This is a genomic window from Enterobacter cloacae complex sp. 2021EL-01169 (genome assembly GCF_020733125.1).
GTDB lineage: Bacteria > Pseudomonadota > Gammaproteobacteria > Enterobacterales > Enterobacteriaceae > Enterobacter > Enterobacter roggenkampii.
Map to the genome: position 1 here is coordinate 908,962 of NZ_JAJFTC010000002.1, position 49,246 is coordinate 958,207.

Below are 49,246 nucleotides of genomic sequence, written 5' to 3' on the forward strand. Positions count from 1 at the left end.
ATACACATCGTACTATTAAGCCATCAACACGGAGCACTACTCACCAGGACGGTGAGCATACAACGATTCAGAGATGAATCTACGAGGCTGAAAAGCCTAACAACCAAAGTGAACTTTGGGATGTGGTGAAGCTTAACGGCGAGCTAGGGAATAGTTTTGCGGTGAAGATTCTAGATAAGTAGCCACAAGGCGCGCGTAACTCAATCGGCAGCGCACCGATGGAAGCTGGTTCGACTCCAGCCACCACATCACCAAAGTTCATCAGGAGGTCACTATGACACGCAGAACAGCTTTCAATGGATCAGCATCAGGTCGTCGTCGTGAGCGCCGTGCAGCGCTCCAGAATGAGATTACGGCAAGCTCAGAAGTAATGCACCGCCCTACTCTCAGCCGTGCACAGATTCAGGCTAAAGGAACACACGAAACGCCTAAGCGCATCGAAGACGCTAAGCCGATCAAATTCATGGTGCAGGACGCGTTCTGGCAGCTTGAGGAATACAAACGCAACCTTGAGCGTGCAGCAATTGTGTATGCGAATGAGTTCGGACGTAAGCAGGATGTGAGCGGCGCAGTCTGCTTGCCAGAAGTTGCGCTTTTCGCAGCTGGTCATCGTAATTCTAAACAGGTTACAGCGAGGTAAGCGTGGCAATTAATGCAAAATCAAATGGGTGGCTTATTGCTGGAAAGATAATTAGCGAAAGTGAATCAAGTTGGATTTTTCACGCAAAGGATGAAAAGCGCCCAAAGGTCATAGCTAAGAATGACCCGAAGAATATCGTTTTTGATGGTGATACAGCCCTGGACGACGCATTGTCATGGCAGGATTCACGACGTAAAACAACGGCCGCATAGTCGGCCTTCTTTTGGCAGCAAGCCACGGAGGTGAATATGTTAAGAGCCACGAAAGTACGCATATATCCGACGCCTGAACAGGCTGAATATCTGAACGCTCAGTTCGGTGCGGTGCGTTTTGCGTACAACAAAGCTCTGCATATCAAGAAGCACGCTTATCAACGACACGGCGTAAGTTTAAACCCGCGTAAAGACATTAAACCGCTTCTGGCTGCAGCGAAAAAATCACGTAAATACGCATGGCTAAAGGAATATGATGCTATTGCTTTGCAACAGGCGGTGATCAATCTCGATGTTGCCTTTTCCAACTTCTTCAATCCAAAGCTAAAAGCGCGTTTCCCGGCGTTTAAGCGCAAACACGGCAAACAATCGAGCTATCACTGTGTTGGAGTAAAGGTGCTGGATGGTGCGGTCAAAATCCCGAAAATCCCGGCGATAGAAGCACGATTGCATCGTGAAATTACTGGCGCGTTAAAAAGCATCACAATAACCCGCAGCGCAACGGGAAAATATTACGCAGCGCTACTCTGTGATGATGGAATCGAAAAGCCAGCGAAGCCCATACTGGTAAGCAAAGTCACCGGTCTGGACATGGGGTTATCCCACTACGCAATAAAATCTGATGGTGATAAAGTTGCTAACCCACGCCACCTTATCAACGCCAGCAGGAATTTACGGCGCAAACAGAAAGCCTTGTCACGCAAGAAAAAAGCGAGTGCAAATCGCCGTAAATCACGCATGCAGCTTGCTGGTGTACACGAGCGGGTAGCCAATGCCCGCGCTGATTTCCAGCACAAACTCTCTCGCGCAATTGTTGACGAAAACCAAGCGGTAATTGTAGAGACGCTGAAATCAGCAAATATGATGAAGAACCACCATTTGGCACGAGCGATAGGCGATGCAGGATGGAGTGGATTTATCTCAAAACTGGAATACAAAGCAGCAGAAAAAGGTGTTCATGTGGTAAAGCTGGATCAATGGTTCGCCAGTTCGAAAACCTGTCACTGTTGCGGTCACAAAATGCCTGCAATGCCGCTCAATAAGCGCATCTGGCAATGTCCAGAATGCGGAGTTGAACATGACCGCGATATCAATGCGGCCATCAATATACGGCAGAAGGGCATACTGGAATTATGTGCGGCGGGACTCGTCGTGCAATCTGCCCATGGAGGCCAGCGTAAATCCGTCATACAGACGGTTGCGGCCTACGAAGTGGGAAGCCTCGCCAGATAGGGCGGGGTGCAGTCACCTATTGGGTGTAATACCGCACCGTACTATCGGAGACGATTCGATAGTGTCTGATAGATGAAAATCCCTCGTTATGTCTTTGCCGCCAGCAGTCAGGGCGGCATTCTTTTTGCCTGGAGGAAAGCATGGAAATTGATATTCGTAAAGTTGCAACTTATTCATCAAATGGTGGATGGAGAGAAGTAACAGTTAAAGAAGATAACACGACCATTAAGTTCGATTTAAGCACCAAAGGCGAGATTAAAGAATTTTGCCATCACCTTTTAGATACCGCTTTTGCTGAGATGGAAATGGATGAAATCATCGCCTACCTCACAGAAAACGGATACAGCGACGAGGTTATCGAGCGTTACGAAGAAGATAAATCAGAAGCCGCCTGAGTGCGGCTTTTCCATTCCTGCATATCAACAGAGATTCACGAGTCTCTATCGCTATGCAATCACACACAACATAAGGAATACCACCATGATGCATTTATCGCTATCGGGTGGCGGCATCATGTCCGCCTATTACCCATCCGAATCCGAATTATCAAAACGTGTTCGCCGTCTTATTCGTGCTGCCCGTAAGCACCTGGAGGGTTTATGTCACCAGTTATAAATCACAGTCTGCTTAAAGCAGCGCAAAGCGGTCATCGCTCGCTACCTTGGAGATGGTCGCATGTGGCAAGAGGCTCATGAAGCCATTAAGACCGCAATCAATCATCCGTGGTACCGCAAATCATGAGCATTGCAGATACCTGGTCAGAAGATGCCTTTGTGCGTCTCATGCAAGATTTAATTGGCAGCGAAGGAGGTTTCCATGCAGCCGACAACAACAGTGAAAGAGAGCCAACTACAGCGCCGCATGACAACGACACAGGCTCTGTGGTGGCGTCACAAGGGTGACAGAGAGCGCATGCGTATGTATCTCAATCTGTCTCGCTTAGAAGTGCTTAATCAACGTTATTTCCTGGGCGGATGCCCGTTCTGAGGTGCTTATGGATTTGGAAAAATTAGACGCGCCATTTGCAAGTAATGATATTGAGTGGCGAATCCAGCAGGCCGGAAAAAACAATAGCGGTATCTGGGCTAAGGTTCTGGCTTATGTAACCAACCGGGCAATAATGAAGCGCCTTGATGAGGTATGCGGAAAGTCAGGATGGCGTAACGAGTATCGCGATATCCCTAATGGTGGCGGCGTTGAGTGCGGCATTTCCATTAAGGTTGAAGGAGAGTGGATCACCAAATGGGATGCGGCTGAAAACACACAAGTTGAAGCGGTAAAAGGTGGTAGATCTGGAGCAATGAAGCGTGCAGCTGTGCAGTGGGGTATCGGAAGATACCTATACGACCTTACTGAAGGGTTTGCAACAGTGTCAGCGGAACGACAAAGAGGTTTCAATTACGCCAAAACAAAAGAGCTTGGTGTCTTTTACTGGTCTCCTCCTCAACTTCCTGCGTGGGCTCTGCCGGCAGGAAATCAAGAACAGCATTTACCCGCAGATACAAGCAGCGAAAACGTTGAGGGAACCAGCGCCGAAACCATTGATGTCGACAAGGTGTTGGCTGACTTTTGCGCATATGCACTAACGGAAACGGTGAAGAAAAAGCTGATTGAACGCTATCAGTCAGACTGGCAGCTAATGAATGGACATCCTGAGCATCAGGATAAGTGCGTACAGGCAATGAATACTCGTATCAGTGAACTTAAAAAGGCGGCATAAATGGCTAGCAGAGGCGTCAACAAGGTAATCATTGTAGGTCGGTTAGGTCAGGATCCGGAAGTGCGCTATGCGCCTTCTGGTGCTGCATTTGCCAACATGACCGTGGCCACATCGGAACAGTGGCGAGACAAGCAGACTGGAGAACAGAAAGAGCAAACAGAATGGCACCGTGTGGTACTGAGCGGGAAACTTGCTGAGATTGCCGGTGAATACCTGCGAAAAGGCTCTGAGGTGTATCTGGAAGGGAAGCTGCGCACTCGCAAATGGACAGATCAGTCAGGTACTGAAAAGTACACCACAGAGGTTCTGGTTGGTGTTGGTGGAACATTGCAAATGCTTGGTGGCAAGCGCGAAGCGGATAGTCAGCCAAAGCAGCAAAATAGCCAGCCGCAACAGCCTAAGCAGGCTAGCGAACCTCCAATGGACTTCGACGACGATATCCCCTTCTAGGATTTACCTAAGAACATTCTATTTCACCTCACGGAGGCGGCATAACTTCGCCTCCAGTTTAAGGATTAAGCCATGTCACCTGATGAAAATGGTTACTTCCGTTCGCCTAAAAAACTGGAATCGAAGGACGAAGTTATTGCCCGGATATGCGCTGGTCTGGAGATTTATTACCAGCAGAAAGAGAACGGAACTCTACCAAAGGACGAGCGCACGCCTGAGCAGATTCAGGATGCACAGGACGATTACTGGATAGAAAAACTCACAAGGAAGTACGAGTCAAAGCTCTGGCACGACAACTTCACAGCATCATTCCATCCACGTTGGGAAACCACTGGACCGAAACAACAAACCTTCTACAGCGACTTCTATCGCGACACTTATGGTCGCCTTGGCGCTGTACGCAGTAGCTGAGGAATTCATCATGATCGGAAATTACTATGACCCATTCGTAACACCTCAAGAGCTCATCGCCGGACACCGCTTCAAACCCATCAACGATATCCCACGCGAAGAAATGCTGAAGCGTGACTCATTCGGGAATGCAGAACGTCTCAACAACAATCGATACCTGACAGCGTGGTTAAACCAGAGGGCGAAGAAATGAGCGTGAAACGTTATAGCGTTGGATACAAAGACTCAGCATCAGGTCGATATGCAGCAATGCTGGATAAGCAAGATGGGGGATACGTTTCTTATGAAGACTACACCGCACTTGAAGCCAGATGCTTGAAGTTGGCTGCGGAGAATGCGGGGCTGAAGGCGATATGTGATGACCGTCGCACGTTCATCATGAACGGAGTACAGCTGGGTTTTATCCAGGTTCCGACAGTGGAAACAGACCCGGCACTTGAAACCATTCGCATTGCTGTGTCACCACAAGAACCAACCCCGGCGACAGACGCTTTCCTGGCTGAAGTGCGTGCTCAGGGCGTGGAGATGTTTGGTCAGTGGCTGAGGGATTCAGCAGACATATTTGACAAGAACTCTCGCCATGATTGGGCTGACCAGAACAGAGTGAGCGCAGATAAGGCTGGAGAGTTCGCAGACCAGCTTCGCAAAGGAGTGCAGTCATGAGCAAATTAACTTGCAAGGTTGGTTACGTTAATCCGCGTTATGTAAGTTTTGCAGATTTTCTTCGCCAGGGTCGTGTTGACGTGCTGGCAAAGCAACTTGCTGAGCGTCTTGAGATTGAAGCTGGTAGCCAGAGTGAAGCCGTTGATTTCGTGAAGCAGGTTCTTATCGATATCGCCGCTGACGACATGGGAGTGAAAAATATCGACGAGCCGCGGGAAAGCTGGCGTTCACAGTTCGACGTAAAAGGAGCCGCCCAATGAGCAACATCGACAAACAGGCGCTGCGTATTAATGCGCAGTTAGCCAGTTCAGGCAAATGGATTAAAGAGTCTGGTGATGGCTGGGAGGCTATTTGTAGTTCCGACGACCAGGCTAACTCCGGATTTATCATCGCGCATTTTGAAGGGCCAGACGCGAAGGAAAACCGAGAGTTTATTCAGGCAGCAAACCCCACCACCGTGCTGGCGCTGCTGGATGAGCTGGAAGCCAAAGACAACAGAATCAATCGACTTGAAGCCATTGTTGCTGTTGCAGAACAGCGCAACGCCCTAATGCGCGAGTGGAAACGTGCTCTGAAAGTACCTTGCGACCTCGTTGATGACCAGGTGCCAGTGGTTATTCATGGCAGGGTTATTCGCCTTGAGAGGCTCACAGAGACCGAAGAGAAATTTGCAGCCGCAGCCGCAGCCGGTAAAGGAGAGTGAAATGGCTATTACCGAGGGCTTCTGCGCGGACCTTTACTGCGACTGTGACGGCTGTCAATCAGGCGAAATTTATCCTCCTGCGCAGACTGAATTCGTTGGACGGAACATGACTGATATTTCACAGCAAGCGCGTGAAGTTGGCTGGCGAATTAGTAAAGACCGACAGAGATGCTATGCGCCAGGACACAAGGTTGCGAGGACTAACCCATGAGCACTATTACCAGAGAACGCGCACAAGAAATTTTCCTCGGCAACCGTCCTGAGCCAACCGCATCAGAAGAGCGTGAGCTGGCCCGTATCGCGCTGGCATCGCTGAACGCTGAAATCCATAGCTACACATTTGAAGAAGACCCGCGTCCGCTATACACCGCCCCGCCAGCGCCGGTAGTGCCGGAAGAAAAACGCGACGAGGACGGCAATACCACGTCTGAGTTTGACCACGGCTGGACCGCCTGCCGCGCAGCCATGCTTCAGGGTTCAGAACCTGTAACGACGGCTTACAAGTTGCCTCCACATGTTTACCGTGAGCTCGTGAACGCCCTGCGTGATACTGCGGTTAAATATCAGGGATGTCAGCAACTGCGTGAGCAGATTAGCGAAACCCTGAGCGCAGTAATCACTCATACACCGCACTGCAACAACTCTCCGGTTATTCCTGACGGTCTGCGTTTGGCGCTCAGCAACGCTGGAATAGCGGCTCCAGAGTCAGATGAAATGCTGGCCGCTACCTGTGATAAGCATATTCAGGCGCTGGTTACCTGGGTAAAGGAGAGAAAGCCTTTCCAGTCAGCACAGTTAGCACCGGATGGTTGGGTGGCTTGCAGTGAGCGGATGCCTGATGATATGGAAGATGTCCTTGTAACCGATGGAGAAGATGTTAAATCCATGTGGTGGAACGGAAACAAATGGGATTCGTGGGCTGTTAAATATTCTATCGACAGCGATGATGTAACCCACTGGATGCCACTGCCAGCAGCACCGAAAGGAGAGCATAGAGATGCATAAGCCTATAAATCCAAGGAGCATTAAAATTGGAGCCAGCGTCATCGTGAGGCTTAATAGTGGAGAAGAGAAAAAATGCGTACTTACTGACCACAGTGACTGGCTGGTTGGGTGCCCGGTTGCTGTAACTGAGGACGGTATAAGCATAGGAATTGGCTACCATGGTGAGATTATCGCAGTAGCAGCACCGCAGCAGGAGGTGAAGCCATGACCTTCAACCGCTACGTAATCACCATAGTGCTGCCGAACCTGATTCTGTGCTCATTGCTAGGCAAACCCGCTCTTACGATCGAGAAAGTTGCTCGCAAGGTTCGCCTGGCATGTGGCCGAAGGATGGAGCGTGTCATGTTGGATGCTCCGCCGAAGGAGAAGCGAGATGCCTAACCCATTAGACGCATAACAAACCCGCACCTCGCGGGTTTTTCTTTATCCGGAGTCACCATGCACGCCAATCCAATTATCTGGCTCATAGTCGGAATTATGGCTCTGAGCGCTATCTCTTCACTCGCACATCAATCAGAAGGCTTGTTATGGCTAAATTTGCTGTGGGCGCGTTAGTGCAGCTTAAGTCTGGAGGCATCAGAGGGATGATTGAGAGCCAGATTGAGCCGGATAGTGACCATCCGAAATATTGGTGTAAGTGGGATGACGGCAACTTCGATATTCGCCACGAACACGAACTTCGCGCGGCTACTGTTGATGAGCCTCGCGTGTATAAGAAATTAGCGTAAGGAGATGAATGTGGATAACAAGATTATCGGTCGTTTTATTCCAGTAGGTGAATACAATGATTGGGCTAAGCCATTCTTTGTCTTGACCAAAGAGCCAAGTGATTATTTAGCCCCAGCATGGAAAGGAATCATGGCTGATGGTGAGGAATATCATGTGGTGGAAGATGCATGGAAATTTGAATCAGTATCATGGGATGGCGAGGGATTGCCTCCGGTTGGGTGTGAGTGCGAAGCAAGGTATCGGCACATGGATAAAGCTAATTGGTTTCATTTCCGTTGCATTGGTGTTGATGGTGGGGTTGCCTTCGGGTGGTCGGCCGGGTCTGGCGGCCAGGCTGCGACCACTCTTAGTATTAAGGGATACGAATTCCGCCCTATTCGCTCAGAAGCAGATAAGAAGCGCGAGAATTTAGCAAAAGCTCTACACATCGCCGCAGGAGCAGCTCCTATCGAAGTGGTTGGGATTGGTCCTCTTTACCTTGAGCTCGCAGATAAAATAATAGCCGGTGAAGTAGCTGGCATCCGCATCGACTAGACCGCCGCAATGGCGGTTTTTTATTGGAGATAGATAATGACTCGTGAAGAAGCTATAGAGAAACTAAAGGAATTACAAACTTGGCGAGATAGTGAGGTTGCGCATGAAGACGCAGACACTGTTATTTGCGAACTTCTTGAATCTTTGGGTTTTGCGGATGTAGTAGATGAATACGCAAAAGTAGATAAGTGGTATGCGTAAGGGGATAGATAATGATAATTGGCATCCATATGACATATCTCTACCTAAAAGGTGATTTATACAAAGAGCTCATCCCGGCAGGACTGTTTTTCGGGGTGATAGAAATTTTTGGATGGATAGGCCTTATAGCTTTTCTTGTAGGAAACTAACCATGGAATCACACAGCCTCACACTCGATGAGGCCTGTGCATTTCTCAAGATATCCAGACCTACCGCTACCAACTGGATTCGCACAGGCCGCCTTCAGGCAACGCGCAAAGACCCTTCCAAACCTAAATCACCATACCTCACTACACGGCAAGCCTGCATTGCGGCGCTTCAGTCTCCGCTGCATACTGTCGGCGTGAGCGCGGGTGATGGCATAGCAGAGGAACTGAAATGTCACTATTCCGCAGAGGTGAAACCTGGTACGCCAGCTTCACATTGCCGGACGGCAAAAGATTTAAGCAGTCTCTTGGGACAAAGGACAAAAGGCAGGCCACGGAGCTTCATGACAAGCTAAAAGCCGAAGCATGGAGGGTGAGCAAATTAGGCGAGACCCCTGACATGACCTTTGAAGAGGCCTGTGTCAGGTGGCTGGAGGAGAAGTCGCACAAGAAGTCACTGGATGACGACAAGAGCCGGATCGGATTCTGGCTACAGCATTTTTCAGGGATGCAGTTGAAGGATATTACAGAAACGAAGATTTACTCTGCCATCCAGAAGATGACAAATCGGCGGCATGAGGAAAACTGGAAGCTTATGGAAGAGGCATGTCGCAAGAAAGGGAAGCGGCCTCCAGAATACAAACCAAAGCCTGCAGCAGTAGCCACAAAAGCAACTCACCTTTCATTCATTAAGGCGCTTCTCAGGGCGGCAGAACGTGAATGGAAAATGCTGGATAAGGCTCCGATCGTCAAAGTTCCTCAACCGAAGAACAAGCGTATCAGATGGCTTGAACCTCACGAGGCGAGAAGGTTGATTGATGAATGTCCGGAGCCGCTTAAGTCAGTCGTAGAGTTTGCGCTTTCTACTGGCTTAAGACGTTCGAACATCATCAATCTGGAATGGCAGCAGATAGACATGCAGCGAAAGGTGGCATGGATACACCCTGAGCAGAGCAAATCGAATCAGGCCATTGGCGTGGCGCTGAATGATACTGCGTGTCGTGTGCTGAAAAAGCAAATTGGCAATCATCACAAGTGGGTGTTCGTTTACAAGGAAAGCAGCACAAAACCAGATGGAACTAAATCACCTGTAGTGAGGAAGATGCGCTATGACGCCAACACCGCATGGCGAGCAGCGTTAAAAAGGGCTGGAATCGAGGATTTCCGGTTTCATGACCTTAGGCATACATGGGCTAGCTGGTTGGTGCAGGCCGGAGTACCTATTTCTGTATTGCAGGAAATGGGAGGTTGGGAGTCCATCGAAATGGTTCGCCGTTATGCTCATCTGGCACCTAATCACCTTACCGAACATGCGAGGCAAATTGACTCGATTTTTGGGTCTTCTGTCCCAAATCTGTCCCACAGTGAAAATAAGGAAGGTACAAATGACGCGTAACTACTTGATATGAGTGGTGCCGATAATAGGAGTCGAACCTACGACCTTCGCATTACGAATGCGCTGCTCTACCAACTGAGCTATATCGGCCCTGAGAGGCCGGTTACGAGTGTAACCACGGGGCAAAAGGTTAGATCTATCCGGGTGATGCGTCAATGCCCTTTTGAATCAAACGGCTATTTTTGCATCACCCGTGATTATTTACGCACGAATCGTATCGTCGCCGAAGCCGATCCACTTGTACGTGGTCAGCGCTTCCAGCCCCATCGGACCGCGGGCGTGCAGTTTCTGCGTGCTGACCGCCACCTCAGCGCCGAGGCCGAACTGGCCGCCGTCGGTGAAGCGGGTGGAGGCATTCACATACACCGCAGAGGAATCCACTTCGTTCACGAAGCGATCGGCATTGCGCAGCGTACGCGTCAGGATGGCGTCAGAATGCTGCGTGCCATGCTCACGGATGTGCGCAATCGCGTCGTCAAGATCGCTCACGATTTTCACGTTCAGATCCAGTGACAGGAACTCGTCGTCGTACTGCTCCGCGTTGACGGGAACGACGTTAGCCGGGCCATCCTGCAGCAGCGCGAGCGCACTGGCGTCAGCATGCAGCGTCACGCCGCTCTCGGCCATCTGCTTGCTCAGGGCTGGCAGGAAGGTGTTTGCGATGCCCTGATGCACCAGCAGCGTTTCCACGGTGTTACAGGTGCTTGGACGCTGGGTCTTCGCGTTCACGATAATCTTCAGCGCCGGTGCAATCTCAGCGCTGTCGTCTACCACGATATGACACACGCCAATACCGCCGGTGATCACCGGGATCGTCGACTGCTCGCGGCACAGCTTGTGCAGGCCCGCGCCGCCGCGTGGGATCAGCATGTCGATGTATTTGTCCATGCGCAGCATTTCGTTGACCAGCGCGCGGTCCGGGCTCTCAATTGCCTGCACGGCACCCGCTGGTAAGCCACACTCTTCCAGCGCCTGCTGAATGACTTTCACCGTCGCGGCGTTGGTGCGCCAGGTCTCTTTACCACCGCGCAGAATCGCGGCGTTGCCGGTTTTCAGGCACAGGGAGGCGACATCCACCGTCACGTTTGGACGGGCTTCATAAATAACGCCGATAACGCCGAGCGGCACGCGACGGCGCTCCAGGCGCAAACCGCTGTCCAGCAGCCCACCGTCAATCACCTGCCCTACCGGATCGGCCAGATTGCAGACCTGACGAACATCGTCGGCGATGCCTTTCAGGCGGGCCGGGGTCAATGCCAGGCGGTCGAGCATCGCTTCGCTCAGACCGTTGCGACGCGCTTCCAGTAAATCCTGCTCGTTGGCGAGCAAAATCTCCTGGGACTGAGATTCCAGATAATCAGCGATTTTTTCCAGCACGCGGTTTTTCTCGCGGCTGGAAAGGAGCGCCAGTTTGTAAGAGGCGGCCTTCGCGGCGACGCCCATTTGTTCCAGCATGTTCTGGCTCCTTAACGAATAATCATGTCATCGCGATGCACGGCAACCGGGCCATATTCATAGCCCAGAATGGCGTCGATCTGCTGCGAATGGTGACCCGCGATGCGGCGCAGGGCATCGCTGTTATAGCGGCTTACGCCGTGGGCGATGTCGCGACCTTCGAGGTTACGGATACGGATCACTTCACCACGGGAGAAGTTGCCTGTCACGCTTTTAATTCCTTTAGGAAGTAATGAACTTCCTCGTTCCAGAATCGCGGCGGTCGCCCCTTCATCAACGACGAGTTCGCCCGCAGGCGGCGCGCCAAATATCCAGCGTTTACGGTTTTCCAGCGGAGATTCCTGGGCGTGGAAGCGGGTGCCAACGGAGATGCCTTCCATCACGTCGCCAATCACGCCAGGGCGGCTGCCCGCGGCAATGATGGTGTCGATACCGGCGCGGCACGCCACGTCGGCGGCCTGCAGCTTGGTCCCCATGCCGCCCGTTCCGAGGCCGGACACGCTGTCACCGGCGATGGCGCGCAGCGCATCGTCGATGCCGTGAACGTCGGTAATCAGCTCGGCTTCCGGGTTAGCGCGCGGATCGGCGGTGAACAGCCCCTGCTGATCGGTCAGAAGCAGTAATTTATCGGCGCCAGCCAGAATGGCGGCCAGCGCAGAGAGGTTATCGTTATCACCCACTTTGATTTCAGCGGTAGCAACGGCATCGTTCTCATTAATGACCGGAACGATATTGTTGTCCAGCAGCGCGCGCAGAGTATCGCGGGCGTTCAGGAAGCGCTCTCTGTCTTCCATATCCGCACGCGTCAGCAGCATCTGCCCGACGTGGATGCCATAGATAGAGAACAGCTGTTCCCAGAGTTGAATGAGTCGGCTTTGTCCCACGGCGGCCAGCAGCTGTTTAGAGGCGATCGTCGCGGGGAGTTCGGGGTAACCCAGGTGTTCACGCCCAGCGGCAATCGCCCCGGAGGTCACAATTACAATACGATGCCCTGCGGCATGTAACTGAGCGCACTGACGTACAAGCTCAACAATGTGGGCGCGATTTAGGCGGCGCGATCCGCCTGTTAACACACTGGTACCGAGTTTTACCACCAGCGTCTGGCTGTCACTCATGATTCTCTGCCGTTCAACGATAAGGGAAAGTAATGTCGAACGAACGTTTTAGCAGGAGTCAGCCCCGTTGCCAACTGCCTTAGCACATCGCGAAACACTTTGTTGCGCGGGATCAGGAAGCGTAGCGGGAGAATTTGACACTTTTATTACCGAAATAATAAATCACAGTTTTTTAAAATTATTCTTAGTTTGTCATAAAAGTTTCATTCCAGAACGATAAAACCCTTCCTGTTTTTTCACGGGACTTAAGCATGAGCTTATCGTCCAGCGAATTTTTTAGCGCGTTTATAAGACAGGATCGAAAATGAAAAAGAGCACTCTGGCATTAATGGTTATGGGCGTAGTGGCTTCTGCATCCGTTCACGCAGCTGAAGTTTATAATAAAGATGGTAATAAGCTGGACGTGTACGGCAAAGTGAAAGCCATGCACTACATCAGCGATGATGCCACCAAAGATGGCGATCAGACTTACGTTCGTTTCGGTTTTAAAGGCGAAACCCAGATTAACGATCAGCTGACGGGCTATGGTCGTTGGGAATCTGAATTTGCGGGTAACAAAGCCGAGAGCGACTCCTCTCAGAAAACCCGTCTGGCGTTCGCAGGCCTGAAGCTGAAAAACTTTGGTTCTCTGGATTACGGTCGTAACCTGGGTGCGCTGTATGACGTCGAAGCATGGACCGACATGTTCCCTGAGTTCGGCGGCGACTCTTCCGCGCAGACCGATAACTTCATGACCAAGCGTGCGACCGGTCTTGCCACCTACCGCAACACCGACTTCTTCGGCGCGGTTGACGGCCTGGACATGACCCTGCAGTACCAGGGTAAAAACGAAAACCGTGATGCCAAGAAGCAGAACGGTGACGGTTTTGGTACCTCTCTGAGCTATGACTTCGGCGGCAGCGATTTCGCCGTCAGCGGTGCTTACACTAACTCTGACCGCACCAACGCGCAGAACCTGCTGGCGCGTGGTCAGGGGCAGAAAGCCGAAGCCTGGGCTACCGGTCTGAAATATGACGCGAACGATATTTATCTGGCAGCGATGTATTCAGAAACCCGCAATATGACGCCAATTTCTGGCGGATTTGCCAATAAAGCGCAGAACTTTGAAGTGGTCGCACAATATCAGTTCGACTTCGGTCTGCGTCCGTCCCTGGGTTATGTCCAGTCTAAAGGCAAAGATATCGAAGGTATTGGTGACGAAGATCTGGTGAAATATATTGACGTTGGCGCGACCTATTACTTCAACAAAAATATGTCCGCGTTTGTTGATTATAAAATTAACCAGATTGACGACGATAATAAACTGGGCGTGAGCAGCGATGATATCGTTGCCCTGGGTATGACCTACCAGTTCTAAGATTATCCGAATAAGAAAATCCCGGCAGATAAGCCGGGATTTTTTTTGCCCGGTGGCGCTGCGCTTACCGGGCCTACGGGATAGTGCATTTTGTAGGCCGGGTAAGGCGAAGCCGCCACCCGGCGCTGTGACGCTATCAGGCAGTCAGCTTCACCGCTTCGCTGGAAAAATCATCCGCTGGCTCGAACTTAAGATCCAGGGTGGCCAGCAGTGCGCTCGCTTTGTCGTGAAACTCTTTCAGGGTATATTCCAGGCGATCGATCACTTCCTGATCTTTAATGGTGGTGGCCTGCCAGTTACCGTCTTTATTAAACAGGCCAAACTGGTAGCTATACGTAAAGCGTTTTTCCTCTGCTTCCATTTCCATCCACCAGCCCCAGAATTCACGTTTTTCGGGTGCAGGCTTCACGTTGACGCATACAGCCAGGCAGTCGAAAAAAAAGCGATTCTCTTCACACTGCTCTTCTCGAATATACGGGCCAAGAGCCATGAACTTCTTAATCAATCTACTTTTCGGGTGTCCACTCGGTAACGTCATTGCGATCTCCTTTTGTGAAGCCACTGTTTTACCAAACCAGCGAAATTTAGCAATCTATTAACACAATCTCTGAGCGATCCAGCGCGTAATCTCCTTCAGAGCTTTATCGAAATTCTGATAGACCGGGCTGAACGGCACCTCAAGCAGTTTGCCATCCGCAGATGACGACGTGATTAAGCGCGACTCTTCTTCCGGACTGAACGGATCGTTTTTCCAGAACCCCGACAGCATCGGCGTCGGGCAGCGACGTCCCAACAACCCTTGCGTTTTTAACGAGTAGCGATTGAGCTCAACGCGCAGCGCTTCGTCTGATGCATCATGCATGCCAAGACGGCTGGCCAGCACATCAAGGTACATTTCGGGCACGCTCCCCTGGCGTGCGGGATCGCTGAGCAGGGCGTGAACGACCGGTCCAAGGCAGGCGACAGCTTTCAGGCGGGAGGATTCAAGGTAAGCCAGACGCACCGCGACGTTTGCGCCAAAGCGGAAGCCGAATGCCGCCACGCGGGTGTGGTCAACCCACGGAATGTTTTCCAGCGCTTTTAGCGCATGCTGGTGCAGCAGGCTGGAATCCTGAGTCAATTTCCATTTGGAGGAGAAGCCAATTGAGGGCATATCCAGCGTCAGCATCGCGATCCCTTTTGGTGCGAAGTAGCGCTCATACAGGCTGTAATAGTCAATTTGCAGAGAGTCCAGCCCGCCGCACATCAGCACGGTCGGGAACGGACCTTCACCTTCGGGCATATGCAGGAACCCGGTAACGGGCGCCCCGCCCGGAACAGCGAACTCAAGCTCGCGCATCTGGCCCGGCAGGCGTTGAGCCGCCTCTTCGTAGGCGCGATTCGCCAGCGCCTGCGCCTGTTCAGCCAGCTCATCGCCTTTCAGATGTGGATACGCGGCAATGGCATAGAGGTTGGCCGCATGCAGCCAGTGTTTGCCGCTGCGCGTGGCATCCTCTTCCTGGCTGGCTTTTTGCTGCCAGAGCATCGCCTGTTTAGACCACTCGTAGATCCAGTTTCCGCCACGGTAGCCCACCACCGTATCATAGAGTTCGCTGTCGGTACGCTCGGCTTCACTCATCACGATACGTGCCTGCACATCAAGGATTTCACGGGGGTCGATACCGCGCCAGATCCACATCAGGCGGTTAATCATGCGATACCAGTGAGGCACGTTTTTACCGTCTAACGCAGACTGGACGGCAGGCTGAGTACCCGGATTGAAGCGACGCACCAGCGTCGACGTTTCAGGGTGTTTGAAACGGGGTTTGAAGAGAGTCTCGGTGAGATTCGCCTGCGTCATTGCATTGCCTCCATGAATACGTCGTATAGAGACTATTGTAACGCGCGCCAGACTAAAAAAAACAACGCCCGGCATCACCGGGCGTTAAATTAATTGCGGAACGTGATTAACGACCCGAGATTGGCGGTACGAAGACCACGCCCATATCCCATGGCTGTTCAATCCATGTATCCTGCGGAATATCAATCACGTAATCGTCAACCAGCGGGCGGCCAGCAGGCTTCGCGAAGATAGTGACGAAATGTGCTTTCGGATACATTTCACGGATAGCCACCGCGGTACCGCCGGTATCCACCAGGTCATCAATAACGATGAAGCCTTCACCGTCGCCTTCCGCGCGTTTCAGCACTTTCAGCTCGCGCTGGTTGTCATGGTCATAGCTGGAGATGCAAACGGTATCGACATGACGAATACCCAGCTCACGTGCCAGCAGCGCCCCCGGTACCAGACCGCCACGGCTGACGGCAATAATGCCTTTCCACTGTTCGGAAGGCATCAGACGCGCAGCCAGTTTGCGTGCGTGAATCTGCAACATGTCCCAGGTGACGACGTATTTTTCGCTCATGTGAAGTGTCCCAGCCTGTTTTTATACGGCTTAAAAAGTGTTCGAGGGGGAAATAGGTTGCGCGAGATTATAGAGATCTGACGCACTAAAAACCAGTGTTTAGCGCCCTCTGCCTGAGTTTTTACATGCTTTATGCTACCAGCCAGCAGAGAAAGTGGTATTCTCAGTTTCATCTCGCAAGCCTGACTTGTGGTAACTATTAACCTGCTAACCCTGTGACCTGCAACCCTGTTTGCAGCGCCTCGACAAGGAGACTTATCGTGTCTGAACTGTCTCAACTATCTCCGCAGCCGCTGTGGGATATTTTTGCCAAAATCTGCTCCATTCCACACCCTTCCTACCATGAAGAACAGCTTGCCGAACATATTATGGGCTGGGCGAAGGAAAAAGGTCTGCATGCGGAACGTGACCAGGTTGGCAACATTCTGATCCGCAAACCCGCCACCGCAGGCATGGAAAACCGTAAACCGGTTGTGCTGCAGGCGCACCTGGACATGGTGCCACAGAAGAACAACGACACCGTTCACGACTTCACCAAAGACCCGATTCAGCCGTACATAGACGGCGACTGGGTGAAAGCGCGCGGCACCACCCTGGGTGCGGATAACGGCATCGGTATGGCCTCTGCGCTGGCCGTGCTGGCTGACGACAGCGTTGAGCACGGTCCACTGGAAGTGCTGCTGACCATGACCGAAGAAGCGGGCATGGACGGGGCGTTCGGTCTGCAGGCGAACTGGCTGCAGGCGGATATCCTGATCAACACCGACTCCGAAGAAGAAGGCGAGATCTACATGGGCTGCGCGGGCGGGATTGATTTCATCTCTACCCTGCCGCTGTCACGCGAAGCGATTCCTGCCGGTTTCCAGACCTTCAAGCTGACGCTGAAAGGGCTGAAAGGCGGCCACTCCGGCGGTGATATTCATCTGGGTCTGGGTAACGCCAACAAGCTGCTGACACGCTTCCTGGCAGGCCATGCGGCCGAGCTGGATCTGCGTCTGGTAGACTTCAACGGCGGTACCCTGCGCAACGCGATCCCGCGCGAAGCCTTCGCCACCGTAGCGGTACCAGCGGCAAAAGCCGACGAGCTGAAAAAACTCTCCACCGTGTACCTGGATATCCTGAAAAACGAACTGTCGGCGAAAGAGAAGAACCTGACCGTGGTGCTGGAATCCGTCTCCACGGATAAAGCCGCGCTGACCGTGCAGTCTCGTGACACCTTCGTTCAGCTGCTGAACGCGACGCCAAACGGCGTCATCCGCAACTCTGACGTGGCGAAAGGCGTAGTGGAAACCTCACTGAACGTGGGCGTGGTGACCATGAGCGACGACAGCGCGGAGATCATCTGCCTGATCCGCTCCCTTATCGACAGCGGTAAAGAGTATGTGGTGAGCATGCTGGAATCTCTGGGCACGCTGGCGGGCGCAAAAACCTCCGCCAAAGGCAGCTACCCGGGCTGGCAGCCGGATGCGAGCTCTCCGGTGATGGCACTGGTGCGTGAAACCTACCAGCGTCTGTTCAACAGCACCCCGAACATTCAGGTGATCCACGCCGGTCTGGAATGCGGTCTGTTCAAGAAACCGTATCCGGATATGGATATGGTGTCCATCGGGCCAACCATTACCGGCCCGCACTCGCCGGATGAGCAGGTTCATATCGAAAGCGTCGGTCACTACTGGACGCTGCTGACTGAGCTGCTGAAAGCGATCCCTGCGAAGTAACAGCCTCACCCCGCCCTCTCCCACAGGGAGAGGGTAAAAACGTAGGCCCGGTAAGCGTAGCGCACCGGGCTTTTTTACAATCCCAATACCAGCTGTCGCTCTAACTGCGGATCCAGCAGCGTGACGTGTAATCCCACCAGCCTCACCCCTCGCCCGCCCCGGCGTTCTTCCCATGCCTTTTTTGCCGTCGCGATAAGATCGTCTTTGTTCAGACGCGGCCAGACGTGTTCCTGCGTGGTCTGCTGAAAATCGTTGAATTTGAGCTTGATGCCCTGACGGGCAATCAGCAGGTCCGGTTTTACCTTGCTTAAGCGTCGTTCCAGCTCAGGATAAAGCTGTTCCGTGATAATGGTTTCGCATTCGGACCAGTCATGAATATCTTCAATGAGGGTTCGCTCGACGCCGACGGATTTCCGCAGCCGTTCGCTGTTCACATCGCGATCGTCAATCCCCTGGCTGCGCTCCCACAGCACGCGGCCAAACTTCCCGAAGCGCTTGAGCAGCATGGCGAGGTCGCTTCGCTGCACGTCTTCGCAGGTGCGTAACCCCATGCTTTCCAGCTTTGCGGCGGAGACTTTCCCGACGCCGGGGATTTTGCCAAGCGGCAGCGTTTTTAAAAATGCAGGCACCTCTTCCGGCGTAATGACGTACTGGCCGTTGGGCTTATTTAAATCCGAAGCGATTTTGGCAAGGAATTTAACGGGCGCGACCCCCGCAGATGCCGTCAGGTTCAGCTCGTTGAAAATCGTCTGGCGGATCTCCTGCGCCATCAGCGTGGCGGAGCCGTGGCAGTGCACGCTGTCGGTTACATCGAGATAGGCTTCGTCCAGCGACAGCGGTTCTATCAAAGAGGTATAGCGGGAGAAGATTTCCCGAATATGAAGGGAAGCCTCTTTATAGGCGTCGAACCGCCCGGGCAGAAGCGTGAGATGAGGGCAAAGCTTTAAGGCCATCGCCGTCGGCATGGCGCTTCGCACGCCAAATTTGCGCGCAGGATAGTTGGCGGTGCTGATGACACCACGCTGAACGCGGCTGCCGCCAATGGCGATGGGAATATCCCGCAGCGCCGGGTTGTCTCGCATCTCCACTGCGGCAAAAAAGCAGTCCATATCAACATGGATTATTTTGCGCATAGTAAGCCCTCACTCATCACTGGATAAGTATACAGTAAATAAATGAGGGTTGAGAAGCAGATGTAAGAATGCCGGGTGGCGGCGTTGCCTTACCCGGCCTACAAAAACTTAAATAATGCGCTGCTGCTCGCGCGCCATGCGTTTTTTGCGGGCATCGCACGGTTCCGGGCAGTCGCAGACCTTCTCTATACCAATGGAGGAAATACCGCCGCAGCTGCCCTGAATGCTTTTCCGCTTAACGATCCAGCCTAACGACATGCCGAAGATGACAAGCACAAAAACCACAAAGGTTGCCAGAAACGTCAGCATCATCAGCCTCCAAAGTCATCGAGCATGATGTTCTCATCTTCGACGCCGAGATCTTTCAGCATCTTAATCACGGCGGCGTTCATCATCGGCGGACCACACATATAGAACTCGCAGTCCTCGGGCGCCGGGTGCTGTTTGAGGTAGTTTTCATACAGCACGTTGTGAATGAACCCCGTATAGCCCGTCCAGTTATCTTCCGGCTGCGGATCGGAGAGCGCCACGTGGAAGGTAAAGTTCGGGTTTTCACGTGCCAGTTGTTCAAACTCGTCGTCGTAGAACATTTCGCGCAGCGAGCGCGCCCCGTACCAGAAGCTGATTTTACGCTTGCTGCCGAGCCGCTTGAGCTGGTCAAAGATGTGCGAGCGCATCGGGGCCATGCCGGCACCGCCGCCGATAAAGACCATTTCCGCGTCGGTATCTTTCGCGAAGAACTCACCGAACGGGCCGGAGATGGTCACCTTATCGCCCGGCTTCAGGGACCAGATGTATGATGACATCACGCCCGGCGGCGCATCCGGCACATTCGGTGGCGGCGTGGCGATACGCACGTTGAGCATGATAATGCCCTTCTCTTCAGGATAGTTGGCCATCGAGTAGGCGCGCAGCGTCGGCTCTTTCACCTCAGATACAAAGCGGAAGAGATTGAATTTGTCCCAGTCGGCGCGGTACGCCTGCGGAACGTCAAAGTCCGCATACGCCACGGTATGCTCAGGGCACTCAATCTGAATGTATCCTCCGGCGCGGAACGGGACATCTTCCCCTTTCGGCACCCGCAGCTTCAGCTCTTTGATAAAGGTAGCTTTGTTATCATTAGAGATAACTTCACATTCCCATTTTTTGACGCCGAAAATCTCTTCCGGCAGTTCAATCTTCATGTTCTGACGCACTGCGACCTGACAGGCCAGACGGCAGCCCTCTTTTGCCTCACGCTTTGTGATATGCGACAGCTCGGTGGGCAGAATATCGCCGCCACCCTCTTTTACCGTCACGCGGCACTGCCCGCAGGAGCCGCCGCCGCCGCAGGCCGAGGAGACAAAAATACCGTTACCGGACAGCGTGTTGAGCAGCTTATCTCCCGCAGGGGTGCGGATCTGATTCTGCGGATCGTCGTTAATATCAATCACCACGTCGCCGGAATTCACCAGCTTCGCCCGCGCCGCCAGAATGAGCCCTGACAGCACCAGTACAATCAGCGTGAACATCACCACGCCAAGAATAATTTCCATCTGTTAGCCCTTATAGCTGCACACCGGAGAAGGACATGAAGCCCAGCGCCATCAGCCCGGTGGTGATAAAGGTGATCCCTAAGCCACGCAGGCCTGCAGGCACGTTGGCATATTTCATTTTTTCGCGGATCCCCGCCATGGTGACAATCGCCAGCATCCAGCCGATGCCGGAGCCGAAACCGTACACCACGGATTCACTGAAGTTGTAATCACGCTGAACCATAAACGAGACGCCGCCGAAGATGGCGCAGTTCACCGCGATCAGCGGCAGGAAGATCCCCAGCGCGTTGTACAGCGACGGGAAGTACTTATCGAGGATCATCTCCAGGATTTGCACCAGCGCGGCAATCACGCCAATAAAGGTGATGAAGTTCAGGAAGCTGAGGTCAACCCCTTCCACCAGCGCGCCGTCCCGCAGCACAAAGTTGTAGACCAGATTGTTAATCGGTACAGATAAGCCAAGCACCACGGTGACCGCGATACCCAGCCCAAATGCCGTCGACACTTTTTTGGACACCGCAAGGAACGTACACATGCCGAGGAAAAACGCGAGCGCCATGTTTTCAACAAACACCGCGCGCACAAACAAACTCAGGTAATGAGCCATCGTCGGTTACTCCTTTTCCTGCTGTTCTGGTCTCAAGGTACGAATCAGCCAGATCAACAAACCGATAATGAAAAATGCGCTGGGAGCCAGCAGGAACAGGCCGTTTGGCAGATACCATCCACCGTTTTGCACCGTGTCCAGCACCGTGATGCCAAACAGCTTACCGCTGCCAATCAACTCACGCAGGAAGCCAACGGTCAGCAGGATCACACCGTAGCCGAGGCCGTTACCGATACCGTCCATAAAACTCGCCAGCGGCGGCATTTTCATGGCGTAGGCTTCCGCACGCCCCATCACAATACAGTTGGTGATGATCAGCCCGACAAATACCGAGAGCTGTTTGGAGGTTTCATAGGCGAAGGCGCGCAGCAGCTGATCGACCACGATCACCAGCGAGGCGATGATCGCCATCTGCACGATGATCCTCACGCTGTTGGGAATGTGGTGGCGGATCATCGAGATAAACATGCTCGAAAATGCCGTGACCAGCGTGACCGCCAGCGTCATCACCACCGCCGTTTCCAGCTTGGTCGTCACCGCCAGGGCTGAACAGACGCCCAGCACCTGCAGCGTAATCGGGTTATTGGCCAGCAGTGGGCCAATGAGCACCTTTTTGACTTCTTTCAGTTCACCGGTATCAGCCATTGTTCAGCGCTCCTTCACGTACGTTTTTCAGGAAAGGACCAAAACCCAGCTCGCCCATCCAGAAATCAAAACTGTGCTGCACGCCTTTGGAGGTGAGCGTGGCGCCGGACAGCCCGTCGACGGCGTAGTCGTCACCGGGACGTGCCGCCCCTTTCATCACCTTCAGCGCAGGCAGACCGTTATCGTCGAGCACTTTCTTACCGATAAACTGTGCCCGCCAGTTCGGGTTTTCTACTTCGCCACCCAGCCCCGGCGTTTCGCCCTGGTCGTAATACGTAATGCCTTTTACGGTACGGCCATCCGTATCAAGCGCCACAAAGGCATACATCATTGACCACAGGCCGTTGCCGTAGACAGGAAGCACCACTTCCTGAATGCGTTTTTGGGGGTCACGCACCAGATAAATTTCGGCGAGATTGCTGCGGCGCTTAATCCCGGCGGGATCTTGCGATGCTTCGAGCGTCAGGCTCATCTGCGGATCTTTCAGCGCCAGCGCCTGGTTATACTTCGCCGGATCTTTATCCAGCAGCTGACCGGTTTTCAAATCCACCAGACGCGGTGAGATACGCTCCGCAAATACCGCCGAGACGTCGTCTGCACTCATCCCTTCCTGCATCAACCCGGCCACGGCCAGTATGTTGCGCTGTTTATCCAGCGCACGTTGCGCCTGCTGCAGGGGTTTTAACCCCACGGCAGAGCCGGCCACGACAATCGAACAGACCAGACAGAGCACCAGCACCACCAGCAGCGTTTTGCTGATACTGTCGTTATTTTTAACTTCAGCCACGCGCCTTCCTCCGCTTAATGTTGGCCCGCACCACCAGGTAATCGAAGAGTGGCGCAAACAGGTTGGCAAACAGAATGGCCAGCATCATTCCTTCCGGGTACGCCGGGTTGACCACGCGGATCAGGACACACATCGCGCCAATGAGCACGCCATAGCTCCATTTACCTTTGTCCGTAAACGAGGCTGAGACGGGGTCGGTTGCCATGAACATCATGCCAAACGCGAAGCCACCCAGTACCAGATGCCAGTACCAGGGCATGGAGAACATTGGGTTGGTGGTCGAACCGATAACGTTGAACATCGTTGCGGTCAGCACCATGCCGATCATCACGCCCGCCACAATTCGCCAGGAGGCCACGCGCCCAAACAGGATGATCGCTCCACCAATCAAAATCATCAGCGTTGAAACTTCACCAATGGAACCCGGAATGTTGCCAATAAAGGCATCAAACCAAGTTACAGGCTGACCCGTCGCGTTGTTCACCAGCGTTTCGCCGCCGTGTGCCGCCCACTGTGAAAGCGGCGTCGCGCCGGAAAAACCGTCAGCCGCCGTCCAGACCAGGTCGCCGGAGATTTGCGCCGGATAGGCAAAGAAGAGGAACGCACGCCCCGCCAGCGCCGGGTTAAGGAAGTTCCGCCCGGTGCCGCCGAAGATCTCTTTGGCAATGACCACGCCAAAGCTGATGCCCAGCGCTGCCTGCCAGAGCGGTAGCGTCGGGGGAACAATCAGGGCAAACAGAATAGAGGTCACGAAGAAGCCTTCGTTGATCTCATGTTTACGGATGATGGCAAACAGCACTTCCCAGAAGCCGCCCACGATAAAGACCGTGATGTAAATCGGCAGGAAGAACACCGCCCCCAGCGTCATCATGCTCACCCAGCCCGCGTCTGGCGCAAAGCTCACCCCTAACCACTGGGCCAGACGGTAGTGCCAGTCAGACTGAAGCACCTGCGCCAGCTGCTGCGCATCGTACATGTGGTGCAGCGCCGGAATGGTCTGCAGACCGACGTTGTACATCCCCCAGAACATCGCCGGGAAGACCGCAAACCACACCAGGATCATCATCCGCTTAAGGTCGATGGCGTCACGGACGTGCGCCGCTCCTCTCGTCACCAGCCCCGGCGTGTAGAAAATGGTCGCCGTGGCTTCATACAGCGGGTAGTACTTTTTGAGCTTCCCTTCGGTAAAGTGCGGCTCAATTTTTTCAAAGAGGTGTTTTAAGCCCATCGGTTATCCTTCCTGCTCAATGCGGGTTAACACCTCGCGCAATACCGGTCCATATTCGTATTTTCCCGGACAGACATAGGTACAGAGCGCCAGATCTTCTTCGTCCAGTTCCAGACAGCCCAGCGCCTGCGCGCTGTCGGTATCGCCAGCGAGCAGATCGCGCAACAGCATGGTCGGCAGAATATCCAGCGGCATGACGCGCTCGTAGTTGCCAATCGGGACCATAGCGCGCTCGCCGCCGTGCGTACTGGTCGAGAAGCTAAACAGCTTATTACGCAGGAAGTGCCCCAGCGTGGTACGGGTGACGGAGTATTTTTCCGCACCGGGCAGCACCCAGCCGAACAGCTCTTTCTCGCGGCCTTCCTGCACAATGCTGACCTGCAAATGGAAACGTCCCAGATAGGCGTGCGCCTGCACGGCATGGCGGCCACTGAGGACCGAACCGGAAATCAGCCGGTTTTCGCCTGCTTTGGTTTCTTCGTTCAGCAGTTCATTGATATCCGCGCCAATCAGCGTCTTCACCAGACGCGGGTTTGTAGCCTGCGGCCCACCGATGGCGATGATGCGTTCCGCGCGAAGCTCTCCGGAGGTGAAGAGCGTACCGATGGCGATGACGTCCTGATAATTAAGATGCCAGACCTGTTTCGTCAGGCTCACCGGCTCAAGGAAATGGATGTGCGTCCCGACCAGACCCGCCGGATGCGGGCCAGCAAACTCATTAAACGTGACCTGCCCCTGAGGATGACCGCCAAGCTTGCCGCCACCGGCCTGGCAAACGTGGACTTTTCCCGACGTCAAACGGGTTAAAACGGCAAGCCCGGCATCAAAAGCTTTGCGCTGTGCCAGGATAACCGGCTGCGGATCCACGCTGAGCGGGTTGGTATCCATTGCTGTGACGAAAATCGCGGCCGGTTCCGTGCCGGGAACCGGGGATTTACTGAAGGGACGCGTGCGAAACGCGGTCCATAAACCGGACGCCAGAAGCTGAGCCTGAACAGCCTCACGGCTCAGCGACGCGAGATCTGCGGCATCGTAACGGGCGAATTCACGCTGTTCATCGCCTTCAATGCGGATCACAACCGACTGCAGAACGCGCCGTTCGCCACGGTTGATCGCCACAACGGTGCCGCTCGCGGGGGCTGTAAACATCACGCCGGGATTTTTTTTGTCCTCAAAGAGCGCCTGGCCTTTGATCACGCGATCGCCTTCCTGTACCAACATCGAAGGACGCATTCCCAGGTAGTCGTCGCCCACAATGGCGACATGACGGACACTTGCGCCTGTCGAAACGTGCTGCGCGGGCACGCCTGCAATCGGCAGATCAAGTCCTTTTTTGATTTTAAACATGTGGTTAGCAGGTTTCCATGAACAACAATCCAGTGGCCGCGAAGTGTAACATTTTCCCCTTCTCGCGGGCAGCGAATCCGCCGTCGCGCGCGCCAAATTGCGAGCTAATGCGCAAAGTTCCTGGAGCCATCGCGATTTTGATGGTTTATAAAGTAAAACTAATTTGTAAACTCACCGCCCGGCTCTTGCGAAAATCTATAGCGGTGCTAATGTGAGCGCTCCTAACAGAATAATCTGATTTCGGGTCTCTTTTGCCGTCCTGGCAAGTTGGTCATGGTTTTATCAAGGAACTAGTAGTATGCGTAAAATCGCATTGTTCATTGCGATGCTTCTGATTCCGTGCATGTCGTTTGCCGGACTGCTCAGCAGTAATAGCTCAACGACGCCGATCAGCAAAGAATATAAACAGCAGTTAATGGGATCGCCGGTTTATATTCAGATCTTCAAGGAAGAACGCACTCTCGATCTGTTTGTAAAAATGGGTGAGACGTATCAGCTGCTTGATAGCTACAAAATCTGTAACTACTCCGGTGGATTAGGGCCAAAACAGCGTCAGGGCGATTTCAAAAGTCCGGAAGGGTTCTACAACGTTCAGCGTAGCCAGCTCAAACCAGACAGCCGTTTCTATAAAGCCATCAATATCGGTTTCCCGAATGCCTATGACCGTGCACACGGTTATGAAGGTAAATACCTGATGATCCACGGTGCCTGCGTGTCTATCGGCTGCTACGCGATGACCGATTCCGGCATTGATGAGATTTTCCAGTTTGTCACCGGCGCGTTGGTCTTTGGTCAGCCAAACGTTCAGGTCAGCATCTATCCGTTCCGCATGACGGATGCCAACATGGCGCGTCACAAGTACTCGTACTACGCGGATTTCTGGAAACAGCTGAAACCCGGCTATGACTACTTCGAGCAGACTCACAAGCCGCCTGTTGTCTCGGTTGTGGATGGCCGTTACGTGGTCAGCAAGCCGCTGAGCCACGAAGTTGTCCATCCACAGCTGGCGTCAAATTACACGGTCCCCGAGACAAAATAGCACCCACTCGCCTGGCATAATCTTTTGCCAGGTTTCGTTGCCCGTCAGCGGCTGCGTTGCAATAACAGTGACCACATCGTTCGGTGTGGTCTCCTTCTGAAAGTCTATCTCCACATCCTGATCGAGCAGCGTTGCCACGCCAAACGGCGCACGTCGGGTGATCCAGAACAAATTCGTCGAGCAGAACGCCATCACATAGCGGCCATCAGAGAGCAGCATGTTGAACACGCCTTTTTCGCGTAGCTCGGTCGCCAGCGTTGCGATGTATTTAAACACGGCAGCCATGTTGCCTGGCGTGCGGGGATAGCGCTCCGTCAGCTTGTGCAGCAGCCAGCAAAAGGCTTTTTCACTGTCGGTTTCGCCTACCGGGCGGAAATTGCCCGTCTCCAGCGACTTATAGCCCATAAGTTGCCCGTTGTGCGCGTAGGTCCAGTTACGCCCCCACAGCTCACGGGTAAACGGATGGGTATTTTCCAGCGCCACTTCGCCACGGTTGGCCTGGCGAATGTGGGCGATCACCGAGCGGGACTTGATGGGATAGTCCTGCACCAGTTTGGCAATCGGTGAGTTAAAGCTGGGCTGTGGATCTTTGAACGTGCGACACCCTTTGCCTTCGTAGAAGGTGATGCCCCAGCCGTCTTTATGCGGCCCGGTTCCCCCACCGCGCTGAACCAGCCCGGTGAAACTAAAGCAGATATCGGTTGGCACATTGGCGCTCATCCCGAGCAGTTCGCACATACATCACCTCCACAACAGCGGGGGGCACCGGCGCCCCCCAGCGAAGTCTTACTTAGCCATCTCTTTTTCGATCAGCTGGATCAGGATGTGGATCACTTTGATGTGAATTTCCTGAATGCGGTCAGCATAACCGAAGTGCGGAACGCGAATTTCAACATCCGCCGTACCGTCCATCTTACCGCCATCTTTGCCCGTCAGGGTGATGACTTTCATCCCTTTTTCACGCGCGGCGGCGATCGCTTTGATCACGTTGCCGGAGTTGCCGGAGGTAGAGATCCCCAGCAGCACATCGCCTTCACGGCCTACCGCTTCAACGTAGCGGGAGAAGATGTGGTCGTAACCGAAGTCGTTGCCTACGCAGGAGATGTGGCTCACGTCGGAAATCGCAATCGCCGGGTAGCCAGGACGGTTTTCGCGATAGCGTCCGGTCAGCTCTTCTGCGAAGTGCATCGCGTCACAGTGAGAGCCGCCGTTACCGCAGGAGAGCACTTTGCCACCCGCTTTGAAGCTGTCGGCCAGCAGGACCGCCGCGCGCTGAATAGCGTGAATATTGGCATCATCTTTCAGAAAGTTCGCCAGCGTTTCCGCCGCTTCGTTCAGTTCGTTACGAATAAGATCCTGGTACATGAGGATAATCCTTCAGTATTGATGAAATAACACAGTGGAGTGTACCGGATAGCGGGAAAAGCGAGAAGCTAAAGCCATGCGAAACGTCCGGCGTTTTGCTTTTTCGTGCCGGGTAAAACACGAACAATGTGAACCAGGTTGTAATTATTTTGTAAACACATTGCTAAAGGAAATAACATCAACTACAACCATATCATCACAAGTGGTCAGACCTCCTACAAGCAAGGGAGCTTTTCTTTATGATGATTTTGAGCATTCTCGCAACCGTTGTTCTGCTCGGTGTGTTGTTCTATCACCGCGTCAGTTTATTCCTGAGCAGCCTGATTCTTCTGGCCTGGACGGCTGCGCTTGGCGTCGCAGGTCTCTGGACTATCTGGCTTTTAGTCCCTCTTGCCATCATCCTTCTGCCGTTTAACTTTGCCCCGATGCGTAAATCAATGATCTCTGCACCGGTGTTCAAAGGCTTCCGCAAGGTGATGCCGCCCATGTCGCGTACTGAAAAAGAGGCGATTGATGCGGGCACCACCTGGTGGGAAGGCGACCTGTTCCAGGGCAATCCAGACTGGAAAAAGCTGCATAACTATCCGCAGCCGCGTCTGACCGCGGAAGAGCAGGCGTTTATTGACGGCCCGGTAGAAGAAGCCTGCCGTATGGCGAACGACTTTGCCATCACCCATGAAATGGCCGATCTGCCGCCAGAGCTGTGGGCGTACCTGAAAGAGCATCGCTTCTTCGCGATGATCATTAAGAAAGAGTACGGCGGTCTGGAATTCTCCGCTTACGCTCAGGCTCGCGTGCTGCAAAAGCTGGCAGGCGTTTCCGGCATCCTGGCGATTACCGTTGGCGTACCAAACTCCTTAGGCCCGGGCGAGCTGCTGCAGCATTACGGTACGGAAGAGCAGAAAGATCATTACCTGCCGCGTCTGGCTCGCGGTCAGGAAATTCCTTGCTTCGCGCTGACCAGCCCGGAAGCAGGCTCCGATGCGGGCGCGATTCCGGATACCGGCGTGGTCTGCATGGGCGAGTGGCAGGGCGAGCAGGTGCTGGGCATGCGCCTGACCTGGAACAAGCGTTATATCACGCTGGCCCCTATCGCCACCGTGCTGGGTCTGGCCTTTAAGCTCTCTGACCCGGAAAGACTGCTGGGCGGCGAAGAAGATCTGGGCATTACCTGTGCATTGATCCCAACCTCCACCCCGGGCGTCGAGATTGGTCGTCGTCACTTCCCGCTGAACGTGCCGTTCCAGAACGGTCCAACCCGCGGCCAGGATATCTTTGTGCCGATTGATTACATCATCGGTGGTCCAAAAATGGCCGGTCAGGGCTGGCGTATGCTGGTGGAATGTCTGTCGGTGGGCCGCGGCATTACCCTGCCGTCGAACTCAACCGGCGGTCTGAAGTCGGTGGCGATGGGGATTGGTGCCTACGCGCACATCCGCCGTCAGTTCAAAATCTCCATCGGCAAGATGGAAGGTATCGAAGAGCCGCTGGCGCGTATCGCGGGCAACGCCTACGTGATGGACGCTGCCGCCACGCTGATTACCTACGGTATTATGCTGGGCGAAAAACCGGCCGTACTGTCGGCCATTGTGAAGTACCACTGTACCCACCGCGCGCAGCAGTCAATTATTGACGCGATGGATATCGCGGGCGGTAAAGGCATTATGCTCGGCGAAGGCAACTTCCTGGCGCGCGGCTATCAGGGCGCACCGATTGCCATCACCGTTGAAGGGGCAAACATCCTGACCCGCAGCATGATGATCTTCGGTCAGGGCGCAATTCGCTGCCATCCATACGTGCTGGAAGAGATGGCCGCGGCGCAGAACAACGACGTGGATGCCTTCGATAAGCTGCTGTTCAAACATATCGGTCACGTGGGCAGCAACAAGGTGCGCAGCTTCTGGCTGGGCCTGACGCGCGGTCTTACCAGTTCGACGCCAACCGGCGATGCAACCAAACGTTATTATCAGCATCTGAACCGTCTGAGCGCCAACCTGGCCCTGCTGTCCGACGTTTCCATGGCGGTACTGGGCGGCAGCCTGAAGCGTCGCGAACGTATCTCTGCCCGTCTGGGCGATGTGCTGAGCCAGATCTTCCTGGCCTCTGCGGTCCTGAAACGTTACGACGACGAAGGCCGTCAGGAAGCGGATCTGCCCCTGGTGCACTGGGGCGTGCAGGATGCGTTGTATCAGGCTGAACAGGCGATTGACGATCTGCTGGCGAACTTCCCGAACCGCTTCGTGGCAGGCGCCCTGCGCGTGGTGATCTTCCCGACAGGTCGTCACCATCTGGCACCGTCCGACAAGCTGGACCACAAAGTGGCGAAGATCCTGCAGGTTCCGAGCGCAACCCGTTCCCGTATCGGTCGCGGTCAGTACCTGGCACCGACGCCGCATAACCCGGTGGGTCTGCTGGAAGAGGCGCTGCTGGACGTGATGGCCGCCGATCCGATTCACCAGAAGATCTGTAAACAGCTGGGCAAAAACCTGCCGTTTACCCGTCTGGACGAACTGGCAAAACAGGCGCTGGCCGGTGGCATTATCAATAAAGATGAGGCCGCTCTGCTGGTGAAAGCCGAAGAGAGCCGTCTGCGCAGTATTAACGTGGATGATTTCGAACCGGACGAGCTGGCGACGCAGCCGGTAAAGCTGCCGGAGAAGCACCGTAAACCTGAAGCGGCATAACGCGTTTCGCTTACCTAAACCCCGCCTCGCGCGGGGTTTTTTATTGCCACATTTTCTCGTTATGTCGTGCTACAGTGTCAAAAAGTGGTCGTTTGAGGAGTCTGTATCGTGCCTGGTCTGAAGATTTCTATTTTGCAGCAACCTTTAGTGTGGATGGATGGCCCCGCCAACCTGCGCCACTTCGATCGTCAACTCGAAGACATTACCGGGCGCGATGTGATTGTCCTGCCGGAAATGTTCACCACCGGCTTCGCCATGGAAGCGGCAAAACAGTCAATGCCGCAGGATGAGGTGGTTGCATGGATGCATGCCAAAGCGCAGCAGACTAATGCGCTGATCGCCGGCAGCGCCGCCCTGCAGACCGAACGCGGGCCGGTGAACCGCTTCCTGCTGGTCGAGCCGGAAGGGAACGTTCATTTTTACGATAAACGCCACCTGTTCCGCATGGCGGATGAGCACCATCACTATGAAGCCGGTAACGCGCGCGTGGTGTTCGAATGGCGCGGCTGGCGTATTCTGCCGCTGGTCTGCTACGACCTGCGCTTCCCGGTGTGGTCGCGTAACCGCAACGATTACGACCTGGCGCTATATGTGGCCAACTGGCCTGCACCGCGCTCCCTGCACTGGCAGTCGCTGCTCGTGGCGCGCGCGATTGAGAACCAGGCGTACGTGGTGGGCTGCAACCGCGTGGGGACGGACGGCAACGGGCATCACTATCGCGGCGACAGCCGGGTGGTGAATCCGCAGGGCGAGATCATCGCCACCGCCGAGCCGCATCAGGCGACGCGTATTGATGCGGAGCTGTCCTTGACGGCGCTGAAGGAGTACCGGGAGAAGTTTCCGGCGTGGCAGGATGCGGATCCTTTTAGCATTCAGTGAAAAAAAAGCCGGGTGGCGGCTACGCCTTACCCGGCCTACCAATGTTGCTCGCTTCTTTTAACTCACCAACGCCTGCCCGTCTTTGCGGCTTTCCGTCGCGGCCACGTAGTGTCCTTCCGGCAGGCGGTAAATCACCTGCGCACCACCGAAGTTGTAATCCTGAAGCGGATCTTCCACCACAATTTGATGCCCGCGCTCGCGCAGCGCGGCAATCGTGTTGCGATCGAACGTCGATTCAACGATCACCTCCCTGCCCTGCACCACGCGCCAGCGCGGCGCATCGATTGCCGCCTGCGGGTTTTGCCCGTGCAGCATGATGCGCAGCGCCATCTGCATGTGCCCCTGCGCCTGCATCGGGCCGCCCATCACGCCGAAGGACATCAGCGGCTTGCCGTTGCCGTCCATCGCAAAGCCCGGAATGATGGTGTGGAACGGGCGCTTGCTCCCCGCCAGCGCGTTCGGGTGCTTCGGATCCAGCACAAATCCGCAGCCCCGGTTTTGCAGGCTGATCCCCGTATCCGGCACCACAATGCCTGAACCGAAGCCCATATAGTTGGACTGAATAAACGAGACCATCATCCCGCTGGCGTCCGCGGTGCTGATGTAGACCGTGCCGCTCTGCGTCGGGGAACCGTAGACAAAATCAGATGCGCTGTCGTGGTTGATCAGCGCCGCGCGCGACTTCAGGTAATGGTCGCTCAGCAGCTCTTTCGCCGCGAACGCCATGTGTGCTTCGTCCGCCACGTAGCGGTCGAGATCCGCCAGCGCCAGCTTCATTGCCTCGATAGAGAGATGCAGAGACTGCACGGAATCCGGATGATGCTTCTCAATGCCGCACTGCTCAAGAATGCCGAGCGCAATCAGCGTGGCGATCCCCTGCCCGTTTGGCGGCAGCTCCTGCACCGAGCCGCCCGCAAAGTCGCGTGACAGCAGTTCTACCCAGTCCACGCGGTGGTTGGCCAGATCCTCGGCCGTCAGGTGCGCGCCATGCTCTCTGGCGAAGGCGGCAATTTTCTGCGCCAGCTCACCGCGGTAAAAGGCTTCGCCGTTGGTGCGGGCAATCAGCTCAAGCGAGCTCGCCTGCGCCGGGTTACGGAAGATCTCCCCCACGCGCGGGGCGCGGCCTTCCGGGGCGAAACAGGCGCTGAAGCCCGGCTGATCTTTCAGCTTGTTATAGCCGCGCTGCCAGAGATGCCCAATCAGCGGGGAGACCGGGAAGCCGTTGCGCGCGTAGTCAATGGCGGGCTGCGCCAGGGTGGTCAACGGCAGCGTGCCGAAGCGTTCCGCCAGGGCGACCCAGCCGGATACCGCCCCCGGCACGGTCACCGCGTCCCAGCCGATTTCGGGCACCGCCGTTTTACCGGCAAACAGATCCGCATGCCAGCTCGCAGGCGAACGGCCGGACGCGTTGAGGCCGTGAAGCTTTTCACCGTCCCAGACGATGGCAAAGGCGTCGCTGCCGATCCCGTTGCCGGTCGGCTCAACCACCGTTAGCGCCATCGCGGCGGCAATGGCCGCATCCACGGCATTCCCGCCCAGCTGCAGCATCTTCATTCCCGCCTGCGCCGCCAGCGGCTGCGAAGTGGCAACAGCGTTATGGCCCAGCATCGGCGGACGGCGTGAAGCGTAACCGGACGTAAAATCAAGCGCTTTGGTCATCATGACTCCTTAGTCGTGGCGCGGATCGAGCGCATCGCGCAGCCCGTCGCCGAGTAAATTGAAGCCCTGCACGGCAAGGAAAATCGCCACGCCGGGGAAAATGGACATCCACGGGGCCTGCTCAAGAAAACCTTTGGCGGTGTTGAGCATGGAGCCCCAGGACGGATTGGGCGGCTGCTGTCCCAGCCCCAAAAACGACAGGCTGGCTTCAGCGATTATCGCCGAGGCAATCGCCAGCGTGGCCTGCACCAGAATCGGCGACATCACGTTGGGCAGAACGTATTTGATGATGATCCAGCGATCCGGCAGGCCAATTGCCCGCGCGCCGTCGATGTACTCTTCGTTGCGAATGGCGATCACCTGGCCGCGCGTCAGGCGGGCGAAGATCGGCATCGCGGAAAGGCCGATGGCGATCATCGCGTTGGTCAGGCTCGGGCCCAAAAACGCCCCCAGCGCGATCGCCATGATCAGGAACGGGCAGGCCAGCAGCGCCTCGATCACGCGCGAGATGACGCCGTCCCAGATTTTCTGGAAGTAACCCGCCACCAGCCCCAGCGGCACGCCGATAACCACGGCAATCACCACAGACATACAGCCCGCCATCAGCGAGGTGCGCGCTCCCCAGATAATGCGGGATAGGATGTCTCGCCCCAGCTCGTCGGTGCCGAACCAGTACATCGCCGACGGCGCTTTGCGCACCGCCAGGAAGTTGGCTTTGACCGGGTCGAACGGGGCGATCCACGGCGCCAGCAGCGCCACCAGCACAAAGAATCCCACCACTGCCGCGCCAATGACCGCGCTTTTATTGGCGAGGAATTTTTTCAATACCCGGTTTTGCGCCCGCGGCAGTGCGGGCGCAACGGTTTGTGTCGTCAGTTCCGCCATCGTTAGCCTCGCATTTTCGGGTTGATAAGGACGTAAAGCACGTCGGCCAGCAGGTTGAGCATCAGGAAGCCGATGGCGACGATCAGCACCACGCCCTGCACCACCGCGTAATCACGGTTAAATACCGAATCGACGATCATCTTGCCGAAGCCCGGAATGGTGAACACCTGCTCGGTCAGCACCGCGCCGCCCAGCAGTTCGCCAAACAGCAGCGTGGTGAGGGTAATCACCGGCACCAGCGCGTTGCGAAAGGCGTGCTTCAGGATCACCGCCTTCGGCAGCAGCCCTTTCGCCCGCGCGGTGCGGATGTAATCCGCTTTCAGCACGGCAATCATCGAGGCGCGGGTGTGGCGCATCAGCGTCGCCGCCAGGCCGGTTCCGAGCACGGACGCGGGCAGCAGCAGCGTGCGCAGGTTCTGGAGCGGGTCTTCACTGAACGGCACGTAACCGGACGCGGGGAGCCACTGCAGGTTTACCGAAAAGACCAGAATCAACAGGATCCCCAGCCAGAAGTGCGGGATCGAGATCCCCGAGATCGCCACGAAGTTCGCCCCGTGATCGACCCAGCTGTTTTTGTTCACCGCCGCGAGGATCCCCATGCTGATGCCAAACACCAGTGCGATAATCATCGCCAGCAGCGACAGCTCAAGCGTCACCGGCAGCTTGCTGGCAATCAGCTGCGTCACCGGCTCGTGCGTGCGTAAGGAGACGCCCAGATCGCCCTGCAGCGCCCGCGTCAGCCAGTGGAAATACTGCACCGGGATCGGGGCATCGAGGTTCAGCTCCGCACGCAGCTGAGCGATGACCGCCGGGTCGCGCTCCTCGCCTGCCATGGCGATCAGCGGGTCGCCAGGCAGCAGCTTTTGCAGCCCAAACACCATCATGCTCACCAGCAACAGCGTCGGGACGGCCAGCAGCAGACGTTTGCAAATCAGTTCCAGCATGGGCTCTCCTCAGGACACTTATTTCGCAAGCGTTAAGCCAGCCAGACGCACGATGCCGTCCGGGTACGGCTTAAAGCCCTGCACGCTTTTGTTCAGGCCAAAAATACGCGGCTCGAAGTAGAGGTAGGCAATCGGCATGTCGGTTTGCAGCTGCTTCACCACCTTGTCGTACAGCGGCTGGCGCGCGGCCTGGTCGGTACTCTGGCGCGCCTGGGTCAGCCACTCATCGACCTGCGCGTTGCTGTAGCGGCCGTCGTTCAGAGTGCCTTTGCTGTTGATAAAGCCGTAGATGCTGCCGTCCGGATCCGGGCGCCCCGACCAGCCGGAGAAGCTCAGCTGATAGTCCCCGCTCTGCTGGCGGTCCAGCAGCGTGGCGAATTCGGTCATCTGCAGGTTCAGGTTAAAGCCTGCCTCGGCGACCATCGCCTGCAGCACCTGCCCCACCTGCTGCGAGGTTGGGTTGTTCGGCACCAGCAGGTTGACGGTCAGCGGCGCGGTGACGCCTGCCGCTTTGAGCAGGGCTTTGGCTTTATCGACGTCACGCGGCGGGACCGGCAGGTTGACGTGATACGGACTCACCGTGGAAAACGCCTGGTTGGCTGGCGTATACAACCCTTCAAAGACCACCTGGTTTAGCGCATCGCGGTCGATGGCCTGAGAAAACGCCTCGCGTACTCGAGCGTCCTTGAACGGATCGTTGGCGGGCACCTTGCCGTTATTGATGTTGAAAGTGATGCCCTGATAGCCCAGACCGGTCACCTTCGCCAGCGCCAGCTTGCTGTCGGCTTCGACGGTTTTAACATCGCTGGCGGCGATGCCTTCGGTCAGATCGAGATCGCCCGCGCGCAGGTTCGCGAGGCGCACGGAGGCATCCGGGATCGGCAGATAGATAATTTTGTCGAAGTGGTAGGCATCTTTGTTCCAGTAGTTGTCGAAGCGGGTCAGAACGATGCGGTCCTGGGACACGCGGCTGTCGAATTTATACGGGCCGGAACAGACCGGATGGGCGGCAAAGTCAGGCTTTTTTGCCGCTTCAGGGGCCATCATGGCGCCCGCACGGTCGGTGAGCTGCATCAGCAGTGCCGCATCCGGCGTTTTCAGGTGCAGGGCAATCTGCATCGGACCGGTGACCTCGACCGATTCAACGGAGGAGATCTCGCTTTTACGCAGGGAGCCTTTTAAGGTCAGGGCGCGGTCGAGGTTGTATTTTGCCGCGGCGGCATCGAATTTCTCACCGTCGTGGAAGGTCACGCCTTCGCGCAGGTTGAGCGTCAGGGTTTTACCGTCGTCACTCCACGCCCAGTCTTTGGCCAGACCGGGGACGACCTTCAGGTTTTCATCCACATCCACCAGCCTGTCGCACAGGGAGGCAAAGACGAAGCGGCCATAGTAGGTGCGCGCCAGATGCGGGTCGAGCATGTCCGGGTCAGCCCCCAGGCCAATACGCAGCACGCTTTCAGAATGGGCGGGCAGCGCCGCGCCAAGCAACATAACACTTCCCAGTACGGTCAAAAGAGAATTACGCATTGTCATTATCATGAGTTCCTTGAAGGAAGGGACGAGTGGGTGGCCGCGTGTTCAAACAGCGCGCGGCGGCGCAGAAAAGCAGCGGATGGCGGTGCGATCTGGATAACGCTGCGATCGCGGTTGATCTCCTGCCAGCGATGACAGGCAACCTGACGCCCGCCGTCGAGCACCTGACTAATCGGCTCGACCTGACGGCATTCGTCGGTGACGTACGGGCAGCGGGTGTGGAAACGGCAGCCGGACGGCGGACTGGCCGGGTTCGGTAAGTCCCCCTGCAGCAGCGGCGCGTCGCGTTCAGCGCCCGGCTGCATCTGCGGTGCCGAGGCGATCAGCGCCTGGGTATAGGGGTGCAGCGGTGCGTCAAAGATCTCATCGACGCTGGCAAGCTCGACGATTTGCCCGAGGTACATGACCGCCACGCGGTCGCTCATATGGCGAATAACAGCCAGACCGTGGGCGACAATCACCATCGTCAGCCCCAGCTGGTGCTTCAGGCTTTCCAGTAAATTGACCACCTGCGCCTGCACCGACACATCCAGCGCGGATACCGGCTCATCGCCCAGCAGCAGCTTTGGTCCTGAGGCCAGCGCGCGCGCAATGCCGATACGCTGGCGCTGCCCGCCGGAAAACTCGTGCGGGTAGCGCCCGGCCCAGGCGGCGGGCAGGCCCACGGTCTTAAGCAGTTCGGCAACGCGGTACTGCCGGTCCCCTTTCTTCATGTTCTGGTGCAGCCACAGCGGCTCACCGACGATCTGCTCCACCGTCATGCGCGGGTTCAGGGAGGCGAAGGGATCCTGAAAGATGATCTGCAGCTCGCGGCGGAGCTGATTGAGGCGCGCGCCCGAGGCGTGGGTGATCTCTTCCCCCTGATAAAACACGCGCCCTTCGCTGGCGGCCAGCAGGCGCAGCAGCAGGCGGCCAAGCGTGGATTTTCCGGAACCGGACTCGCCGACAATCGCCAGCGTTTCGCCCGGCATCACGGCAAGCGACACGCGATCGACCGCCGTGACGAACCGGGCCGGGGTAAAGAGTTTTTTCGGGCCGGGGAACAGCTTGCTGAGGTCCCGAGCTTCCAGAATGGGCGTGGTCATGCGGTCTCTCCCAGGGCGATGTGGTGTTCGAGCGGCACGCGGAAGCAGGCAACCCGATGGCCCGCGCCGAGCGTGGTGAGCGGCGGTTTTTCATCATGGCAGCGCGACTGCGCAAACGGGCAGCGCGTTGCGAAACGGCAGCCTTGCGGCATGGATTCCGGCAGCGGGACCGATCCGGGAATAGTGGAAAGCGGGCCCTTGCGTGCGCCAAGGGAGGGGATCGAGCCCATCAGGCCGATGGTGTACGGGTGCTGCGGGTCGGCAAATATCGCCTCAACGCTTCCCTGCTCTACTACCTGCCCGGCATACATCACCGCCACCTGCTGCGCCACTTCGGCCACCACGCCTAAATCGTGGGTGATCATTAGCACCGCCGTGCCGGTTTCCTCTTTCAAGGTGTTGAGCATGGCGAGGATTTGCGCCTGGATGGTGACGTCGAGGGCGGTGGTCGGCTCGTCGGCAATCAATAATTTAGGATGATTGATCAGCGCCATGGCAATCATCACGCGCTGGCGCATGCCGCCGGAAAGCTGGTGGGGATAGGCTTTCAATCGCATCTCTGCTGCCGGAATCTGCACTTTCTCGAGGATCTGCAGCGCGATCTTCATCGCCTCTGCGCGCGAGACGTCCTGATGACGCATAACCGCCTCGCTCAGCTGATCGCCCAGCGTGAACGCCGGATTGAGCGAGGTCATCGGCTCCTGGAAAATCATCGCCAGCTCGCTACCGCGCAGATCGGCATATTCCCGCGGCGAGAGCTTGCGCAGATCGTGGCGACGAAACTGCATCTCCCCGCTGACGATCCGTGCGCTGGCGGGCAGTAACCCCATCAGCGCCAGGGAGGTGATACTTTTCCCACAGCCAGATTCTCCCACCAGCGCCAGCGTTTCGCCCGCCCTGACGGTCAACGAGATACCGTCAAGCACGCTTACCGGCGAGCCCGCGAACGTAACGTTGAGGTTTTTTACTTGCAATACGGGCGTGGCGTCCTTAAAGGGGATTGTCGTCATGGCGTGAAGTCGTCCTCGAGGTGGATCGCCTGAATCAGGGCGGTTTGCAGGCTGAGCAGGTGTTCGCGCATGGCGGCCGCAGCTTCATTAGGCTGGCGATGGATAATCGCCGCCATGATCTTGTGATGGTGGTCGTTATAGCTATCGACACGTTCGGGCGTGCGGGCTAATTCGCGCAGATGCTGCCAGCCCGGTTCACGTCTGACGGCATCAATGGCATCAAACAGGCCGAGCATCAGACGGTTGCCCGCCGCCTCGGCAATCGCCCGGTGAAAGGCGCTATCCCAGAGTTCGTTAAGATCGCGGTCATCCGGGCTGACCTTATCGATGCGTTCCAGCATGCGCTGCATAAGCGCGAGGTTTTCCCTGGTGGCACGCAGTGCCGCAAGCCGGGCCAGGCCGGGTTCGAGCTGAAGACGAGCTTCCATCACTTCCAGCAGGTTGGTTTGCTGCACCAGTCCCTGAAGGGCCAGCGGTTCAACAGGTGCTGACGGGCCGATAAAGGTCCCTTTGCCCTGCTTACGCCAGATACGCCCCTCTTCTTCCAGCACATCCAGCGCACGACGGACTTCACGTCGTCCTACGCCGAGAGTGTCCGACAGCTCACGTTCCGTGGGCAGCGGAATGCCTGGTGTTGACTCATGCTGGTTGATTAGCCCGCGCAACTGCTCAAGCGCGGTGCTGGAATTTGCCAGAAACCGTGACGGTTTTTCCATATTGGTTCGCTCGCTTTCATCATTGCTTTATTTTTATTAACGATAAGTTATTGATATGGAATGACGCTTATCGTGCTAATGATTAAGCAATAACCAAACCAATCTGCAATTGGTTCAGTAATTTTTTGCATAGCGGGTTATAAGCAGATGATTCTGTATGAATTCTTTTTTACAGAGAGACACAATCTGACTCGTGCCTGAATAGCCGGCGGTGGAAAAATGCACAACAACAGTGCAAAGAATGCACTAATGATGTGCAATTGTTAATTAATTGCACTATTGATATTAACTTTTTGTTAACTACAAGTCAGAAGAGAGGGAATGGAATCACAGCTGGCTGAAACGACGAAGGCCTGAATCATTTCTGATTCAGGCCTTCTGAATAGTGGCGGAACGGACGGGACTCGAACCCGCGACCCCCTGCGTGACAGGCAGGTATTCTAACCGACTGAACTACCGCTCCACTGTTCCCGTTTGGGGAACGAGGCGCATATTACGGTGCGCCTCCGATCTCGTCAACGCTTTTTCTCGCGTTTTGAATCGTTTGCTGCAAAAATCGCCCAAACGATGTTTTTACAGGCATTCCGGCGTTTTTTCAGGCACGCCAGAGACAGCTGCCGCCCTTCTTCTGCACCAGATCAAGACGGGATTCGTGATTAAGCAGCTCTTCATCACTGGCTAAAACAACCCGCAGCCGGCTTGCCTGACGGACGACACGCTGAATACCCGCTTCGCCCTGCGTTTGCTGCGACTCATTTTCCATACTGAACTTCATAGACGTCTGCCCACCGGTCATCGTCAGATAGACATCGGCGAGGATCTGGGCATCGAGCAACGCCCCGTGGAGCGTTCGTTTGGTATTATCTATCTCGTAGCGCGAACACAGTGCATCCAGGCTGTTACGCTTGCCGGGGAACATTTTCCTCGCCAGCGCCAGACTGTCTGTCACCTTACAGAAGGTATTCGTCTTCGGGATACCACGGTTAAGCTTGCTGAATTCATAATCCATAAAGCCGATATCGAACGAGGCGTTATGGATAACAAGCTCAGCGCCCCTGATGTATTCCAGGAATTCGTCAGCCACGTCCGCAAACGTCGGCTTATCCAGCAAGAACTCATCGGCAATACCGTGAACGCCGAACGCTTCGGGATCCACCAGCCGATCGGGCTTGAGATAGACGTGGAAGTTGTTCCCCGTAAGACGACGGTTCACCACTTCAACGGCGCCGATCTCAATGATCTTATGCCCTTCGTAGTGCGCGCCGATCTGGTTCATACCGGTGGTTTCGGTATCGAGGACGATCTGGCGAGTAATTGCAGTGCTCATAGCGGTCATTTATGTCAGACTTATCGTTTAACTGAACGTTTCAAATACAGGAAGTCTACCAGAGATGCGTAAACAGGTAGAAATTTTCACCGATGGATCTTGTCTCGGCAACCCGGGTCCCGGCGGCTACGGCGCGATTATGCGTTATCGCCAGCATGAAAAAACTTTTAGCGAAGGCTATTTTCTGACCACCAACAACCGGATGGAGCTCATGGCGGCCATTGTGGCGCTGGAGGCGTTAAAAGAACATTGTGACGTGGTGTTAAGTACCGACAGCCAGTACGTTCGTCAGGGAATTACCCAGTGGATCCATAACTGGAAAAAACGCGGCTGGAAGACTGCCGATAAGAAACCGGTCAAGAACGTCGATCTCTGGAAACGGCTTGATGCCGCCCTGGGCCAGCACCAGATCAAGTGGGAGTGGGTTAAAGGGCACGCCGGTCATCCGGAAAACGAACGCTGTGACGAACTGGCGCGTGCGGCAGCCGCTAACCCTGCGCATGAGGACGCGGGCTATCAGCCAGAATCCTGATCAGGGCTTTCTGTACTGCCGCGTGGCGCCAACGGTCTGGCGGATCGGCGTTTTCGATTTGCTCTGCTTCATGGGATTAAGCGTAAGGGGAATGGTTCGCTTACGCGCGACGATAAACTGCATGCAGCCTAAGGCAGGCAAATGCGTGCTCAACAAGACGCCCCCCTGCCGTGCCCAGGGCAGCACCTGAAAGCCGCCGTAGCAGAGCACTTCGAAGTTAAGCAGTGACAGCCAGTCGAGCTGGCGCATCATGGTGAACATCCGGCTGTTGTAAGGCGGCGTCCGGCGCAGCACCGGTACCAGCTTTCGCAGGCCCATCAGGCTCAGCGGGTTGAATCCGCTCAGCACCAGCCAGCCGTCATCAATCAGCACGCGATCGGCTTCGCGAAGCAGACGGTGCGGATCGCTGCACCAGGGTAACGTATGTGCGAGCAAACACGCATCAACGGATTTTTCCGCAAACGGCAGATGTAACGGGTCTGCTTTCACCTGAACCGGCGATCCGTCGAGAGAGACGTTCACCTGATGCGAGATAGCGCAGCTTTCGGTATTGATTTCCGCGCTGAGATTGCCAATCTTAAGCAGGTGAAAGCCATACATTTTCGCGAGCCAGGGCTTCAGCTGTTGCTCTAACGCCTCGCGATAGTATTCACCCCAGGGCAGTTCCGCCCAACGTTCCGGTGCTGCGACAGTCTGAGGTATCCTTGCCGGTTTCATCAACACACCCGCCACGCTATAAGAGGTAATGTATGAATCTTATCAGTATTTCTGCTTTTGAGGACAATTACATCTGGGTTTTGGTTGACGATGAACGTCGATGCGTCATTGTCGATCCCGGAGAATCCGCCCCCGTACTGCGCGCAATAGAAGAGAAGGGCTGGCAGCCGGAAGCCATTCTGTTGACGCATCACCATAACGATCATACGGGCGGTGTACCTGAACTGCGTACCCATTTTCCGCATGTTGTGGTTTACGGACCGTCAGAGGCACAAGATAAGGGTGTCACGCAAGTAGTCGAAGAAGGCGAAAAAATCCTCATACGCGAGTGGGAGTTTTCCGTATTTGCCACACCGGGTCACACTTTGGGACATCTGTGTTTCTACAGTAAGCCTTATCTTTTTTGCGGTGACACGCTGTTCTCAGGGGGCTGCGGAAGGCTGTTTGAAGGAACACCAGCGCAAATGTATCAGTCTTTACAGAAGATTAACGCATTACCCGATGACACCGTTATTTGTTGCGCGCATGAGTATACATTAGGGAATATGAAGTTTGCCGTCAGCCTGTTGCCTGAGGATCGGGCGATTCAGGATTATTATCACAAAGTGAAGGAGTTACGTGCAAAAAACCAAAACACACTCCCCGTAATTCTGAAAAACGAGCGCCAAATTAATTTATTTTTGCGAACATATGATATTGATTTAATTAGCAAAATTAACCAAGAAACAAATTTGCAACAACCAGAACAGCGATTTGCATGGTTAAGGTCAAAGAAAGATAACTTCAGATAATTGCTGGTTGCCTTTTCAAAAATTCGCCGTTATCATCGCTCGTCTTTTAAGCAACTATTGACACACACATGAAGACAAAAGCGATATTACTCGCCTCTGTCCTGCTTGTAGGTTGCCAGTCGCAGAACGGCAGCAACGTACAACAGCACGCACAGAGCCTTTCTGCAGCTGGTCAAGGGGAAGCAGGGAAGTTTACAAGTTCGGCGCGCTGGATGGACGATGGGACATCTTTCGCGCAGGAGCAAGACTTGTGGACCTCTATTGGCGACGAGCTAAAGATGGGAATTCCGGAAAACAGCCGGATTCGCGAACAGAAACAGAAGTATTTAAGTAATAAGAGCTATCTCCACGATGTAACGTTACGGGCAGAGCCGTATATGTACTGGATAGCCGGGCAAGTTAAGAAACGTAACATGCCTATGGAGCTGGTACTCCTACCCATAGTGGAGAGCGCTTTTGACCCACACGCGACGTCTGGCGCCAATGCCGCAGGCATTTGGCAGATCATTCCGAGCACCGGGCGAAACTATGGTCTGAAACAGACCCGCAACTATGATGCGCGTCGCGATGTTGTCGCTTCAACGACAGCCGCTCTCGACATGATGCAACGTCTGACCAAGATGTTTGACGGCGACTGGCTGTTAACGGTCGCAGCGTACAATAGCGGCGAAGGTCGTGTACTGAAGGCAATGAAAGCGAATAAAGCACGGGGTAAATCCACCGATTTTTGGTCGCTCTCACTGCCACAGGAAACAAAGATTTACGTACCGAAAATGCTGGCTTTGAGCGATATTCTCAAGAACAGCAAGCGTTACGGTGTACAACTGCCAACACCAGACGAAAGTCGTGCACTGGCGCGCGTTCGCCTCAGCAATCCGGTTGATATTCAACAGGTTGCTGATATGACGGGTATGTCGGTAAGTAAATTGAAAACCTTTAATGCTGGCGTTAAAGGCTCAACGCTGGGGGCGAGTGGCCCGCAGTATGTAATGGTTCCGCAGAAACATGCTGAGCAGTTACGTGAGTCTTTAGCTTCGGGTGAAATCGCCGCCGTTCAGTCAACGCTGATCGCGGATGCATCATCAGTTAACAGCCGCAGCTATAAGGTTCGTTCAGGTGATACGCTTTCGGGCATTGCGTCACGTCTTGGCGTGAATGCGAAAGATCTGCAGCAGTGGAATAACCTGCGCAGTTCAGGCCTGAAAGTGGGTCAAACTCTGACGGTGGGTGCAGGTAGCAGCGCACAGCGTCTCGCCAGCAACAGCGATAGCATTACCTATCGCGTGCGTAAGGGTGATTCGCTGTCCAGTATCGCAAAACGTCACGGCGTGAACATCAAAGATGTGATGCGCTGGAACAATGATACTGACAATCTGAAACCGGGCGACCAGCTGACGCTGTTTGTGAAGAACAGCGCAACGCCAGACTCCTGATAACACGACCGAAAGATAAAAAGGCACCGATTCCCCTCGGTGCCTTTTTTGTTTATCCCGCTTTTTGCGCTTCCGCCATGATGGTATCGCTGGTAAATGAACCATCGTCCTGCAGTTCAAAGTACGCCTTCACCTCTGCCGACGCACTCTCCTGATACAGCCTGATAGCCTGGCTTAATGCTTCCGGGGTGCGCATACGCGCAATCCACGAGCTAAACTCCAGCGGTAAACGGTCTGTGATTAACGAACGCGCGATCAGCCCCGCTTCCGTGAGCAGCGATAACCACTCTCCGCTGGCGTAGTTTTGCACATGGGAGGTGTCGCGCAGCGCTTCCACCGTCTGCAGCCAGATATTACGTACCGGATGCCCAGGCGACATGACATCCATAATAATGAAGATGCCACCCGGCTTCAGAACGCGCTTGACTTCGCGTAATGCCTGGCCAACATCATGCCAGTGGTGCGCGGAATAACGGCTGATCACCACCTCAAACGAGGCATCATCAAAAGGTAAGGATTCGGCATAGCCCTGACGCGTATCAATGTTGCCCAGTCCCTTCGCTTTCGCCGCTTCAGCAACCACCTCCAGCATCTGGCTGGATAAGTCATATGCGGTTACGTGCGCCACCTGCTGCGCAGCCGTGAAGCTGGCATGCCCTGCCCCACAGCCTAAATCCAGCACGTGCGCCTGCGGGAATGCCGACAGACGTTCACCGAGACGCACCAGATCGCGACCTGAAGCGTGCACGGCGCTGCTCAGATAGGCATTTGCCTGAGAACCAAACTGTTTTTCTACGTTGTCATGATGGGAGTGTGTTGTTGTCATCGTACTGTCCTTTGTGGGTTAAAAATAGAAGGGCAGCACCCGCGCAGGTCTGCCCCACGGCAGACCTGACACACCATTATTTATCAGGTTTGCCGGGACTGAATTCGACTAGTAGAGGGTTATGATCGGAGGCGCGCGTCACCAGCACAGAGGCGTCGTGCACGCTTAAACCACGGTAGAAGACAAAATCGAGAGGACGACCAAAGGCTTTTTTGCGCTGGTCATCGCTAAAACGGACTTCACGCAGCGACATTTCGCGCGCAAAGCGGTACAGCGCATTCATGCGCGGGCGGCTCCAGGCATTGAAATCACCGGCCATAATGATCGGCCCACTGTGATGCGCAATCTGATCGCCGATCGGAAGTAACTGCTTACTATAAACATCCACGCCCAGGCTGAAGTTTACCGCGTGGATATTCACGACCATCAGCATACGGGTATCCGGCAGTGGATAGACCGTCACCAGCGCCGATTTCGCCAGACGCAGGATAGGCTCGCGTTCGCGCAATGGACAACAATAGACCGGATGTGCTGCTGAAAGCGTCATCACCCCCGAGGGGTGCTGAGGCAGAACAAAGGCCGGTACCTGGTCGGCGGCAAGATAGTGAGTGGTGGCAAACCGGACCAGCTCAGGGGTGGTTTGCGCCTCCTGGAGCAGAACCAGATGGGCATCTTTGCCAAAATTCTTGAGTACCGATAACCACTCCGCACGCTGCTGCTTAAAGATATTCCACACCAGTACGCGGATTTTTTCATCGCTGCTTAACGGTGTGCCGGCGGGTAATGCCTGACTGATGCTCGCAAACGACCCCGGAGGCAAGATCCTCTCCGCGGGCATTCCGGCAACATAACGCATGGCATAGGTATTTTTTCGCACTTTTGGAAACAGCCTCTGTAACATGAACCAGTCCGGAAAACGGACTGGTTCTAATGTTATAGGGACTTTAGGTCACACTTTCAACGCAATTTCTGAGAAACCGCTTTCCAGTCTTGTAAGCCAGCGCTTACTGATGTTACCCCAGCGCAACGCGGGCTGGCTTATCCAGGCGTCCGCTCAGGCCAATCAGCAGGAAGGCGATCAGGACAATCACCGCGCCAATCCACGGGGTCTGGGTCAATCCGAAGTGCTCGACGGTTTGTCCGCCAATAATTGAACCCAGCGCAATACCAATATTAAATGCGGCAATGTTCAGCCCCGATGCCACGTCCACCGCATTTGGCGTATAAAGCTCGGCTTTCTGTACAACGTAGACCTGAAGCCCTGGCACATTACCAAAAGCGAAGATCCCCATGACCAGTACCGTGACCAGCGCGGCGTACTGTATCGAGGCGGTGAACTGGAAAATCATCAGCAGAACAACCAGCGCGGCGAAGATGAATTTCAGCGCCGGCACCGCACCATGCTTATCCGCAAGCTTGCCGCCCCAGATATTGCCAATCGCAACGGAAATACCGTACCCCAGCAAGATCCAGCTCACGGCGTTGGGAGAGAAGCCCGCCAGGTCCTGCATCATCGGTGCCAGGAAGGTAAAAGCAGTGAATACGCCACCATAGCCCAGCGCCGTAACCGCGTAGATGATCAGCAAACGCGGATGCGTAAGTACCTTCAGTTGATCGCTCAGGCTAGCGCTGGCCCGGCCAGGAATATTCGACGGCACCAGCAGCAGGCTGGTCACCAGGGCAATGACGCCCAGTAGGGAGACGGCCAGGAACGTTTCACGCCAGCCGAAGTGTTGTCCGATAAACGTGCCCAACGGTACGCCCGTAACGAGTGCAACGGTCAACCCACCGAACATGATCGCAATGGCGGATGCCGCTTTCTCTTTGGGTACCAGGCTGGTTGCAATAGTAGAACCAATCGAGAAGAACACCCCGTGAGCAAGGCCGGTCAACAGCCGAGCGATGACCAGCGTGGTGTAGTCCGGCGCCTGCCAGGCCAGCACGTTGCCGGCGGTGAACAGCACCATCAGTGCAACTAACAGCTGCTTACGCGGAAAGCGTCCAGTCAGGGCCGTCAGGACTGGCGCACCGACGGCAACGCCCAGGGCATAGATAGACACCAGCAATCCGGCGGAGGGCAGCGAGATCGCAAGCTGGTTAGCAATGGTGGGAACCAGTCCCACGATAACAAATTCGGTTGTGCCAATTGCGAAGGCACTGATCGTCAGGGCAAGTAGCGCCAGTGGCATAAAATACTCCGTATCATCAGGATTAAGATGACAGGCAGTATGCGCCAGTGCTTAAATAACAAAAATGGTCAAAATCTCAATAGAATTTTGCGGGTGGTGCAACAATGAAAGCAACGTCAGAAGAGCTGACAATCTTTGTCGCCGTGGTTGAAAGCGGCAGCTTTAGCCGCGCGGCCGAACAGCTGGGACAGGCTAACTCAGCCATCAGCCGCTCGGTAAAAAAGCTGGAGATGAAGCTTGGGGTGAGTCTGCTCAACCGAACGACGCGGCAGCTGAGCCTGACGGAGGAAGGTGAGCGTTATTTTCGCCGCGTGCAGTCGGTACTGCAGGAGATGGCCGCAGCAGAGACCGAGATTATGGAGACCCGCAGCACGCCGCGTGGGTTACTGCGCATTGATGCAGCCACGCCGGTTGTGCTTCATTTTCTGATGCCGCTGATCAAACCTTTCCGTGAACGCTATCCGGAGATGACGCTCTCTCTGGTCTCGTCCGAGACGTTTATTAACCTCATCGAGCGGAAGGTAGATGTGGCGATCCGGGCGGGAACCCTGACGGATTCCAGCCTGCGGGCCCGCCCGCTGTTTGCCAGCTACCGTAAAATTATCGCGTCGCCACAGTATATTGCTGAACATGGTAAACCGGAGACGGTTGAGGAGTTGAAAAAGCATTTGTGCCTGGGCTTTACGGAACCCGTTTCGCTAAATACCTGGCCCGTCGCCTGCCCTGACGGTCAGTTGCATGAGATCACCTGCGGGTTGTCGTCCAACAGCGGGGAGACGCTGAAGCAATTGTGTCTTGAAGGCAACGGTATCGCCTGTTTGTCTGACTATATGATTGATAAGGAGATTGCGCGGGGTGAACTGGTGGAATTGATGGCCGATAAACGCCTGCCAGTCGAAATGCCTTTTAGCGCGGTGTATTACAGCGACAGAGCGGTGAGTACGCGCATTCGTGCCTTTATCGATTTTCTGAGTGAACATATAAAAACAGCTCCCGGAGGAGCTGTGTGAGGGTTCAGGTTACAGAGGGTGGGTCAAACTTAATCCCAGTTTGGCGCTAAGCCTTCCGGGCTGACCAGGCGATCGTTGCACTCCAGGGCTGCGATCGCTGTTTTATCGTCAGCATCCAGATGAAGATCCATTGCTAACAGGTTGCTCGCCAGGTTTTCACGCTTAGTGGATGATGGGATCACGGCATAACCTTCACCCATTGCCCATGCCAGAATGACCTGCGCAGCCGTCGCATTATGCTTCTCGGCGATACGGATAATTACCTCATCTTTCAGCGCCTTACCGTAGGCCAGCGTCATGTATGAGGTGATGTGGATCCCATGCTGTTTTGCCCAGTCCACCACTTTGCGGTTTTGCAGATATGGAGAGAGCTCAATCTGGTTGGTTGCAATATTTTCTGCGCCAACAGCAGCAATGGCTTTTTCCATCAGCGGGATCGTGAAGTTGGAGATCCCAATTTCGCGGGTTAAGCCCTGCTTTTTCGCTTCCAGCAGCGCCTGCATGAATTCTTCCACGGAGACGGCATCGTTCGGTGATGGCCAGTGGACCAGCGTCAGATCCACGTAGTCAGTACGCAGTTTTTTCAGGCTCTCTTTCAGGCTTGGGATCAGCTTGTCTTTGCTGAGATTCTCAATCCAGATTTTCGTGGTAATAAACAGCTCATTACGCGGTACACCGCTCTCTTCGAGAGCTTGTCCAACTGCAGCTTCGTTTTCATAGATCTGCGCCGTATCAACAGCACGATAGCCCAGTTCGAGTGCGGTTTTAACTGATGCGATAACAATGTCGTCTTTCAGGCGGAAAGTGCCCAAACCAAATGCAGGGAGAGTCATACTATTCCTCAATCATTATGTTCGTAAACTGAGGACGATTATCGCTGGCGGTGTTATAGAGAAAAAGATCGCAAAATGCAGAGGATTTTTGCTGATTTCGCAATAATTAAACGTCAGATAAGAAAAAAGCCCTGAGCGTTAGCTCAGGGCTTTTAATAAGTGGCGGAACGGACGGGACTCGAACCCGCGACCCCCTGCGTGACAGGCAGGTATTCTAACCGACTGAACTACCGCTCCACCGAAGACTTCTTGTAACCACCGGATTAATGCACCGGCTTACTACTAAATTTGATGCCTGGCAGTTCCCTACTCTCACATGGGGAGACCCCACACTACCATCGGCGCTACGGCGTTTCACTTCTGAGTTCGGCATGGGGTCAGGTGGGACCACCGCGCTAAAGCCGCCAGGCAAAT

The 49,246-nt window shown here is 55.0% G+C and carries 59 protein-coding genes, 3 tRNA genes and 1 rRNA gene; 31 read left to right on the forward strand and 32 right to left on the reverse strand.

The genetic code is table 11. The features are described from left to right. Positions 1–274 precede the first annotated feature (274 nt). From LLF79_RS10830 to LLF79_RS10935, 22 genes are all read left to right on the forward strand, one after another. A complete protein-coding gene (locus LLF79_RS10830; RefSeq protein ID WP_227879511.1) occupies positions 275–640 on the forward strand; it encodes an antitermination protein in 366 nt (121 codons plus the stop codon). Positions 641–642: 2 nt separating this feature from the next. Beyond that, positions 643–852, forward strand: a complete 210-nt coding sequence (locus tag LLF79_RS10835; RefSeq protein WP_227879512.1) for a hypothetical protein — start codon at positions 643–645, stop codon at positions 850–852. A gap of 36 nt (positions 853–888) precedes the next feature. Continuing rightward, on the forward strand, positions 889–2,085 hold the full coding sequence (locus LLF79_RS10840) for a transposase (RefSeq protein ID WP_227879513.1): 1,197 nt from the start codon (positions 889–891) through the stop codon (positions 2,083–2,085). Between the two features lie 140 nt (positions 2,086–2,225). Further along, positions 2,226–2,480, forward strand: a complete 255-nt coding sequence (locus LLF79_RS10845) for a hypothetical protein (RefSeq protein WP_227879514.1) — start codon at positions 2,226–2,228, stop codon at positions 2,478–2,480. Positions 2,481–2,565: 85 nt separating this feature from the next. After that, entirely contained in the window at positions 2,566–2,700 is a 135-nt protein-coding gene (locus LLF79_RS10850; RefSeq protein WP_063855077.1) for a hypothetical protein, read from the forward strand. Between the two features lie 201 nt (positions 2,701–2,901). Beyond that, the gene (locus tag LLF79_RS10855; RefSeq protein WP_013098078.1) at positions 2,902–3,072 is read left to right on the forward strand and encodes a hypothetical protein; all 171 of its coding nucleotides are present in this window, start codon (positions 2,902–2,904) and stop codon (positions 3,070–3,072) included. A 7-nt stretch (positions 3,073–3,079) separates the two neighbouring features. Beyond that, positions 3,080–3,805: a Rad52/Rad22 family DNA repair protein gene (locus LLF79_RS10860; protein ID WP_227879515.1), complete on the forward strand. Its 726-nt coding sequence runs from the start codon at positions 3,080–3,082 to the stop codon at positions 3,803–3,805. Continuing rightward, positions 3,806–4,255, forward strand: coding sequence for a single-stranded DNA-binding protein (gene ssb, locus LLF79_RS10865; protein ID WP_227879516.1), 450 nt, complete (start codon positions 3,806–3,808; stop codon positions 4,253–4,255). It begins immediately after the preceding gene. 72 nt (positions 4,256–4,327) lie between these two features. Then, complete coding sequence (locus tag LLF79_RS10870; RefSeq protein ID WP_227879517.1) at positions 4,328–4,666, forward strand: hypothetical protein; 339 nt, start codon at positions 4,328–4,330, stop codon at positions 4,664–4,666. 10 nt (positions 4,667–4,676) lie between these two features. Continuing rightward, positions 4,677–4,859 (forward strand): DUF2737 family protein, encoded by a 183-nt coding sequence (locus LLF79_RS10875; protein ID WP_227879518.1) that lies wholly within the window; start codon positions 4,677–4,679, stop codon positions 4,857–4,859. A gap of 56 nt (positions 4,860–4,915) precedes the next feature. Next, a complete protein-coding gene (locus LLF79_RS10880; protein ID WP_227879541.1) occupies positions 4,916–5,329 on the forward strand; it encodes a hypothetical protein in 414 nt (137 codons plus the stop codon). After that, positions 5,326–5,589 (forward strand): hypothetical protein, encoded by a 264-nt coding sequence (locus tag LLF79_RS10885; protein WP_047720065.1) that lies wholly within the window; start codon positions 5,326–5,328, stop codon positions 5,587–5,589. Before LLF79_RS10880 ends, LLF79_RS10885 begins: the two co-directional genes overlap by 4 nt. Further along, a complete protein-coding gene (locus LLF79_RS10890; protein ID WP_227879519.1) occupies positions 5,586–6,032 on the forward strand; it encodes an ead/Ea22-like family protein in 447 nt (148 codons plus the stop codon). Before LLF79_RS10885 ends, LLF79_RS10890 begins: the two co-directional genes overlap by 4 nt. A 1-nt stretch (position 6,033) precedes the next feature. Then, a complete protein-coding gene (locus LLF79_RS10895; protein ID WP_227879520.1) occupies positions 6,034–6,243 on the forward strand; it encodes a hypothetical protein in 210 nt (69 codons plus the stop codon). Further along, positions 6,240–7,037, forward strand: coding sequence for a DUF551 domain-containing protein (locus LLF79_RS10900; RefSeq protein ID WP_227879521.1), 798 nt, complete (start codon positions 6,240–6,242; stop codon positions 7,035–7,037). The genes LLF79_RS10895 and LLF79_RS10900 overlap by 4 nt, the downstream gene beginning before the upstream one ends. Continuing rightward, a complete protein-coding gene (locus LLF79_RS10905; protein WP_227879522.1) occupies positions 7,030–7,245 on the forward strand; it encodes a hypothetical protein in 216 nt (71 codons plus the stop codon). The genes LLF79_RS10900 and LLF79_RS10905 overlap by 8 nt, the downstream gene beginning before the upstream one ends. Next, entirely contained in the window at positions 7,242–7,418 is a 177-nt protein-coding gene (locus LLF79_RS10910) for a hypothetical protein (RefSeq protein WP_227879523.1), read from the forward strand. The genes LLF79_RS10905 and LLF79_RS10910 overlap by 4 nt, the downstream gene beginning before the upstream one ends. 146 nt (positions 7,419–7,564) lie before the next feature. After that, a complete protein-coding gene (locus LLF79_RS10915) occupies positions 7,565–7,765 on the forward strand; it encodes a hypothetical protein (RefSeq protein ID WP_227879524.1) in 201 nt (66 codons plus the stop codon). Positions 7,766–7,775: 10 nt separating this feature from the next. Beyond that, positions 7,776–8,300: a hypothetical protein gene (locus LLF79_RS10920; RefSeq protein ID WP_227879525.1), complete on the forward strand. Its 525-nt coding sequence runs from the start codon at positions 7,776–7,778 to the stop codon at positions 8,298–8,300. A 36-nt stretch (positions 8,301–8,336) separates the two neighbouring features. Continuing rightward, on the forward strand, positions 8,337–8,501 hold the full coding sequence (locus tag LLF79_RS10925; RefSeq protein ID WP_227879526.1) for a hypothetical protein: 165 nt from the start codon (positions 8,337–8,339) through the stop codon (positions 8,499–8,501). 151 nt (positions 8,502–8,652) lie between these two features. After that, entirely contained in the window at positions 8,653–9,003 is a 351-nt protein-coding gene (locus LLF79_RS10930) for a helix-turn-helix domain-containing protein (RefSeq protein WP_072049671.1), read from the forward strand. Beyond that, positions 8,925–10,043, forward strand: coding sequence for a site-specific integrase (locus LLF79_RS10935; RefSeq protein WP_227879542.1), 1,119 nt, complete (start codon positions 8,925–8,927; stop codon positions 10,041–10,043). The genes LLF79_RS10930 and LLF79_RS10935 overlap by 79 nt, the downstream gene beginning before the upstream one ends. Before the next feature lie 14 nt (positions 10,044–10,057). Here LLF79_RS10935 and LLF79_RS10940 read toward each other — a convergent pair. The 3 genes from LLF79_RS10940 to proB all read right to left on the reverse strand — a co-directional run bounded on the left by LLF79_RS10940 (position 10,058) and on the right by proB (position 12,613). Further along, positions 10,058–10,133, reverse strand: a tRNA-Thr gene (locus LLF79_RS10940). A gap of 111 nt (positions 10,134–10,244) precedes the next feature. Next, the gene (gene proA / locus LLF79_RS10945; protein WP_059364037.1) at positions 10,245–11,498 is read right to left on the reverse strand and encodes a glutamate-5-semialdehyde dehydrogenase; all 1,254 of its coding nucleotides are present in this window, start codon (positions 11,496–11,498) and stop codon (positions 10,245–10,247) included. Between the two features lie 11 nt (positions 11,499–11,509). After that, a complete protein-coding gene (gene proB / locus LLF79_RS10950; protein ID WP_021242883.1) occupies positions 11,510–12,613 on the reverse strand; it encodes a glutamate 5-kinase in 1,104 nt (367 codons plus the stop codon). A gap of 304 nt (positions 12,614–12,917) precedes the next feature. On the opposite strand from proB, the gene phoE reads away from it, so the two are divergent. Further along, positions 12,918–13,970, forward strand: coding sequence for a phosphoporin PhoE (gene phoE / locus LLF79_RS10955; protein WP_008501878.1), 1,053 nt, complete (start codon positions 12,918–12,920; stop codon positions 13,968–13,970). 136 nt (positions 13,971–14,106) lie between these two features. Here the strand turns inward: phoE and crl are convergent, their stop codons facing one another. The 3 genes from crl to gpt form a co-directional block, all read right to left on the reverse strand. Beyond that, complete coding sequence (gene crl, locus LLF79_RS10960; RefSeq protein WP_008500249.1) at positions 14,107–14,508, reverse strand: sigma factor-binding protein Crl; 402 nt, start codon at positions 14,506–14,508, stop codon at positions 14,107–14,109. Positions 14,509–14,565: 57 nt separating this feature from the next. Beyond that, positions 14,566–15,810, reverse strand: coding sequence for an esterase FrsA (gene frsA, locus LLF79_RS10965; RefSeq protein ID WP_008500250.1), 1,245 nt, complete (start codon positions 15,808–15,810; stop codon positions 14,566–14,568). Positions 15,811–15,916: 106 nt separating this feature from the next. Continuing rightward, positions 15,917–16,375, reverse strand: coding sequence for a xanthine phosphoribosyltransferase (gene gpt / locus LLF79_RS10970; RefSeq protein ID WP_003863205.1), 459 nt, complete (start codon positions 16,373–16,375; stop codon positions 15,917–15,919). Positions 16,376–16,635: 260 nt separating this feature from the next. Between gpt and pepD the strand changes: the two genes are divergently transcribed. After that, the gene (gene pepD / locus LLF79_RS10975; protein ID WP_227879527.1) at positions 16,636–18,093 is read left to right on the forward strand and encodes a cytosol nonspecific dipeptidase; all 1,458 of its coding nucleotides are present in this window, start codon (positions 16,636–16,638) and stop codon (positions 18,091–18,093) included. Positions 18,094–18,167: 74 nt separating this feature from the next. Here the strand turns inward: pepD and dinB are convergent, their stop codons facing one another. The 8 genes from dinB to LLF79_RS11015 form a co-directional block, all read right to left on the reverse strand. Continuing rightward, complete coding sequence (gene dinB, locus LLF79_RS10980) at positions 18,168–19,226, reverse strand: DNA polymerase IV (protein WP_008500252.1); 1,059 nt, start codon at positions 19,224–19,226, stop codon at positions 18,168–18,170. A gap of 108 nt (positions 19,227–19,334) precedes the next feature. Next, positions 19,335–19,538, reverse strand: a complete 204-nt coding sequence (gene nqrM / locus LLF79_RS10985) for a (Na+)-NQR maturation NqrM (protein WP_227879528.1) — start codon at positions 19,536–19,538, stop codon at positions 19,335–19,337. Further along, a complete protein-coding gene (gene nqrF, locus LLF79_RS10990; protein WP_023293209.1) occupies positions 19,538–20,761 on the reverse strand; it encodes an NADH:ubiquinone reductase (Na(+)-transporting) subunit F in 1,224 nt (407 codons plus the stop codon). Before nqrF ends, nqrM begins: the two co-directional genes overlap by 1 nt. Before the next feature lie 10 nt (positions 20,762–20,771). Beyond that, positions 20,772–21,368, reverse strand: coding sequence for an NADH:ubiquinone reductase (Na(+)-transporting) subunit E (nqrE, locus tag LLF79_RS10995; RefSeq protein WP_008500255.1), 597 nt, complete (start codon positions 21,366–21,368; stop codon positions 20,772–20,774). Between the two features lie 6 nt (positions 21,369–21,374). Next, positions 21,375–22,013, reverse strand: a complete 639-nt coding sequence (locus tag LLF79_RS11000; protein WP_008500256.1) for an NADH:ubiquinone reductase (Na(+)-transporting) subunit D — start codon at positions 22,011–22,013, stop codon at positions 21,375–21,377. Beyond that, positions 22,006–22,800, reverse strand: coding sequence for a Na(+)-translocating NADH-quinone reductase subunit C (locus LLF79_RS11005; RefSeq protein WP_023293210.1), 795 nt, complete (start codon positions 22,798–22,800; stop codon positions 22,006–22,008). Before LLF79_RS11005 ends, LLF79_RS11000 begins: the two co-directional genes overlap by 8 nt. Further along, positions 22,793–24,028 carry an NADH:ubiquinone reductase (Na(+)-transporting) subunit B gene (locus tag LLF79_RS11010; protein ID WP_032654792.1) on the reverse strand — a complete coding sequence of 412 codons (1,236 nt, stop codon included), beginning with the start codon at positions 24,026–24,028 and terminating at the stop codon, positions 22,793–22,795. The genes LLF79_RS11005 and LLF79_RS11010 overlap by 8 nt, the downstream gene beginning before the upstream one ends. Positions 24,029–24,031: 3 nt before the next feature. Next, positions 24,032–25,375 carry a Na(+)-translocating NADH-quinone reductase subunit A gene (locus LLF79_RS11015; protein ID WP_227879529.1) on the reverse strand — a complete coding sequence of 448 codons (1,344 nt, stop codon included), beginning with the start codon at positions 25,373–25,375 and terminating at the stop codon, positions 24,032–24,034. A gap of 298 nt (positions 25,376–25,673) precedes the next feature. Between LLF79_RS11015 and dpaA the strand changes: the two genes are divergently transcribed. Continuing rightward, on the forward strand, positions 25,674–26,414 hold the full coding sequence (dpaA, locus tag LLF79_RS11020) for a peptidoglycan meso-diaminopimelic acid protein amidase (protein ID WP_008500261.1): 741 nt from the start codon (positions 25,674–25,676) through the stop codon (positions 26,412–26,414). Here the strand turns inward: dpaA and LLF79_RS11025 are convergent. Next, positions 26,385–27,152 (reverse strand): class II glutamine amidotransferase, encoded by a 768-nt coding sequence (locus tag LLF79_RS11025; RefSeq protein ID WP_045416800.1) that lies wholly within the window; start codon positions 27,150–27,152, stop codon positions 26,385–26,387. The genes dpaA and LLF79_RS11025 overlap by 30 nt on opposite strands. Before the next feature lie 48 nt (positions 27,153–27,200). Further along, entirely contained in the window at positions 27,201–27,779 is a 579-nt protein-coding gene (gene lpcA / locus LLF79_RS11030) for a D-sedoheptulose 7-phosphate isomerase (protein WP_021242877.1), read from the reverse strand. Between the two features lie 239 nt (positions 27,780–28,018). On the opposite strand from lpcA, the gene fadE reads away from it, so the two are divergent. Together fadE and LLF79_RS11040 are read left to right on the forward strand one after the other, a co-directional pair. After that, the gene (gene fadE / locus LLF79_RS11035; RefSeq protein ID WP_063418659.1) at positions 28,019–30,463 is read left to right on the forward strand and encodes an acyl-CoA dehydrogenase FadE; all 2,445 of its coding nucleotides are present in this window, start codon (positions 28,019–28,021) and stop codon (positions 30,461–30,463) included. 108 nt (positions 30,464–30,571) lie between these two features. Beyond that, positions 30,572–31,342 carry an amidohydrolase gene (locus tag LLF79_RS11040; RefSeq protein WP_227879530.1) on the forward strand — a complete coding sequence of 257 codons (771 nt, stop codon included), beginning with the start codon at positions 30,572–30,574 and terminating at the stop codon, positions 31,340–31,342. Positions 31,343–31,399: 57 nt separating this feature from the next. On the opposite strand, the gene LLF79_RS11045 is transcribed toward LLF79_RS11040, so the two are convergent. The 9 genes from LLF79_RS11045 to dnaQ all read right to left on the reverse strand — a co-directional run bounded on the left by LLF79_RS11045 (position 31,400) and on the right by dnaQ (position 40,501). Further along, the gene (locus LLF79_RS11045) at positions 31,400–33,001 is read right to left on the reverse strand and encodes a gamma-glutamyltransferase family protein (protein ID WP_227879543.1); all 1,602 of its coding nucleotides are present in this window, start codon (positions 32,999–33,001) and stop codon (positions 31,400–31,402) included. Positions 33,002–33,010: 9 nt separating this feature from the next. Continuing rightward, the gene (locus tag LLF79_RS11050; protein ID WP_023326740.1) at positions 33,011–33,886 is read right to left on the reverse strand and encodes an ABC transporter permease; all 876 of its coding nucleotides are present in this window, start codon (positions 33,884–33,886) and stop codon (positions 33,011–33,013) included. A 2-nt stretch (positions 33,887–33,888) separates the two neighbouring features. Beyond that, complete coding sequence (locus LLF79_RS11055) at positions 33,889–34,830, reverse strand: ABC transporter permease (RefSeq protein WP_008500268.1); 942 nt, start codon at positions 34,828–34,830, stop codon at positions 33,889–33,891. Between the two features lie 18 nt (positions 34,831–34,848). Then, positions 34,849–36,363, reverse strand: coding sequence for an ABC transporter substrate-binding protein (locus tag LLF79_RS11060; RefSeq protein ID WP_023343412.1), 1,515 nt, complete (start codon positions 36,361–36,363; stop codon positions 34,849–34,851). Between the two features lie 2 nt (positions 36,364–36,365). Then, positions 36,366–37,448, reverse strand: coding sequence for an ABC transporter ATP-binding protein (locus tag LLF79_RS11065; protein ID WP_031275319.1), 1,083 nt, complete (start codon positions 37,446–37,448; stop codon positions 36,366–36,368). Next, positions 37,445–38,458: an ABC transporter ATP-binding protein gene (locus tag LLF79_RS11070; protein ID WP_206805702.1), complete on the reverse strand. Its 1,014-nt coding sequence runs from the start codon at positions 38,456–38,458 to the stop codon at positions 37,445–37,447. Before LLF79_RS11070 ends, LLF79_RS11065 begins: the two co-directional genes overlap by 4 nt. Continuing rightward, complete coding sequence (locus LLF79_RS11075) at positions 38,455–39,174, reverse strand: FadR/GntR family transcriptional regulator (protein WP_045909857.1); 720 nt, start codon at positions 39,172–39,174, stop codon at positions 38,455–38,457. Before LLF79_RS11075 ends, LLF79_RS11070 begins: the two co-directional genes overlap by 4 nt. Before the next feature lie 386 nt (positions 39,175–39,560). Then, positions 39,561–39,637 (reverse strand) — tRNA-Asp (locus LLF79_RS11080). A 132-nt stretch (positions 39,638–39,769) separates the two neighbouring features. Beyond that, on the reverse strand, positions 39,770–40,501 hold the full coding sequence (dnaQ, locus tag LLF79_RS11085) for a DNA polymerase III subunit epsilon (RefSeq protein WP_206805703.1): 732 nt from the start codon (positions 40,499–40,501) through the stop codon (positions 39,770–39,772). A 64-nt stretch (positions 40,502–40,565) separates the two neighbouring features. Here dnaQ and rnhA point away from each other — a divergent pair, with 64 nt between their 5' ends. Continuing rightward, positions 40,566–41,033 (forward strand): ribonuclease HI, encoded by a 468-nt coding sequence (gene rnhA, locus LLF79_RS11090; RefSeq protein WP_008500276.1) that lies wholly within the window; start codon positions 40,566–40,568, stop codon positions 41,031–41,033. Here the strand turns inward: rnhA and LLF79_RS11095 are convergent, their stop codons facing one another. Then, a complete protein-coding gene (locus tag LLF79_RS11095; protein ID WP_063436004.1) occupies positions 41,034–41,750 on the reverse strand; it encodes a class I SAM-dependent methyltransferase in 717 nt (238 codons plus the stop codon). Between the two features lie 32 nt (positions 41,751–41,782). Between LLF79_RS11095 and gloB the strand changes: the two genes are divergently transcribed. Both gloB and mltD read left to right on the forward strand, forming a co-directional pair. Continuing rightward, on the forward strand, positions 41,783–42,541 hold the full coding sequence (gloB, locus tag LLF79_RS11100; RefSeq protein WP_227879531.1) for a hydroxyacylglutathione hydrolase: 759 nt from the start codon (positions 41,783–41,785) through the stop codon (positions 42,539–42,541). Positions 42,542–42,609: 68 nt separating this feature from the next. After that, positions 42,610–43,974, forward strand: a complete 1,365-nt coding sequence (mltD, locus tag LLF79_RS11105; protein ID WP_227879532.1) for a murein transglycosylase D — start codon at positions 42,610–42,612, stop codon at positions 43,972–43,974. 52 nt (positions 43,975–44,026) lie between these two features. Here mltD and LLF79_RS11110 read toward each other — a convergent pair whose 3' ends face one another. From LLF79_RS11110 to LLF79_RS11120, 3 genes are all read right to left on the reverse strand, one after another. Further along, entirely contained in the window at positions 44,027–44,800 is a 774-nt protein-coding gene (locus tag LLF79_RS11110) for a class I SAM-dependent methyltransferase (RefSeq protein WP_039024637.1), read from the reverse strand. Positions 44,801–44,876: 76 nt separating this feature from the next. Beyond that, positions 44,877–45,677 (reverse strand): endonuclease/exonuclease/phosphatase family protein, encoded by an 801-nt coding sequence (locus LLF79_RS11115; protein ID WP_025912579.1) that lies wholly within the window; start codon positions 45,675–45,677, stop codon positions 44,877–44,879. Positions 45,678–45,813: 136 nt separating this feature from the next. Next, positions 45,814–46,989, reverse strand: coding sequence for an MFS transporter (locus tag LLF79_RS11120; RefSeq protein WP_032674203.1), 1,176 nt, complete (start codon positions 46,987–46,989; stop codon positions 45,814–45,816). 104 nt (positions 46,990–47,093) lie between these two features. Between LLF79_RS11120 and yafC the strand changes: the two genes are divergently transcribed. Further along, complete coding sequence (gene yafC, locus LLF79_RS11125) at positions 47,094–47,999, forward strand: DNA-binding transcriptional regulator YafC (RefSeq protein ID WP_008500283.1); 906 nt, start codon at positions 47,094–47,096, stop codon at positions 47,997–47,999. Positions 48,000–48,028: 29 nt separating this feature from the next. On the opposite strand, the gene dkgB is transcribed toward yafC, so the two are convergent. The 3 genes from dkgB to rrf form a co-directional block, all read right to left on the reverse strand. After that, on the reverse strand, positions 48,029–48,832 hold the full coding sequence (gene dkgB / locus LLF79_RS11130) for a 2,5-didehydrogluconate reductase DkgB (protein WP_065101698.1): 804 nt from the start codon (positions 48,830–48,832) through the stop codon (positions 48,029–48,031). Between the two features lie 160 nt (positions 48,833–48,992). After that, positions 48,993–49,069, reverse strand: a tRNA-Asp gene (locus tag LLF79_RS11135). Positions 49,070–49,125: 56 nt separating this feature from the next. After that, positions 49,126–49,241, reverse strand: a 5S ribosomal RNA gene (gene rrf / locus LLF79_RS11140). Positions 49,242–49,246: the final 5 nt, after the last annotated feature.

Bases quoted from the DNA above. Each gene is read 5' to 3' on its own strand.
- LLF79_RS10830 (WP_227879511.1), top strand. From the start codon at position 275: ATGACACGCAGAACAGCTTTCAATGGATCAGCATCAGGTCGTCGTCGT.
- LLF79_RS10840 (WP_227879513.1), top strand. From the start codon at position 889: ATGTTAAGAGCCACGAAAGTACGCATATATCCGACGCCTGAACAGGCT.
- LLF79_RS10845 (WP_227879514.1), top strand. From the start codon at position 2,226: ATGGAAATTGATATTCGTAAAGTTGCAACTTATTCATCAAATGGTGGA.
- LLF79_RS10850 (WP_063855077.1), top strand. From the start codon at position 2,566: ATGATGCATTTATCGCTATCGGGTGGCGGCATCATGTCCGCCTATTAC.
- LLF79_RS10855 (WP_013098078.1), top strand. From the start codon at position 2,902: ATGCAGCCGACAACAACAGTGAAAGAGAGCCAACTACAGCGCCGCATG.
- LLF79_RS10860 (WP_227879515.1), top strand. From the start codon at position 3,080: ATGGATTTGGAAAAATTAGACGCGCCATTTGCAAGTAATGATATTGAG.
- ssb (WP_227879516.1), top strand. From the start codon at position 3,806: ATGGCTAGCAGAGGCGTCAACAAGGTAATCATTGTAGGTCGGTTAGGT.
- LLF79_RS10870 (WP_227879517.1), top strand. From the start codon at position 4,328: ATGTCACCTGATGAAAATGGTTACTTCCGTTCGCCTAAAAAACTGGAA.
- LLF79_RS10875 (WP_227879518.1), top strand. From the start codon at position 4,677: ATGATCGGAAATTACTATGACCCATTCGTAACACCTCAAGAGCTCATC.
- LLF79_RS10880 (WP_227879541.1), top strand. From the start codon at position 4,916: ATGCTGGATAAGCAAGATGGGGGATACGTTTCTTATGAAGACTACACC.
- LLF79_RS10885 (WP_047720065.1), top strand. From the start codon at position 5,326: ATGAGCAAATTAACTTGCAAGGTTGGTTACGTTAATCCGCGTTATGTA.
- LLF79_RS10890 (WP_227879519.1), top strand. From the start codon at position 5,586: ATGAGCAACATCGACAAACAGGCGCTGCGTATTAATGCGCAGTTAGCC.
- LLF79_RS10895 (WP_227879520.1), top strand. From the start codon at position 6,034: ATGGCTATTACCGAGGGCTTCTGCGCGGACCTTTACTGCGACTGTGAC.
- LLF79_RS10900 (WP_227879521.1), top strand. From the start codon at position 6,240: ATGAGCACTATTACCAGAGAACGCGCACAAGAAATTTTCCTCGGCAAC.
- LLF79_RS10905 (WP_227879522.1), top strand. From the start codon at position 7,030: ATGCATAAGCCTATAAATCCAAGGAGCATTAAAATTGGAGCCAGCGTC.
- LLF79_RS10910 (WP_227879523.1), top strand. From the start codon at position 7,242: ATGACCTTCAACCGCTACGTAATCACCATAGTGCTGCCGAACCTGATT.
- LLF79_RS10915 (WP_227879524.1), top strand. From the start codon at position 7,565: ATGGCTAAATTTGCTGTGGGCGCGTTAGTGCAGCTTAAGTCTGGAGGC.
- LLF79_RS10925 (WP_227879526.1), top strand. From the start codon at position 8,337: ATGACTCGTGAAGAAGCTATAGAGAAACTAAAGGAATTACAAACTTGG.
- LLF79_RS10930 (WP_072049671.1), top strand. From the start codon at position 8,653: ATGGAATCACACAGCCTCACACTCGATGAGGCCTGTGCATTTCTCAAG.
- proA (WP_059364037.1), bottom strand. From the start codon at position 11,498: ATGCTGGAACAAATGGGCGTCGCCGCGAAGGCCGCCTCTTACAAACTG.
- proB (WP_021242883.1), bottom strand. From the start codon at position 12,613: ATGAGTGACAGCCAGACGCTGGTGGTAAAACTCGGTACCAGTGTGTTA.
- phoE (WP_008501878.1), top strand. From the start codon at position 12,918: ATGAAAAAGAGCACTCTGGCATTAATGGTTATGGGCGTAGTGGCTTCT.
- crl (WP_008500249.1), bottom strand. From the start codon at position 14,508: ATGACGTTACCGAGTGGACACCCGAAAAGTAGATTGATTAAGAAGTTC.
- frsA (WP_008500250.1), bottom strand. From the start codon at position 15,810: ATGACGCAGGCGAATCTCACCGAGACTCTCTTCAAACCCCGTTTCAAA.
- gpt (WP_003863205.1), bottom strand. From the start codon at position 16,375: ATGAGCGAAAAATACGTCGTCACCTGGGACATGTTGCAGATTCACGCA.
- dinB (WP_008500252.1), bottom strand. From the start codon at position 19,226: ATGCGCAAAATAATCCATGTTGATATGGACTGCTTTTTTGCCGCAGTG.
- nqrM (WP_227879528.1), bottom strand. From the start codon at position 19,538: ATGATGCTGACGTTTCTGGCAACCTTTGTGGTTTTTGTGCTTGTCATC.
- nqrF (WP_023293209.1), bottom strand. From the start codon at position 20,761: ATGGAAATTATTCTTGGCGTGGTGATGTTCACGCTGATTGTACTGGTG.
- nqrE (WP_008500255.1), bottom strand. From the start codon at position 21,368: ATGGCTCATTACCTGAGTTTGTTTGTGCGCGCGGTGTTTGTTGAAAAC.
- LLF79_RS11000 (WP_008500256.1), bottom strand. From the start codon at position 22,013: ATGGCTGATACCGGTGAACTGAAAGAAGTCAAAAAGGTGCTCATTGGC.
- LLF79_RS11010 (WP_032654792.1), bottom strand. From the start codon at position 24,028: ATGGGCTTAAAACACCTCTTTGAAAAAATTGAGCCGCACTTTACCGAA.
- LLF79_RS11015 (WP_227879529.1), bottom strand. From the start codon at position 25,375: ATGTTTAAAATCAAAAAAGGACTTGATCTGCCGATTGCAGGCGTGCCC.
- dpaA (WP_008500261.1), top strand. From the start codon at position 25,674: ATGCGTAAAATCGCATTGTTCATTGCGATGCTTCTGATTCCGTGCATG.
- LLF79_RS11025 (WP_045416800.1), bottom strand. From the start codon at position 27,152: ATGTGCGAACTGCTCGGGATGAGCGCCAATGTGCCAACCGATATCTGC.
- lpcA (WP_021242877.1), bottom strand. From the start codon at position 27,779: ATGTACCAGGATCTTATTCGTAACGAACTGAACGAAGCGGCGGAAACG.
- fadE (WP_063418659.1), top strand. From the start codon at position 28,019: ATGATGATTTTGAGCATTCTCGCAACCGTTGTTCTGCTCGGTGTGTTG.
- LLF79_RS11045 (WP_227879543.1), bottom strand. From the start codon at position 33,001: ATGACCAAAGCGCTTGATTTTACGTCCGGTTACGCTTCACGCCGTCCG.
- LLF79_RS11050 (WP_023326740.1), bottom strand. From the start codon at position 33,886: ATGGCGGAACTGACGACACAAACCGTTGCGCCCGCACTGCCGCGGGCG.
- LLF79_RS11055 (WP_008500268.1), bottom strand. From the start codon at position 34,830: ATGCTGGAACTGATTTGCAAACGTCTGCTGCTGGCCGTCCCGACGCTG.
- LLF79_RS11060 (WP_023343412.1), bottom strand. From the start codon at position 36,363: ATGACAATGCGTAATTCTCTTTTGACCGTACTGGGAAGTGTTATGTTG.
- LLF79_RS11065 (WP_031275319.1), bottom strand. From the start codon at position 37,448: ATGACCACGCCCATTCTGGAAGCTCGGGACCTCAGCAAGCTGTTCCCC.
- LLF79_RS11070 (WP_206805702.1), bottom strand. From the start codon at position 38,458: ATGACGACAATCCCCTTTAAGGACGCCACGCCCGTATTGCAAGTAAAA.
- LLF79_RS11075 (WP_045909857.1), bottom strand. From the start codon at position 39,174: ATGGAAAAACCGTCACGGTTTCTGGCAAATTCCAGCACCGCGCTTGAG.
- dnaQ (WP_206805703.1), bottom strand. From the start codon at position 40,501: ATGAGCACTGCAATTACTCGCCAGATCGTCCTCGATACCGAAACCACC.
- rnhA (WP_008500276.1), top strand. From the start codon at position 40,566: ATGCGTAAACAGGTAGAAATTTTCACCGATGGATCTTGTCTCGGCAAC.
- LLF79_RS11095 (WP_063436004.1), bottom strand. From the start codon at position 41,750: ATGAAACCGGCAAGGATACCTCAGACTGTCGCAGCACCGGAACGTTGG.
- gloB (WP_227879531.1), top strand. From the start codon at position 41,783: ATGAATCTTATCAGTATTTCTGCTTTTGAGGACAATTACATCTGGGTT.
- mltD (WP_227879532.1), top strand. From the start codon at position 42,610: ATGAAGACAAAAGCGATATTACTCGCCTCTGTCCTGCTTGTAGGTTGC.
- LLF79_RS11110 (WP_039024637.1), bottom strand. From the start codon at position 44,800: ATGACAACAACACACTCCCATCATGACAACGTAGAAAAACAGTTTGGT.
- LLF79_RS11120 (WP_032674203.1), bottom strand. From the start codon at position 46,989: ATGCCACTGGCGCTACTTGCCCTGACGATCAGTGCCTTCGCAATTGGC.
- yafC (WP_008500283.1), top strand. From the start codon at position 47,094: ATGAAAGCAACGTCAGAAGAGCTGACAATCTTTGTCGCCGTGGTTGAA.
- dkgB (WP_065101698.1), bottom strand. From the start codon at position 48,832: ATGACTCTCCCTGCATTTGGTTTGGGCACTTTCCGCCTGAAAGACGAC.